Genomic DNA, 57,671 nt, shown 5'->3' with positions numbered 1-57,671 from the left:
CCCTCGCCGAATTCAGCCCTACAGATTGGTGGTCCTATAACGGTCTGCTTTACCTGGAGTTTGCTTCGGACAACGCCTACGATAGACGTGGTGATAATTCGGTTTTCAACAAACTATCCGATGGTACATTAACGAGCAATAATAGCAACTTAGACAATTATTGGATGTATACCTACAAGAAAATCGCCCGTGTAAATTATTTTCTTGAAAATATAGATAAAACTCCTATTTCAGCAGATCTACTCGCACGATTTAAAGCAGAAGCCCGGTTTATTCGTGCTTGCCAATATTTCTACCTGTCCCAATACTGGGGTGATGCCCCTTTAGTTACCAAAACTTTAACGCCCAGTGAAGCGAATCAGGTTTCCAAAGCGAAAAAACAGGAATTGGTTACATTTGTCGCGCGTGAATTGCAGGAAGCGGCAAACGACTTACCTAGTTATGGCAAATTGACTACCGCAGAAAGGGGCCGCGCAAGCAAACAGGCAGCCCTCGCTTTCCTTGGACGCATCCAACTGGCAGAAAAATCTTACGCCGACGCTATCAAAAGCTATGAGCAGATCATCAATGCCAATGAAAATAACATAGATCCTAACTATTCAGGATTATTTAATGGAACCAACGAAACGAGCAAAGAGATTATTTTTGCCACGCAGTACTTGGTTGATCTTGCCGGAAACGGTATGTTTCAGCACAATTTTCCGGCAATCGCAGGCGGCTGGCATCTTCACTGTCCGCTCGGTAGTCTTGTAGAAAGCTATGGTTTCACCGATGGAACGGCATTTTCGTACGATGATGCGCGCTATAATGCGCAAGACATCAGCAAAAACCAGGATCCGCGTTTAGCCTTCACCGTGATAACGAATGGTGATCGTTTCAAAAACCTTAAATATACTTCTCACCCCGATTCCACCCTATCTATCGACCAATTGACAACAACAAAACAGGCCACTCGTACGGGCTACGGATTACGCAAGTTCAACGACGAAGGGTTTAGTGGAAACTTACAAAACTCTGGAGCCGACGTTCCTATTGTACGCTACGCCGAAGTTCTCCTGAGTTACCTTGAAGCCAAACTCGAAAATGGAGATCCTATTACCAGCGACTTACTCGACAAAACCATCAACGCTGTCAGAAAAAGAAGCAGCGTTAATATGCCAGCCATTAACGTCCAAAGTAGTACCTCCTTGCGCACGACGTTACGCAACGAAAGACGTGTGGAACTCGCATTGGAAGGACTTCGTTATTGGGATTTACTACGTTGGGGTATCGCAAAGGATGTACTGAAAGGTGACTTTTATGGCGCCCCATTTCCAAATGCGAAAAATCTTCGAATAAAATCCGGTGGAAGTAAAGACCCTTATAGCCGATGGTATGTGACCAGCAAATCCTTCCGGGTTGGCCAAGATGAACATTGGCCGATTCCGCAAAATGAAGTTAATATCAATCCAAATTTAAAATAGTATCTTGGGTATCGTCAATTGTCAAACGATACCCTTTAAACAAAAATTAACGTATATGAAGAAGCCACTATCCCTAACGTTATTACTCTCCTCGAGCCTTTTCGCAGCGCTCCCCACAGTTAGTTTTGCCCAAAAGGCTAGTAAACCAAATGTGATCTATATTTATGCAGACGACCTTGGTTTTGGTGATTTAAGCAGCTATGGTGCCAAACAAATCGAAACCCCCAACCTGGATAAGCTCGCCCAAAGCGGCGTACGATTTACCAATGCTCATAGTACTTCGGCAACTTGTACCCCTTCCCGTTTTGCATTGATGACCGGAACGTATCCCTGGCGTCAGGAAGGTACAGGCATTCTGCCCGGAGATGCCAAACTAATCGTTCCAACAGATAAAATCACCTTACCCAAAGTATTTAAACATGCGGGCTACGCTACCGCCATTGTTGGCAAATGGCATATGGGACTCGGAAATCAGGTCCAAAAAGACTGGAACGCACCCATCAAACCCGGGCCTAATGATGTAGGTTTTGACTATTCATTCATTTTTCCTGCAACAGCAGATCGCGTCCCAACGGTGTTCCTTGAAAATGATCAGGTCGTCGCTGCAGAGGCCAATGACCCAATCCTGGTCGACTATGAAAAGAAAATAGGTAACGACCCCACAGGAAAAGAGCATCCCGAACTGCTCAAAATGCATTCTTCACCTGGCCAGGGACATAATCAAACTATTGTCAACGGTATCGGAAGAATCGGTTACATGAGCGGTGGAACACGTGCAAGATGGGTAGACGAAGAAGTTTCTACAACATTTCTTCACAAGGCCCAGGACTTTATTTCGCAACATCAAAACAAACCCTTCTTTCTCTACTTCTGCTTGACAGAACCACACGTCCCTCGCATGCCAGCAACACAATTTAAAGGTAAAAGCAAACTCGGCTACCGCGGCGATGCAATCCTTCAATTGGATTGGACCGTCGGACAAATTCAACAGCAATTGCAACTTTTGGGACTTGACAAAAACACGATTATAATTTTCAGCAGCGACAACGGCCCCGTTCTCGACGACGGGTATATGGATGGCGCTGTGGCCCAGCAAAATGGCCATTTACCCGCAGGTCCACTACGCGGTGGCAAATATAGCATCTTCGAAGGCGGAACTCGCGTGCCCTTTATCGTAAGCGGCAAGGGCGTTGCACAGGGAAAAGTTTCCAATGCATTGATCAGCCAAATAGACCTCTTGGCAACAAGTGCCCAATTATTGGATGTTCCACTAAAAGCAGATGAAGCAAAAGACAGCGCGCCGCTCTTGAAAACCTTAACCGGTCAAGATAATAAGGGACGTAGCAGTATGGTTCAGCATGCACAGACACTTGCCATCGTAAAGGACGAATGGAAATATATTGCGCCAAGCAAAGGTTCCCCCTACATGAAATTAACCGATACAGAAACAGGAAGTCTTCCGGAAGATCAGTTATACGATCTTAAAAATGATATCGGCGAAAAGAATAATGTGGCTTCAAAATATCCAGAAAAGGTCGCTGAACTCAAGCAATTATTGGAAGGAGAACGTAAAAAATGAAACTAAAAGTTGGACTTTCCCTCATCCTCCTCGGATGGGGGACTCTTTTTGCACAACAAAAGAAAAAGCAGCATAAATTGCCCAATATTATATTTTTTTATGCAGACGATTTAGGTTATGCCGAAACTGAGCCCTATGGACAACGATTGATCAAAACACCAAATATCCAGCAACTGGCACATGAAGGTTTACGCTTTATAAACCACTATACAAGTACTCCAGTATGCGCCCCAGCCCGTTGCATGTTATTAACGGGCAAGCATGGTGGCCAATCTTATATTCGCGGAAATTATGAATTGGGCGGTTTCGCAGATAGTCTCGAGGGTGGCCAGATGCCACTACCTGAAGGAACGTATACCATGGCTCACCTATTTAAAAAAGCCGGTTATCAGACCGCTGCCATTGGAAAGTGGGGACTTGGAATGAATAATTCCACCGGAAGCCCCAATAAACAGGGATTTGACTATTTCTTCGGTTACCTGGACCAAAAACAGGCACACAATTATTACCCAACACATCTTTGGGAAAATGAAACAAAATATCCCCTTCAAAACAAGGAAAAATTTGTCCATTCTCCTTTAGATTCCAGTAAGGCCACGGCGGAGGACTTCAAACAGTTTGACGGTAAGGAATATGCACCTGAACTAATGACTGAGAAAGCACTGGCTTTTATCGACAAAAACCAACGCAAACCTTTTTTCTTATACCTTCCTTATACATTGCCGCACTTATCACTACAAGTTCCACAGGAATATGTAGATAAATATAAGGACCTCTTCCATGACAAACCTTATTACGGACAGGACGGCTATACGGCTACCCCCTATCCAAGAGCAACCTATGCCGGTATGATCACCTATCTGGATGACCAGGTCGGCACGATTATGAAGCATATCAAAGCATTGGGAATAGATGACAATACCATTATTCTATTCTCCAGTGACAACGGAACTGGCTTTAATGGGGGCATAGATTATCGTTTTTTCCGCAGTGTCGATTCACTTCGGGGATTGAAAATGGATGTTTTTGAAGGCGGTATCAAAGTTCCGTTAATTGTCAGGTGGCCCAACCATATCAAAGCGAATTCCGAAACAGACTTGATTTCGGCCCAATACGATCTCATGGCTACCTTCGCTCAGCTGGTTCAACAAAGCCCCGGCCACAGCAATGGGCTCTCCCTCCTTCCAACCTGGCTGGGTCAAAAGAACCAACAAAAACATCAATATCTCTATTTCGAATATCCAGAAAAGGGCGGCCAGATCGCCATACGCGAAGGACGCTGGAAGGCAGTCAAGCTCGATCTGAAGAAAAACCCTAAATCAAAATGGCAATTATATGATTTAACAACAGACCCTTGGGAAGAAAAAGATATCGCGGTACAGCACCCACAAATGCTGCTGCATTTCGATGAAATTATCCATAATGAACACCAGCCTGCTCATATACAGGAATGGGAGATTGTAGCGAATAAGATGATTAAAAAATAAATCGATTTCTTTCTTAATTTTTTAATCTTAAAAAACTTGGGTTGTCCGGATTGAATCATGACAACCCAAGTTTTTTATGTAATTTAGTCAAGCAATCCATAGCGGGGCTCGAATGTGAATTTACCTATTGAATGACGTATTGACCACACAGGTGTATAACATATTCCGAAGGCCAACGTAAAACGATCAATAACCAAGTATGCGGCAAATAGAATCATACATCAATACACTTAAAGAAGGTGATGAAATGGCTTTATGCTTTTTTATGGATCATTTTGGTCATTCCTTACGCTATTTTGCCTTTTCTTACCTCCGCAACAAAACCGATGCCGAGGAAATTGTCTCCGATGTTTTTGTTAAACTCTGGAATAATAGACAAAAGGTAGAGCATTATGAAAGCCTTAAAGCCTTTCTTTTTATCGCTACTAAAAATGCCTGTATCGATATGCAAAGAACTACGCAATTCAAAATACGGAAAGAGGAACTCGATATTCTGCAGCATATGTCGGTTCCAGATGAAGATGTACTCAAGAAGATATTCCGAACAGAACTCACCGAGTTGTTACTTGCTGAAATCAATTTGCTTCCCAAACAACAAGCTCAGATCTGCAAGCTCAGTTTTTTGGAAGGCTTGAATACAGATGAAATTTGCGAAACATTGAACACAACCGCATCAACCATCTATTATGCGAGATCCAAAGCATTGCATGCGTTAAAAGAACGTTTCAAATCGAAAAAATTTGAATATCTCACCATCCTAATGCTGACAGCATGGTATACCTTCAAAAGTTAACTGCTACCACACAGCCCGCATCCTCCTCCCAGAAATTTATAAAAGAAATTAAACAACTCGCTATTAAGCATTTAGGGAAATAACAATCAAAAAAAAATGATCACAAAAAAAAGCTTAGCATTCGGTCGGGCGACCTGCTAAGCTTTTATAAATACCTCTTTGTAAGAGGCAATCAACCTAAACCTAGGACAAAGATAGTGGTTCAAATGATATAAACAAAAATTTTGTTATATTTTTTTTCAACTCCCATAAATTTGTTTTAGCACAGCAATCACAAAAGGAATAGTAAGTGTACAATGTACACTACAATCTTTTTGCATTTTTCAACAGGTTATTTTTTTGGTTGCTTCGCTCAGCTAGTCCCAACCACAGTATTTAACCCTTGCATTATTTATCTTTACAACAGAATAACCGATCATCTCCTGCCTTCGTTTTATCTGTCACTTTTATCTTTACGTACTCAATTGCATCCGTAAATATAGCCTAAAGGTCAATACAGACCACAATTGTTGATTGTCCCTTAACTTTCAAGTCTGCCATTTAACTTAATTTGGTGGTGAAGTCTGATTTCAGATGTAATCACCATGAGCTCTTATCTACCACATTTGTGCGATCTAAACATCGATATTTCATTTAATTATTTAGTAACTTTGGAATCAATCAAAAAAAATATCATGTTTACTGGAATCATAGAAACCCTAGGAAAAATAGAAAATATCGAACAGGAAAAAAGCAATATCCATTTTTACGTAAGTTCTGATATTTCCAATGAACTTAAAATAGACCAGAGTGTAAGTCATAATGGCGTTTGCCTTACCGTTGTGGGATTGAACAATAATCAGCATAAAGTGACGGCAATTGATGAAACCTTGCAGAAGACAAATCTCGCTCAATTAAGGATGGGCGACCTGATCAATCTGGAACGTTGTACTTTGGCAGGAGGAAGATTTGATGGACATATCGTCCAGGGACATGTGGATCAGACTGCGCGTTGTATCCAAAAGAAAGATGAAAATGGTAGTTTTATTTTTACCTTTCAATATGATGTTTCCAAACAAAATATCACCGTAGAAAAAGGATCCATTACCGTAAATGGTATCAGCTTGACCGTAGTAGACTCTAAAGACGATCAGTTTTCAGTTGCTATCATTCCGTATACACTAGAGCATACCAACTTACAACAAGTTGAGGTGGGTAGCACAGTCAACTTGGAGTTTGATATTATCGGAAAATATGTCACAAAGATAATGGCTTTACGCGCTTAAAAAATTTGCCATGCTTCCTCGGGTTTAAAGCCGACCCAAGGGAGCATATCCGAACACACTTCGTTTCGGGTTCTAACAATGTGTACTCGATTTATTCCAAATAATGCCCCTGACGTATCAATAACGCGCGATATTTGTTGAATACACTCGATTTGGAAACAAAGCCCATATACTTATTTTCATCCCCCAAAACTGGAAGTATCCACGTGTCGTCCTTATTCATTTTAGCCATCACAATTTCCATGTTTTCATTGATACCTACCGTATCATTTGGCTTCTGAGCTAACTTTTCGAAAGTCGTATCCCCCCCATCCACTTCACCCAATAATACTGAGAATAGAAACTCGCTATAAAGAAGCCCCATAAATTTGCCTTCGTAATCCACCACCGGAAAGATATTGCGTTTACTATGGATGATGTCGGTTTGTCGACCTTTTGGTGTTTCGTCAGGGCGTAAGATCACAAAATTAGTTTCCAATACATATTTTATCCGCATCATACTTAACACGGATCGATCCTTGTCTTCATAAGAAATCAGATCGCCAGACTCCGCCAATACCTTGGTGTAAATGGAATGCTTTAAAACCGACCGATTAATCAAATAGGAAATGGAACAAACCAGCATCAATGGAACCATCAAAGTATAACCTCCGGTCACTTCTGCAATCAAAAATATGCCCGTCAACGGCGCATGCATAATGCCGCTCAACGCACCGGCCATCCCCGCTACCACAAAATTTGGTACATTTAGCTCGGCAATTCCCGTCAAGTTTACACCATAAGAAAATGCAAAGCCCAACAGACCTCCCATCACTAAACTTGGTCCAAATACCCCACCATTTCCACCGCCATTTAATGTAAATAACGCAGCAAGGGATTTTCCAAATAAGGTCAATATCGTATAGCCCAGGACTACTAATCCCATATCCTTGTAGTCTGAGAACAAGCTGTTCTTAACAATCGAGTTAAACTGACCATTGAGAATCTGCTGAATGGTAATATAGCCCTCACCATACAGCGCTGGGAATACAAAAATCATCAGACCTAAGGCAATACCACTGACCCACACTTTATTATAGGGATTTTTAATCTTAGAAAACCATTTCCCCACACTCCTTGAAACACGTGCAAAGTAAATCGTATAAAGCCCAATCAGCACAGCTAATAGCAAATAAAACAGCAATGCCGAAACTTGCCAATCGGAATTGAATGTACTGAATAAGGGTTCATTATAAAGCACCCGAGAGACAACAGAAGCCAATGCCGATGAGATCAGTAAAGGAATGAACACTGGAATGGAAAATTCGGGAAGCAAGATCTCGATAGCAAAAATCATTCCTGCCAAAGGACTGTTGAAGGCGCCTGAAATTCCTGCTGCTGCACCACAAGCCAATAACATGGTAACTTCCTTATACTGCAGTCCAAAAAAACGGGCGATATTAGAGCCGATAGAAGAACCACCCAAAGCAACAGGAGCTTCCAAACCACAGGACCCGCCAAAGCCAACGGTAATAGCCGAAGTCACCACCTGAGAATAAATATTGCTGGGATCCAATCGGCTGCCTTTCCGACTGATGGCATAAATAATCGGGGTAATCCCGTGCTCCATCTTCTTCCCTTTCAAAAATTTGCGAACAAAAAACACGCTGAGCAAAATCCCTATCAATGGAAAAATCAAGTAAACCGAGTATTTTACTTTCCAATCGATATCATCCTGTATAGTCGTTGCAATAAAATGGGTTAATCTCTTTAGCACAGATGCCATAATACCACCAACAATTCCAACCAAAAATGCGAGTATAATGATAAAGTTCCGGTTAGAAACTTTCTTCATCCGCCATTGATTGATCTGGTCTATTTTTTTAAAAAAACGTCTTTTGAGGTTTCTCATATCGTCCTATTGAAAGCTCAACACTTCCTTTTTCTTTTTTGTTTTGAATTTATCGGGTACTACGGCCAATATTTCTTTTTCTAAGGCCTGAATTGCATGTCTCTTTACATAATTTTGCGTCGTCACCAATGATATCTCCCGTACTGGTTCCGGTGATTTGAAATAACGGATTCTATCCAATTGTTCATCGGAATAATCCCAAATCGACAACTCAGGCAATATCGTGATTCCGTCGTTGATATCTACCATACGTTTTAAAGTCTCTACGCTACCCGTATTATACTCAAATCGCCCTGTAAGATCTTGATTATGTTTATGATGACAAATATTAAGCACCTGCCCGCGCATACAATGTCCCTCATTGAGCAACCAAAGTTTATCATCGGCAATATCATCACCACTCAGTATTTTTTTGGGAAACAGTGGGCTATTGGCTGAAATATAAGCGACAAAATTTTCGTAAAATAAGGGTGATTCCAAAATCCCCGGGTCATTTAAGGGAGTAGATAGCACACCACAGTCCAGAAGTCCGACCTTCAATTCATGCACAATCCGTTCTGTTGTATATTCCCAAATCTGCAATTGAAGCTTCGGATATTTCTCCATAAATGTGGTCAGCACATTCGGAAGTAAATAAGGTGCGATTGTCGGGATAACACCGACCCTTAGTGTACCCTCAATTTCCCCTTTTTTATCCTGTACGATCTCATTGATCTTTCGGCTTTCCGTCAACACCAATCGAGCTTGAAGAATAATTTTCTCGCCGATTTCTGTAGGAACAACAGGCTGACGGCTCCGGTCGAAGATTTTAGCCCCTAAAGACTCTTCAAGTTTTTGTATTTGCATGCTCAACGTAGGTTGCGTGACAAAACATTTTTCTGCAGCTGCAACAAAACTTCGGTAGGTATCAACAGCTATAATATATTCCAGTTGGATTAAGGTCATCTTACTATCTTTAAAGCACAAAATTACGAATCCTGTCGTAAACCAATGTCAAATCCTTTATAATTAAAGTCAACAGGAGCATTTGGCCTGCCGATTATACAATAAATACCTTGCCAAAAAGGTCCAGTATATCCACTATTGTTACATTAGTTCACATAAAAAATCGATTTCATCAAAATGCTTTTCTTAAATTTGGAGATTTACAACAGTTGATAGTTAAAATCCTATGAAGTTTATAAATCGTACGACAATTGCACTAGCTTTATTCTTAACCATGGCAAACAGTCCTTATAGCAAGGCAAATCCCGATGAGGGAATGTTTCCATTGAGCGAATTAAATAGAGCTGGATTGAAGAAAGCTGGGTTAAAGATCAGTGAGAAAGATATCTACAATCCCGGTCAGGTCGGACTGGTAGATGCCCTGGTTCAAGTCAGTGGATGTACAGGGTCGTTTGTCTCAAACCGTGGTTTAATCATTACCAATCACCACTGCGCTTTTTCTGCCGTTCAACTTGCCAGTACAGCAATCAACAATTACCTAAAAAACGGGTTTGTAGCCCAAAATCAAGAACAGGAAATTGAAGCAAAAGGATTAAAAATAAGAATTACCGATTCTTATGAGGATGTTTCTGCTAAAATATTAAATGCTGTCGCCAACATCAACGACCCAGTAGAGCGTATCAATACGATCAAACGTAAACAACAAGAACTGGTTAAACAAGCGGAAAAAGAAGATCCCACGATTAAAGCTGAAGTATCGGAAATGTTTATCGGTAAAAGTTATGTCCTATTCCGTTATAAAACAATCGAAGACGTTCGTTTAGTTTATATTCCACGTCAAAACATCGGCGAATTTGGTGGAGAGACAGATAACTGGGTATGGCCACGCCACACGGGAGATTATTCTTTTCTGAGAGCTTATGTCGGCAAAAACGGAAAATCTGCACCTTATTCTAAAGACAACGTCCCTTACCAGCCAAAAAAACACCTTAAAGTCAATCCAAATGGCGTACGGGAGAATGATTTCACCTTTATCCTTGGTTATCCCGGAAAAACATTCCGACACAGACCAGCACAATATATTCAATATCAACAAGAATATCTTTTGCCTTACGTATCCAACCTGTATGATTTCCAAAATAAACAGATGGAGGAAGCAGGAAAAGACAATACCGATATCGCCTTGTCCTTGGCAACACGCATAAAACGTAATGCGAATGTATTGAAAAACTATCGTGGTAAACTCAAAGGCTTACGAGGAATCGACTTGCTATCGACAAAAAAACAAGAAGACGAAGCACTGGCAGCGTTTATCTTAAGTAAACCCGAACTGAAAAACAAATATGGAAGTCTGCTCACTGATATTGACGCCTATTATCAGCTGAGCGATCAAGATGCCCTGAAAGAACTTTGGATCAATAATATTTACAATAGTACGAGCTTATTGAAAGTAGCCCGCGACCTGAACGTTCTGAAAACCAACTTGGCAAAGGAAAAATCTTCCCAAGCTGCCAAGCAGCTTTTCGATCTGAATATCGAAAAATTAAAAACCGCTGTTAAAGAAACCTACGAAAGCTACAATAAACAGGCTGATCAGCGTATTTTCTCCAGAATGTTGGAAGATGCCATTGCATTCCAAGGTAAAAATCAATTGGCATCCATTCAGAAATTGCAATTTAATACGGCTACTGCACAAGAATTTGCAACAGAGATTATTCAGAACAGTAAACTTGCCGATCAAAATTACATACTGAATACTGTCTTGGCCAATGCCGATGCACTTCAGAAATTTGACGACAAATTATTGGATTTCCAGGGCAAATTGAACAATGATATTGTCCAGTTCGCTGCTGAACAAAAAAGACGTGAAGGGGTACTGAACAAATTAATGGGCGATTATGTTGCCGTCAAGGAAATTTTTCAGGCCAAAAACTTTATTCCTGATGCAAACTCAACCTTACGTCTGACGTATGGGCACATCAAAGGCTACTCTCCTGCTGATGCAACTTATATGAAGCCATTCACCACAATCGAAGGAATCATTCAAAAAGGAAATCTTGGTTTAGCAGAATTTGACTATCCACAAGAAATCAAGACTGCTTACCTCAATAAAAATTTTGGTCCTTATCTTCAAAAAGATCTGGGATCTGTGCCGGTCAATATCTTATATGATATGGATACTACAGGGGGAAATTCAGGATCTCCAATAATGAATGCCAATGGTGAATTAATCGGTGTAAATTTTGACCGTGCTTATGACGCAACAATTAATGATTTCGCTTGGAACGAGAGTTACAGCAGATCCATCGGAGTCGACATTCGTTATGTCCTCTGGGTTGCCGATAAAATTGACAACGCGCATTTCATTCTGAAAGAAATGGGTATTTAATAGGGGCTAAAACAAACCTCAAAAAATCCGCTGCATCGAGAGATACGGCGGATTTTTTTGTTCATTACGCTATTTCCTTTTCGCTCGGCGGCATGATCCTATGAACGAAGAACTCTCCGTAAATCAGAACCTATTCATCTACTAACGCAGCATCTATTCGTATGCTATTTTGCTCCTTGCAGTAAAGAGGAGAAAACAGTCTTCAAACGCAACAAGCCTGTTGTCAAGACTTCCCTTGAACAAGCAATATTGAGGCGAATAAAGGCGTCACTCCCCTTGCCATACATCGCACCGACATTGACCTGTACATGTGCCTCGTCCAATAAGAGCTGTCCCAATTTTCGACTTGAAATCCCCAAAGCCGCGCAATCTACCCATACCAGATAAGTGCCCTCCAAAGGAAGGACATGCAAAGCAGGCAGGTATTCAGCCATAAAGCCTTTCAGATAAACATAATTCGCATGAATGTAGCTTAAAGCTTGATCCAACCATTCCCCACCCGACTCATACGCTGCGATCAGGCCTGTAATAGCAAAGGGACTTATGCTACTTATCTCGTTGGCTAAGAAAGCCTGCTGCACTTTCCTTTTGAGTTCAGGATCGGCCACGAAGACCGTAGCGACCTGGAGTCCTGCCAAATTAAAGGTTTTACTCGGAGCTACACAGGTAATCGAATTCGCCAAAAAGGCTGCACTGATGCTTCCAAAAGGAATATGTGTATGGCCCTCAAATACCAGATCGCAATGAATTTCATCCGAAATGACTAAGACCTGGTGCCGCAAACAGATTTCACCGAGACGTTCAAGCTCAGCTCTAGTCCAAACACGGCCAGCGGGGTTATGTGGGCTACATAAAATAAATAACTTGACTTTCGGATCACTTGCTTTATATTCAAAATCTTCAAAATCAATAGCATACTCACCATTGCGGTAAATCAAGTCATTGGAAACCACCTCGGCTTGATTGCGTTCTATTGAGGAAAAAAAACAATGATATACAGGCTCTTGAACCAAAACCTTGTCACCGGGTGAGGTAAATGCGCCAACCAAAGCCGAAAGCGCCGGTACGACACCGATCACAGGAAGTATCCATTCCGGCTGAAGTACAAATTTATGCCGCTGCGAAGACCAGCTCATAACCGCGCTGTAAAAAGCTGTTGGAATAGTAGCATACCCATATACAGCATGTTGAACCCGCTGCGCAAGCGCATCCACAACAGGTTGTGCTGCTGGAAAGTCCATATCCGCAACCCAGAGTGGAATCAAATCGTCATAATCATGTTGATTCCATTTGACCGAATCGGTACCACGACGAACAATCGTTTTATCAAAATTATAGATCATACAGCAATTTACTCAAAATTAGGCTGCATTTGTAATAAAAGCCCCATAAAGTAAAAAGGATGAACAAGAAAGCGGATCAGATGGATATGGCAAAGGAATAGCTCGGACTAAATACAATAAAAAATCCAGTATGCCTAGATAAGCAGAAAGCGCTATCTTTACAGAAAATAGTAGGACAACTATGGCCAAAAACAACTTTTCATTTCGTGCTAGATTAAAGAGTTTTCACTATGCCTTCAGTGGGCTAAAAACAGCCTGGCAGGAAGAACATAATTTCAGGGTGCATTGTATAGCGGCCATTATTGCCATTATCCTGTCATTTGTGCTTCACATAAGTACCCACGAATGGATTGCTGTACTCTTTTCCATTGGTTTTGTATTTGTCTGTGAATTGTTAAATACCGCATTGGAAAATATAGCCGACTTTATCTGTCCAGAAAAGAATCCAAACATAAAAAAGATTAAAGATGTTACCGCAGCGGCAGTGATGATCAGCAGCATCACTGCACTATTGATCGGCCTCTTAATTTTTATTCCCAAGCTGATCTCATTGGCCCTTCGCTAAATTTTCTAAGGCAAATTTCTCATCAAAAGCTATCTTTTTAGGATCGGCAAAAGTCATTTTTCCAGCCTTCTCCTCCATCGCACCATAACCTTCCAGTGCACGCTCCTTGGATAGTTTAAATATCACCTGGCGGACCGACTCCTGTCCCTCAGAAGAAAAAGTATAATCGGCAGTTAAAATATCCCCCTTCAAGACACCATCAATATGTCCCTTATTACGATCTTTTTCCTTCCAGGCATAGCTTAGATCACCCTGTACCTTTTCTCCATCAACAGTGATTGATAATGAAATGGTATCGCCATTTTTAAGGTATTGATAGGTACTCTTTCCCGTAAGAAACCTCCCCGTATCCAAAGGTTGAGTACGCTGAACAGTGTCATTGAGTTTCGTGGAAGCATCCTGTTTTTTTTGTTCCTGATGGCAAGCAGCGCAACACAGCAACACTATAAATCCAAAATTTATTATTCTCATCGTGTTTTTTTGTTTGATAGTATAGATAGCAATTCAAAAGAAATTTTGTTTTAAATAACTAACATTTAAAAATTTAAAATTCAAAAAACAAAAAGCAAGCAAATATTGTTTATAAGTTAGATAACACTCGGCTATTTTAGTACGATATAAGCTATTAAAAATAAACAATTTAGTAACAATAAAATTATTGCTGGCTTATTGTAAAGCTAATTTTTATTAGTAAATTGTACTCTATAAAATTCAGGAATTCTTAACCAATATTAGTATGAAAGATGTAAGCTTTAAGAAATTTGATAGTGGATGTACATCACTCACAAAATTGTCCATTGAAACAGACTTGGCTATTATTGTTAAAGAGCAAGTTACCATTTCTTCCGAATCCAAAGTTGAAAAACTGAGACGCTGTAAAGAAGAATTACTTAAAAGTCTTTGGTTTGTTCAACGTCAATGTTGAGATAACATTTTCCTCCAAATTTCGACTATCCGCTGATCAGCATCTTATGGTCTGACAGCCACACATTCAAGTCACTTTTAACACAAAACAAGCCCCTCCGCTGTTATGCTTCGAGGGGCTTTTAATATGTTTAACAATTCGAATATCACAAGTGATTAAAGCGATTTCAAATGTTTATAGTTCGACTTTATGGTATCCCATACTTCTTCGAAATTACCCGACAACATTAATTTTGCCATACTTTCTGTCATCCCTTTCATTTGACTGAAGGATATCTTGGGCGGCATAGCCAATGCATTGGGATTGGTAAATATATCGATCAGGACAGGCTCGTCCGTCATACCAAGAGCTTCAGTGATAACAGCATCCACTTCTTCGGGCTGAGTCACCGTAAATGCGCGTATTCCCATCGCTTGAGCGATCATCGCAAAATCTGGATTGACCATATTGGTTTCCTGATCTTTCAGACCTGATACCTGCATTTCTAATTTAACCATACCAAGTGCACGGTTGTTAAAGACGATGATTTTAATCGGTAAGTTATATTGTTTTATTGTTGCGAGATCCCCCAACAACATGGATAGTCCCCCATCACCACAAAAAGCAATAACCTGACGTTCAGGATGTGTCAATGCCGCTCCAATAGCCATTGGCATGGCATTAGCCATAGACCCATGGTTAAAAGACCCCAGCATGATACGATCCTTTCGCTGATTAATATAACGTGCTCCCCACACACAGCACATCCCGGTATCAAGTAGAAAAATCGCATCATCACTGGCTTTTTGATCAATGGTATGCGCAACAAATTCAGGCTGTATCGCGCATTCACTGCCCGAATCGTCCACATAAGTCATGAGATCTTCCTTGACCTTTGCATAGGATGCAAGCTGCTTCTCCAGAAATTTTGTATCTGAACGCGCTTCCACAAAAGGCAATACCGCTTTTAAGGTATGCTCGATATCCCCCACAAGCCCATAGTCTACGATGGATCTGCGACCAAGCTTTTCACCTTCAATATCAATCTGGACAATGGTTTTGTTGGTCGGTATAAAATCCTTATAAGGAAAATCAGTCCCCAAAAGTAAAATAAGATCCGAATGGTGCATGCTTTGAAATGCCGACGCCATGCCCAAAAGTCCAGTCATACCGATTTCATTGGGATTGTCGCGTTGAATATCCAACTTTGCTTTAAATGAATAACCCACCGGCGCATGGATCTTTTGTGATAACGCTACAATTTGCTGCTGTGCTTTCTTGGCTCCCACACCACAGAACAAGGTTATCTTTTCTGCTTGATTGATATATTGGGCTAAACGCCCAATTTCCATCTCCGAAGGTCTAATTTGCGGCTCGGTAAAAAACACCTTGGTAGAGGTATTCATTTGAACCGCTTCCATTTCTGATACATCACCAGGCAAACCGATAACCGCCACATCCCGTTTAGAGATAGCCTGTTGTAATGCATTTTGCACCATACGTTGCACCTGCTCTGGTCGAGTGATCATTTGATTGTAGCAAGAACAATCATCAAACAATTTGATTGGATTTGTTTCTTGAAAATAATCGGTTCCAAATTCGTATGTAGCACATGTTGATGCGATCACAAGCATGGGTACCCGTGTCTTGTGTGCTTCATAAACCCCATTGATCAGATGCACATGTCCTGGTCCACTGCTTCCCGCACAACAGGCGATCCCGTGCAAATCAGCCTCTGCCGTTGCGGCAAATGCCCCCACTTCCTCATGTCTTACATGTATCCATTGCATCGTTCCATCTGCATGAACAGCTTCGTTGAAAAAATTTAAACTATCGCCCGTTACGGCATAAATACGCTGAATTCCCGCATCCTTTAAAAGACCCACAATCTGGTGTGCTACATTTTTCATACTTATACTATAATTTAAGATTTTGTGACAGCGACCTTATGCAAATTATGTTATCGCCACTTAATAACAACAATAATTTAGCGTAATGGTTTGGGATACTACCTGAACAATACTGTATTACCCAAGCGTATAAAATGATCGCATGTGCAAGGATAGCCTCAACGAGAAGCAAGGACACTGCCCCGAAAATTTCAGCCAATAATCCGCTGCACTTAAAATAGAAAAAAATTGTAATCAACAAAAAAGCTGTTTCAAATTGATTGAAACAGCTTTTTTAAAATTATAGACTTAATAAATCCTTAGTTGATTTGTCGCGACAATTCATCGACAAAACGCTTCGCATCATTGAGATCTTTGTTCCAGTCCGCATAGCGTTTAGCGGTATTCAATTTTGCAATTTTTGCATTTAGCTTCGCAAGGTTAGCTTGATCTTTTGACTTCTCCAACTTTACTTTAAGAATGCCGACTTTGGTATAATCTTGAATACCTTCCAACATACGCTCATAACGGATAGAGCTTCTTCCTTGTGGATAAACAATATAAGTGTCTCCCGCTGGCCAGGTACGGAACCTTGAATCATGCAGCGGATCTTTGACCCAGGAGTTAAATGCCCAACGCAATGCTCCATCGAAGCCTGCCGCTAGCGCATACCAAGCCATATAGGTGGATTCTGCCGGATCAGAGAACGTGAATTGATTTGGGAATTCGTCCGAACAACAAACATAAAATGTCGTGATATACCCTTTTTTACGTCGCTCAATGAGATCTTTCTGATCAAAAGGATCTCCAGCGGCAACGCTGATATCGGTACTTTTATGATAGCGTTGGTAGCTTTTGTGATTATCTGCAAATGCAACACCAAATTCGGGTGCTACTTTTTCCAACAATGCTATTGCTGGATCCATTTCCTCCCGGCCTCTTTCATCCATGGCAATATTGGTAATCTTTAACCAGCCCTTTGCGGTAATGTGTTTACTAAAATCCTTTAAGAAAGGCGTCCATAGTTCCTCGAATATAGCTGTACCGGGCTTCGCAATAACATTGACCAGTTCATTTTTACTTTCATCAAAATAATGTACCTCGTTATTCCATGGTAAAAGCGAATAGCAATTGATCTGTTTGTTGACCCCCAGGTCCATCATAAAGTTTACCCACCGATCAAAAACAGTATAATCATAGGTCCAGGAACCGTCTTTTGCCTTCTTCCAGGTGATCATATCCGCATAAGGATCATAGGTCTGTACGTTCCAGGCATCCTTATTTAAAGTCGCAGTAATCACTTTTTGCCCTGCAGCTGCAAGTTGTTTCATGGTAGGCTTCAACGCTTCAAAATGCTCATCGCTCCACATTTTCACATTATTGACGCGGGCAACTGCCGAAGGGTGTTGCCATTGATCCAAATGATAAGTCCACTGGGATGCAGGTGGCAGCACATGATTTTGCACATTGACCGTAAGTTGTAACTGTTCCTTTACCTGACCATTTTGCTTAACCGAAATTGTCGTTTTATATTGTCCAGCAGCAGCTTCCTTGGGAACCTTTACGGTAATCCATACAGGACGGACTTTCTTAGCTTCAAGGTCATAGCTTTTCAGATCATCCAACATATCTGCCGAAAGAGAAGCTTTAAAATCTTCTGGTTTACGATGGCCACAACCACTTGCAAATTCGTCAGTCATGACATAACGAACAAAACGTGCTTGTACCGCATCGCTACCGATCACCTTGCCTGTTGTAGACTTTAATTCACTTGCCGATACAGCAACATCTGCTGCGGCAGCACTGGTCCATAACAATACTTGCGCCGATACTTGTTCACCTTTCCAAGCATCCACAGCCGCTGTACGTTGTGTTGTCAGATTTGGATTAACAGATTTGGGATAACGTTTGTCTATCGACACAAACGAAGCATGTAGGCCGGTTTTAACATTCGACCAGTTGGATAAAGTATCCTTTGTGGGATCGGCCATTTCAGTAAATGTTGTCCCTGTAGCAAAACGCTGCTGGGAAAATCCCGGATTACTGCCACAAAATAGCATACAAGCCAGGGCAATAGAAGAATAAATTGTAGTTTTAGGCATAACAGTTATAATTAACAAAACTTTAGCGAAGCGATGATCTTCTTTCCAGCCCAGGAGCAGGGTGCTCGCAGAAAAAAGGCAAACAACTTCGGTTTGCCTTAAAAATACTAAAATTTTATTTATCTATAACTAACTTTGTTCAAAAATTTCAGAAAGTGCTTTATAGAGCTCGGCATGATGGGTCTTGAATTTCGCCGGGTTCTCAAAGAAATATTCAGACGCAACCGCAAAAAACTCAGCTGGATTGGTCATGCCATATACATCAATATCAGATTTATTTTCTTTTATCTTGGTAATTTCTTCCCGTATCAGATTCATAAAAGGAATGACTGAAGCCTTATCCATCAAATGTGTGGGAATGCCATCCACTGTGCCATCGGTTTTATCGATCAAGTGCACAAATTCGTGTATCGCTGTATTCTGTCCATCCTTTGGATTCTTAAAGCCATACTCCAGTGCCGATTTAGACAATATCATTTGTCCATTCATGGCTCCCTCACCCACCATACCCATAATATTGCGGTCAGCATGGCCTTCAAATTCATAGGCTGTATTGAATTGGGTAGGATAAACCATAATATTGGTCAAATTGGGATAAGTCCATTTCTTAAAGGCAAATATTGGAATAATTGCACTGGCGGCAATCATCATATAATCTTTCAGCTCAACCGCTACACCCACACCTTCAATCTTGACCGTATCCAAAAATTTTAAACAGCGGGTTTCAAATTCCGCTTTGTCCGCAGTGGGCAGATTGCGGTAATAGGCAACTTCTTTTTCTAGAATTTCCTTGCCTTCGTCGCTTAATACACGTTTAATGGCTTTGCTATTTTTGGCCGTACGATTTAACAGGTAATAAACAACATAAATGGTTACTGGTATAAGCAGTATAATGAATAGTTTTCCTAGCATATTATTTGATCTGTATCCATTTGGGATCCCGAGCCTGCAAATTACGCAAAAAGCCTTTAAAATGTGAGGTTCCAAATAAGATTAAAATCTTTTGCTGTGGAGCGTCAGCAACTAACGAAGCCAGGTTCTCTTCCCTTTTTTTCATGACAAATTCTTTATCAAATTTGTTTTTTAATGCTGCTTTTATAGGTTTGCAGGAATAAGGTTCCTGGAGCGGTGTTTTGTAATCACAATCATCCAGGTTGATCGCACCATACAGGTATTCAAACTCGTCAAGCAATTTGTTTTTGGGAATATCCGCATTCACCGCCGTTTCATAATTCACCAGAAAAAAGGAATAATCGGGCTGACTAATGATTCGCTGCCCCAGTTTACGGTACATGGGTGCCCGAAGAACCCGGGAGGTATCGCCCGGTATTTCAATACATTGCTGCAACCCTAGCCGATTGCCTGTAAGCTTTCTAAATTTGCGGTCATACAGATCACGTTGTGCCGCACTATCCACCTGATAAGCGATGCTTTCATAAAAAACAACATAGCCCGAATGTTGAAGAGAATCTACAGCACGCTGGATTTGATCGTAGTACACACGTGTACCCAGATGCCGCATTGGAATGTAAACGACTGTTCGATTGCCGTTACGAAGTTCAAATCTACGCGAGGCATCACGTAAGACACCACTACCTTGAACCATCAATGAGGTATCACAACCTACAAAGACAAACAGTATAAAAAAAAGGGAGATAACCTGTCTCAATTGCATACGATTTCATTATATTAAAATGCTCTTTGCCAGCAAAGACAGTACCACGAAACAATTATTGCTATCTGCCTATAAATTGAGCCTGTAGATTAGCCGTATTTCGCGGTACTTCCATTAGAATAACTTGCAATGATAACAATATATTATCTCCCTTGTTCTATAAATTTTATAGGCTTGTCAATCCTATTGTTGTTCCGTTTGGAATAACCGCATTTTTTTTGATAACAACAATGCCGTCACAAATGGTATAGGTGGGATGATTGACATTCATCAAATGAGGTCCGCCATTGATCCGGACATCGTTGCCGATACGACAATTTTTATCCAAAATAGCATTCTCAATATAACAGCGTTCTCCAACACCCACCACAGGTATATTTTTCCGCTTTGCATCCTCCATATCGACGAGATCCTCATAATAGTCAGACCCCATCATATATGTCCCGCGCACCACAGATCCTGTACCAATCCGCGAACGAACGCCCACGACGGAACGATCTATTTTATCCGCTTGGATAATACAGCCGTCCGAAATGACAGAATTGATCAATGTTGTGCCCGAAATTTTAGAAGGCGGCAACATCCTTGGGCGGGTGAAAACCGTATTTTTATCAAACAGATTAAAGGCCGGAATATTATCAGTCAAACCAATGTTGGCCTCATAGAAAGAACCTATGGTACCGATGTCTGTCCAATAACCCTCAAATTGATAGCTAAGCACCCTATTCGTATCAATTGCATCGGGAATAATTTCTTTTCCAAAATCCATTCCGCGATTCTCTTCAAGCATACGTTTCAGGACGCCTTTTGAAAAAACATAAATACCCATAGAAGCCAGGTATTCCCTACCCTCACCCTTTAAATGGTCGCTCACTTCTGAACTCCAATCCACCAGCTGCTCACTATTCGGCTTCTCAATAAAAGAGGTAATGTGATTCTTTTCATCTGATTTCAGTATTCCAAAACCAGTGGCATCTTTGGCGTTTACTGGAATAGTCGCAATGGTCAGGTCGCCTTCGTTTTCGACATGAAAGTCAACCAGGGCATCAAAATCCATTTGATACAGCTGATCCCCTGATAAAATCAGTACATAGTCATAATCAATACTAGCCAGCTTCCGAAACGATCGCCGCACGGCATCTGCCGTACCCTCGAACCATTTATCGCCATCATTGGTCTGTTCGGCAGCCAGGATATCAACAAAGCCCTTACTAAAAATACTAAAGTTGTAAGTATTCTTAATGTGGGAGTTGAGTGACGAAGAATTGAATTGTGTCAACACAAAAATCTTGTTAAAACCCGAATTAAGACAATTCGAGATGGGAATGTCCACCAAGCGATATTTCCCGGCAATGGGAACCGCTGGCTTAGACCGTTGATCGGTCAATGGATACAGACGTGAGCCCCTTCCTCCGCCCAAGACGATAGCTACTACATTATGACGTGACATATCAAATTACATTATTTGGTTATATAGACTTATATACTTCGCTGCAGATTTATCCCAAGAAAAATCCAACTGCATCATTTTACGTTGATTCTCCTCAAACTGCTTTTTACTGTCGTAAAAATTTATAGCCCGAACAATCGCTGCACTAATTTCAGTGATTGTCAAACTATCAAAACCTATACCGTAACCATCATTTTTCAGATCGATTACCGTATCTTTTAATCCCCCCACCTGATGCACGATCGGCAATGTACCGTACTTCATCGCATAGAGCTGATTAAGCCCACAGGGCTCAACACGAGAAGGCATTAAAAGAAAATCCGCACTGGCATAAAGCCAATGGGCAAGGCTTTCATCATAACCAAAGAATACATCAAAATTATCAATTCCATCATCGACGAGCGATTTCACACGCGACTGGATCGCTGGGTCTCCGGCACCCAGTATAAATATACTTAATCTATCGCGATATTTCTCCGTCAAATCCAAAATTATCTCCGGTAGTAAATCCGCTCCTTTTTCTGTTGCAAATCGGCCGATAAAAACAAGCAGTGGTCGATCTGGATTGATTTTATACTGCTTCGCCAAAGCCTCCTTATTTTTCAATTTGCCGGAAAAAGCTTGTACAACATCATAGTTTTCGAACAAGGTATAATCAATTTTGGGATCCCAAATTTCCCAGTCAATTCCATTGACAATACCGACAGATTTATTTCGCTCATCATAAAATAGATGCTGTAAGCCATTTGCTTCCACATAGAGCTCTTCCAGGTAACCTTCAGATACCGTTGTGTAAGCATCGCAACATTTAATTAGGGCCGCAAGTGGGTTAATTAAACCATCCCAGTCCAATAATCCCCATTTCCAGCTATCGAAAGCAGGCAACAGAATAGCTTTGCTCCAATGTGTCCAACCCTGATATTGCCCATTGTGCACGGTGGCTACCGTTTTAACATCGGCAAGAAAATTATAGTCATTGCTATACTTCATCAAAAAAGGCATCAAACCGACATGATGGTCGTGGCAATGCACAATATCAGGTACTATAGCTTTATCCTTAAACCAAGCCAATACCGCATGTTGAAAGGCGATAAACTGTTCGCCTTCATCGGGATAACAATACACCTCCTGCCGATCGAGTTTACCTGGAATCTTAATCAAGTAGAGCTCAAAACCGAGTACCTGATGATCTTCCTTATAAACGCCGTAGCTCAGCAATTCAGATCCTTGATAAAAAGCACCTTCATGAACTAGGCTAAAAGCATGATCCCTAACAAAAGGACGATCATACCAGGGCATGACAACCGCCGCCTCCCAGCCCAGCTTGGTTTGGTATTTGGGCAGCGCTCCCACGACATCCGCGAGACCACCTACTTTGGCCACGGGATAACATTCTACACTCAAGTGAAATACTTTCATTCTTCTTTTACAGCATGAGATTTAATAACAAGATTTTATACAGGGATACGATCGCTTTGTTTAATTGGATCGACTTCCTTTACCGCGCTCTTTCTTTTCAGAATATATCCGCCAAGCGGAGGCAAATGAAGTTGTGCAGACTGTACTTGGTTCATCCAATGCAGGTGCTCACTATGGATATGCAGATTATGTATTCCGGAACCGAAATAGGTCAAATCATCCGAATTCAGCAGCACTTCCCATTCACCGGCGTAAGGTAAACCAATACGGAAATGTTCCCGAACAACGGGCGTTAAGTTAAGTACAACAACCGTATCATCCCAGGAGTCAAATCCCTTTCGCCAATAGACCACAATCGAATTTTCACGATCACCGGCATCTATCCATTCGAAACCTGCAGCATCGAAAGCCTTTTGGTAAAGACTTGGTTGAGCTTTATAAACCGCGTTCAGATCGGCTACAAATCTTTTCATACCCTGATGGGGCGCAAACTCCAGAAGATGCCAATCAAGCGATTGGTTTACATTCCACTCCGAAGTCTGCCCAAATTCACCGCCCATAAACAGCAATTTTGTTCCCGAAAAAGTATACATAAAGAGGTATAATGCTCTCAAGTTGGCAAACTTTTGCCATTCATCGCCTGGCATCTTATAAATTAAGGACTGCTTTCCGTAAACCACCTCATCATGTGACAACGGCAGCATAAAATTCTCATGGAAAGCATATACTGTCGCAAAGGTGAGTCGATCATGATGATAACTGCGGTTAATCGGATCCTCTTTAAAGTAATCCAACGTATCATGCATCCACCCCATCATCCATTTCATTCCGAATCCCAATCCACCAGCATACGTTGGCCGACTGACACTCGGCCAAGAAGTAGATTCTTCGGCGATTGTCTGCACATGTGGAAAATGTCCGTAAACAGCCTCGTTCAGCTCTTTTAAAAATTGTACCGCTTCGAGATTCTCATTTCCTCCAAATTCATTGGGAATCCACTCGCCTGCATTTCGACTATAATCCAAATACAGCATAGAAGCTACCGCATCGACCCGAAGTCCATCGATATGAAAACGATCCAACCAATAAAATGCATTACTGATCAAAAAAGAACGCACTTCATTTCGCCCATAGTTAAAAATATAGGATTGCCAATCGGGATGAAACCCTTTCCTGGGATCTTCATGTTCGTATAAGCTCGTGCCATCAAAGCGATAAAGACCATGTGCATCGCCGGGAAAATGCGAAGGAACCCAATCCAACAATACGCCTATTCCGGCGGCATGCAGCTCCTCAATCAGATACATGAGATCTTGTGCCGATCCATAACGCGAACTTGCCGCAAAATAACCTGTTATCTGGTATCCCCAAGAAGGATAATAGGGATGCTCCATTAAAGGCATAAACTCCACATGCGTGAAATTCATTTCCTTCACATAAGATACAAGTGCCACGGCGATTTCGCGGTAGTTGAGCAAAGTATCCGGACTTTCCGGATCCCGCGACCAGGACCCTAAATGTACCTCATAGACCGACCAGGGTTGATCCAGCCTATTTTTAACGGCACGCTCCTGCATCCATTGCTTATCCTGCCACTCGTACCAGGTCGAATGAACAACGGAAGCAGTCTTTGGAGCAACTTCCCACCGAAAGGCAAAAGGATCACCTTTCTCGAGTTGCTCACCAGTATAGGTCTGGATAACATACTTATATGTCTCTCCATTGCCAAGCCCCGGAATAAACCCTTCCCAGATTCCGCTACCATCCCAGCGCACAAAGAGCGCGTGATGCTCCTTATCCCAAAAATTGAAGTTGCCGGTTACGGAGACGGATTTTGCATTTGGAGCCCAAACCGCAAAATAAACGCCTTTTTCACCGTTGACTTCCAGTTCGTGCGAACCGAACTTTTCATATAATTTGAAGTGCTTACCCGACTGGAATAAGGCCACATCAAATTCAGAAAAGAGACTATGCGGAATTACTTCATTGGCCATGTTTAACCTTCTATCAATATGTTATCAAATTCTCGTGCGACATTAATCCAATACCGCCCCTTTTCATCTACTTGTACTTTCGTATCAATACCATCGGTCTTCACCTTCTTTACTTGAAAAGGCAGGCCGATCAACTGTAGTTTATATTCTTCGTATCGCTCTGTAAAAAGCCCATCTCTGGTTTGTTTGATCGACAAGGATTCTTTGAGCCCTGAAACCGTAAAACATTTTTCAAGATAGATATCTTGTTCATACGCAAAGGTGTCGCCATGATCTGAATACACATACGAACGGGTTACTCCTTCAGCGAAGTAAACATTGAGCTGTAGCTCCTCAATTTTCTTTTCACCAGTATATTGCATCACCGGATATTCAGGAATAACAGATCCCCCGCGAATGAAAATCGGCATTTCATCAATCGGCGTGGCGACCGTATGTTCCTTACCGCCCACGTAGATTTCATTATTGAAATAATAGAACCAAGTGCCCTCGGGTAGATAGACAATCTTGCTTTTTTGTCCTGGCTGCAATACCGGGGACACCAATATTTTATCCCCAAAACAGAATTCCTCCTCACGTTGCCAGTTGGTCGGTATATGCTGCTCGACCATGGAAATCGGGCGTAATATTGGAAAACCATACTTGGTCTGCTCCCAAAAACAGGTATAGATATACGGCAACAACTTATACCGGAGTTCGATAAATTTCCGATTGATCTTTTCCCAATTCTCCCCAAAACTCCAGGGCTCACGATCGCGGGTATCGCCGGCAGAATGCACACGCATAAAGGGCGAGAAAACGCCAAATTGCATCCATCGCGTAAATAACTCGCCGTCGGGTTCGCCCGTAAATCCACCGATATCTGTTCCGCAGAAGGACATCCCCGAAGTCGATAGACGCTGCAATTGCAAGGTTCCCAGCTTGAGGTGTTCCCAACTCGCCAGATTATCGCCGGTCCAAACCGACGAATAGCGTTGTGTACCCGCATAAGCCGCTCGGGTAATGGTAAATGGGCGCTTATTTTTATACAATTTCTTTAAGCCATCATAGGTAGCACGGACCATCTGCATGCCATAGACATTATGTGCCTTACGATGTGACCCCCGATGGCCGTCGTATTGGTGACGTACATCGTCGGGGAATGTTCCGCGGCCAAATACCGCCGGCTCATTCATATCGTTCCAGAAGCCTGCAACACCATCTTCCACAAGCCCCTGGTATAATGTGCCCCACCATTGGCGAACCTCCGGATTGGTAAAATCAGGAAATTGACAACGTCCGGGCCATACAAATCCTTCCATAAAATAATCGTCCCCTCGACGACAAAAATATTTATTCTCTTTTCCTTCCCTGAACACCCAGTAGTTCTCATCAACCTTAATACCCGGATCGATCATCACCACGGTTTTAAAACCATCATTGGCCAAATCGCTGATCATGTTTTTAGGATTAGGAAAATACTGTTTATTCCAGGTAAAACAGCGGTATCCTTCCATGTAATCGATATCTAGGTAAATAGCATCACATGGAATCTGTCGCTTCCGAAACTCCTCAGCAACCTTCCGGACATTCGCTTCGGGATAGTAGCTCCAACGACACTGGTGGTAGCCAATTGCCCACAAGGGTGGCAGGTAATGCGTACCTGTCAACGTATGATAACGACGGATAACATCGATAATATGCGGACCATGGATATAATAGTACTGCAGTTCCCCGCCTTCGGACCAAAAGCTTGTTTTTCCCGGATCTTCCGCAGCGAAATCAAAATACGTTTTAAAGGTATTGTCAAAGAAAATCCCATAGGCCTCACCATCTTTTAAGCCGATATAAAATGGAATAGTTTTATACAATGGATCTTGATCGTAAGCAAAAGCATAGGTATCTGAATTCCAGTTTTTAAGCCTTTTACCTCTCAGATTCAATTTAGTCGCCTTGTCCCCAAGTCCATAAAAAGCTTCATTTTCAAAGGCCACTTTCGTGCTATATACATAGTAACCTCCAAAATCGGGATTTTCCTCCCAGTGCATCGGTGCCAAATCAGCGTTAAACAGCTTCCCTGAACGATCAGCAAAAGAAATCAAAAAGTCATTCTTATTGATCTTACAAGAAATTGTATTCGTATGAACCAGATAATGGTCAGTCTCTTCCTTACATTGATGTATACTAACACGATGATCTTTCTTGGCCAAGGCATAGGAAAAATCCTCCAAAAAAGTCCCTTGTGGAGCCAGCCGAACCCTGACGATCTCGTCCGTGACGATCTTAATTTCTACCTTGGCTTTGCCGTCAGAAAAATAATAGGACTTATCGTTTTGATTGTGGGCTACTATGGTTTCAAGGTATTTCTTTTCAATTTTAGGTAAATCCAATACCGGATTATTCACATGATGCATACTCTCCAAAGTACCATCATTTTCCTCCTCATTTAGTGTGGTTTGATTTAGGTTGTCGTCTTCAAGCATAGTTGTAATATGTTAAAAAGTTTCTGAAGGCTTAATTCCTCTTTAAGATAGAAAATTAATCCTGCGCTGACAACAAAACACAAAAAAAAATCCCGCCTATCGGGATAGACGGGATTTTTTTCAATACCTGTGGATAAAGTTCTACAGCTTACTTAATGAAATGCGCACGAAGCATCCAAGCCATCTTCTCATGCTTTTCTAATAATCCGACCAAAAAGTCCTCCGTACCATTATCTGCAGTTCCTTCAACCACGGAAATATCGGCACGAATTGACATCGCTATAGATTCATGGTCAGCCAACAATTCCTTGTAATAGGACTGACTGTCGGTTTTTTCTGAAGCAGACTCCGTTAAACGAGTCAATTTCAAATATTTATCAAACGTACCTACCGCATAATGCCCTAAAGTACGTACACGTTCTGCTACTTCATCGATCACTTCAGCTAGTTCATCGTATTGTGATTCCAAAAATAAGTGAGCAGCATGAAAATCCGCACCTTCTACATTCCAATGCGCGTTGCGCGTTTTCATGTAGATAATGTGTTCATCTGCCAACAGCACATTTAGCAACTTTGCAACTTTTTTCAAGTCCGCATCTTTAATTCCAATTGAAGTTTTCATATGTATAATCTTTTGTTAACTATATGTTTTAAATGCTTAGTTAAATTTACCCAAAAATGCGGTAAAAACCAAATAAAAAGCCACTCAAATTCACAACAGTTACCTCAACCCATTATGCCAAAACCGACTTGTATATCGTATAGCTGCAAAGGGTTTGCTATACCGAAAAAATGAAAATACCGAAGCTGGAGTGACCTTGATCTTTGTCGACAGCAATTAAACCTAAACAGTATCTTATATACGAAACATTTTAAACAAAAATCGATCAAGCTATTATTTAAAGCACATAATGTTGTATTTTTGCGAACATCTTTATTTTGAGGGAGCGCTGCGGACAAAATGGACAACAATACATATTTTCATCAATTCAAACAGGATATTTCAGCTATTGAACTTCCGATACGATTTACTTTTCCATTTTGCTATGAACCGCACCCCCTTGCCGTCACTGCCGCACAAGAACTCCAATACTACATCGAAACCCAAAGCGATTGGACCCACAATTTTGGCCTAGACTCCGCCGTGGAGGGACTCGCTATTGGAAAAATGTTCGGTGTACTGGTTGTCAGAAACCAACATAATGAGCTTGGCTACCTTGCCGCTGTTTCGGGAAAACTGGCCGGAAGCAACAAACACCGGCATTTTGTACCTCCCATCTTCGATATGTTGGAAGAAAACAGTTTTTTCCTAAACGAAGAGGTGCATCTCAATGCGCTGAACCGAAAAATAGAAAATCTTGAAGCAAGTGAAGAGCTGGCAAACGCCCAACGTAATCTTGGTCTATTAAAAAACGGATGGGATAAATCACTCGATGAACTAAAATCGAAATTGAGAATTCAAAAGAAGGAACGCAAAGAAACCCGTACAAAATTGAAGGTCACTTTATCGGATGCGGAGTACGAGTTATTGATGGAAGACATGCGGAGCCAGAGTTTAAAAGACAAACAACAGCTTCAACGTTTTCAATATGAAATGCATTTGGCCCTGGAGACAGAAAGTAACCATTTACACCAGTTGCTATCGACGATTACTGCGCTAAAAGAGGAACGTAAAATGCGCTCAGGAAATCTTCAAAAACAGCTTTTCGAACAATATAATTTTCGCAATGCAAAAGGGCAACACAAAAATGTAGTCGGCATATTCGATGAATTTGACCGCACAACACCGCCTGCCGGATCGGGGGAATGCGCAGCGCCAAAATTGCTGCAATATGCTTATGAAAACCAGTTAACACCCCTTGCTCTGGCCGAATTCTGGTGGGGCTGCTCACCTGCATCTGAAATACGCAGGCACAAAAACTACTACCCTGCCTGCCGCAAAAAATGTGAACCGATTTTAGGGTATATGCTCGAAGGCTTGGTCGTAGATCCCAATCCCATGCAACAGGAAACGACTTTGGATATAGCACTTCCTCAAATTTACGAAGATGAGGATATCATCATTATCAACAAACCGGCCGAATTTCTGTCTGTCCCCGGAATATATGTAAAGGATTCGGTCTACAACCGTATTCTTCAACGCTACCCAAATGCGGGACCGATTATTATCCACCGCCTCGACATGTCTACATCCGGCTTGTTGGTTGTTGCCAAAAACAAAGAGGCGCATAAATTTATTCAGGATCAATTTATACAACATACCATCAAAAAAACATACATTGCCTTACTGGATGGTATTATCGAAGCCGCATCAGGTTTGATCGATCTCCCACTTCGCGTAGATCTGGATGATAGACCCCGGCAAATGGTCTGCTACACTTATGGCAAGCCAGCGCAGACAAAATGGGAAAAAATTGCGATAGCAAATAATCAAACGAGGGTCAGGTTTTACCCCTTGACTGGCCGCACCCATCAGCTTCGCATGCATGCCGTCCATCCAAATGGCCTAAATACACCTATTGTTGGTGACGATCTCTATGGCAGAAAAGCCAATAGATTACACCTCCACGCAGCTTCAATTACCTTTATTCATCCTCGTTCCAAGCAAGAAATAACCTTCGAAATCGAGCCAGATTTTTGATAGCGCTGACTATATCGTTACAAAAGTCAGTAAATAAAGCAGCGGAAAATCATCGCCAAGTCAAAATGTAATGCAAAATTTATTGACCCAAATCAATAATTTAACATAAATAATTAAAAAACAACTGTTTACACGGGAATGTAATTCAATTACTTTCCTTTATTACATTACAATAAAATTTTAATTATTCTTAATTTTTTGTTTCCTTTGTTCACTGATTTTTTGATTTTAATACCTATAAAGTCAAAAATAAAGTAGAAACAGGAAAACAATTTTGAATTTTCAAGATTATAGCAATATAATGAGAGCTAAAATAAACGCAACAACCTTCATAACTAAACTCTTTTTTTCGATAACGCTCGTGCTAACGGTGTCTATGGCTTTTGCCCAAAACAAAACCGTAACCGGCACCGTTAGAGATGCAAAGACCAAGAATCCTATACCCTATGCTACCGTAGCCGTTGTTGGCGCACCGGCTTCTGCTGGAACCACAACATCGACCAATGCAAATGGTGAATACAAACTTGTCTTTCCAACATCTTATGTAAAAATCAGAGCAAGTTACATTGGTTATGACAGCAAAGACGCTTTTGTTACGAATGATGCCACGCAAACAAAAGAAATTCTGATGGATCAACAGGACAACATGCTGGAAGAAGTTGTCGTCAAGGCCAAAAAGAAAAAATACAGCAACAAAGATAATCCTGCTGTCGCATTGATCCGAAAAGTCATCGAGAATAAGGAAAAAAACAGACTTTCAGGGCAACAATATGCTGAATTTGACCAATACGAGAAGATGTCTTTAGGATTAAGCAATCTATCGGAGAAATTTGTCAATAAAAAAATATTCAAAAACTATCAATTTCTTTTTGAAACGGACGACTCGGCTAAAACTGCCAACAAATATGTTTTGCCTGCTTTCATTGAAGAAAAAATGTCCAAGGTATATTACCGTAAAGATCCAAGCAAAACCAAACAGTATATCCTTGGTGACCAACGTGCACAATTTGATCCAAGATTTATTGACAACGATGGTCTGACAGCCTATTTCAATAAATTGTACGAACAAGTTGATATTTATGACAACAACATTTCATTGGTTACCAATCAGTTCTTAAGTCCGATTGCAAACTCCGCACCTACTTTTTATAAGTTTTTTATTACGGATACGATTAAGACTGTACAACCTTGGTTGGTCGAATTAAGCTTCTTTCCACGCAACAAGGCGGACATGTTATTCAAAGGTCAACTGTACGTTACCTTGGACGGCAATTATGCCGTGCAGGGCGCCAATATGACTGTTGCTGATGACATTAATCTAAACTTTGTCCGTGACCTTCAGATACAGCTTAAATTTGAGAAAGACAGCAAAAGTCGCTTCTACCTAAAAACAAGCACCCTGGGTATTGATTTTTCTTTAACGGAAAAAGGCATGGGGATACGTGGAAGCCGAACAGTGGATTACAACAATTACAAAGTCGGCATTCAGCAACCTGATAGTACCTATGATGGTCCGTCTACGGTTATTGCCTATAACGTCGAAAATAAGAAAGCGACAAAATCCTTATTTGAAACACAACGACCGCTTGCCCTTGCGCAAAACGAACTGAACATCTATCATAATATTGATACATTACAAAAGATCCCTTCATTCCGTTCGTTCATGGATATCGCCGCGTTATTGCTGTCAGGATACAAACAGGCTGGCCCAGTTGAAATCGGCCCAGTCAATACATTCTATAGCTTTAACCCCGTAGAAGGTTTCCGTTTACGTGTCGGCGGACGTACGACAGAATCGTTAAGCAAGCGTTTCTATGCTGAAACTTATGCGGCCTATGGTTTTAAAGATCAGAAATGGAAATACTTTTTCAGTGGAACTTATGCGTTCAACAATAAATCAGTATACTCCTTCCCGATGCACTACATCAGGGCCTCTTATAAAAAGGATACGAAGATTCCTGGACAAAAACTGGAATTTATTCAAGAAGACAACTTCTTGCTATCTTTCAAACGCGGAGATAACGACCGTTACATCTATGAGACAAATTATGGCTTAGAGTATAAAAAAGAATTTTTAAATCACCTGGCTATTGGCGCTGCTTTCAATATCAACAGACAAACACCTGCTGGAAGTCTGACTTACCAAATGGTTGATGCCAACAATGAAAGTAGACTGTTCAATGAACTGAACTCGACCGAAGTGTCTGTAAATTTCAGATACGCTCCTCATGAAGAGTTTTATCAAGGAAAGATTTACCGGACACCTATATTCAATCAATATCCGATCTTCACGTTCAATTATACCGCTGGTATCAAAGGATTAGCGAAGGGTGAGTACAATTACCACAACTTTAATCTTGGTGCATTCAAACGCTTTTATTTGAGTCAATTTGGCTATGCCGACGTGACCGCAGAAGGAAATTATATTGCCGGTAAAGAGATCCCTTTCCCTTTCTTGACGATCCATCGTGCCAATCAGACCTATGCTTATCAATTAAATTCATACAACTTAATGAACTTCCTTGAGTTTGTCAGTGATCATAATGCCTCATTGAACGTGCAGTATTATATGAACGGTTTCCTTTTGAACAAGATTCCGTTGATCAAAAAACTTAAATTACGTGAGGTATTTAGCTTCAAAGGAGTATACGGTGGACTGCGTAAAGAAAACAATCCCGACGACCCTAACTATGGTTCAAAGGTATTCACTTGGCAGCACAATGCGGATGGCACACAAAGCTCCTATACGTTCGGTTCAGAACCTTATATGGAAGCTAGTATCGGTCTATCCAACATCTTTAAAATATTACGTGTAGACTACGTAAAACGTCTAAATTACCTTGATCACGTCGATGCACCAGCCTGGGGTATTCGTGCTCGGGTCAAATTTGACTTCTAATAGTTTCCATAAATTTATAGTATAATTTGAAGCTCTGTTCATACAAATGACAGGGCTTCTTTTTTTGCCTTATGCTTCCGCAACATCAGCTCCATCACCACCATCGCCACCTGGAGGATAAGTTGGAAAATAAAATGGTAGTGACGGATATGAAGGCTGCGACGGCGAAAAGCCTGGATTATTTGGTGGGGGCGGCACATTCACCTCAGGTAGGGTTCGGGGAAAGATTCGTACCTGCTTCGTACCTGCTTCGGACAAGCAACAGATATTGAACAGGTGCTGTACAGTTGTTGAACAGACCCCGAACAGGAAATATCTGGTCAGGGTTTGGTCAATATATGTTGCAAGATTGTCCCCGTCCGAAGCTGGTACGAACACAATACGAAGACAATACGAAGACAGCCCCACTGCATAAGCCCTGGAGACACAAAAAGCGATATTTTATCAAAAAAAATCCCCCTTGCACATAACAAGGAGGATAAAATTAGAATATGACGATGGTTAGTTTTTATGTTTAAATGCATCCACACCACTTTGCAGGAATGCCTTGTACTCTTCTACATTGTAGTTGGCACCGCTCTGAGGCACCAGTTTTTTGCCCGTCGGATCGACAATTACATACAGTGGCTGTGAATTGCTATCGAATGTGGCAGCTTGAAAATCGCTATTTTTCTTACCGATTGTATTGATCTTTTTGCCGCTATATTTGGAAACAAATTGTTCATTGGCAGCCAGCTCGGTCTTATCATCCACAAAAAGCTCGGCCATAACAAACTCTTCTTTTAATAATTTGGCCACCGCTTGGTCTGTCCAAACATTCGCTTCCATTTTACGACAATTGACACAATTCCAACCCGTAAAATCGATTAAAACGGGCTTGTTTAATTCTTTAGCCGTAGCTAATGCCTGGTCGTAATCATAATAAGGATCAAATCCTTTTGGCGTGCCTCTTTCATGAAAAATTTCAGCATATTTTTTCACCTTCCCGTCTGAATGTGCAGCAGCACCAGAGCTTACACCCGAAGAAAGATCAAAGTCTTGTGTTGCCGATGGTGGTAAAAAAGCAGAAATCGATTTTAAAGGTGCTCCCCATAAACCGGGCACCATATAGACCACAAAAGAAAAAACAACAATTGCCAAGATCGTTCTGGGAACAGATAGGAATTTCAGCTCACTGTCATGGGAGAACTTTATCTTGCCAATCAAGTATAGACCCATCAAAGCAAAAATAGCAATCCATAGCGACAGGAACACCTCTCTATCCAACCAATTCCAGTGGTAAGCTAAGTCGACATTGGATAAAAATTTCAATGCTAAAGCGAGTTCCAAAAATCCCAATACTACTTTTACACTATTCAGCCAACCACCGGATTTCGGCAAGGATTTAAGCATGGAAGGAAACATGGCGAACAAACCAAAAGGAATGGCTAGAGCAATGGAGAATCCCAACATCCCAATTGCTGGACCTAATCTTTCCCCTTTCGAAGCTGCCTCAACCAACAACGTCCCAATAATCGGTCCTGTACAAGAAAATGAAACCAATGACAAGCTGAAGGCCATAAAGAACAAGCCGACCAAACCACCTTTATCTGATTTGGCATCCATTTTATTGACAAAGGAGCTTGGTAAAGTAATTTCAAATGCACCAAAAAAAGATGCCGCAAATCCAACCAACAACAAAAAGAAAATGAAGTTGAATATGCCGTTAGTCGAAAGCGCATTGAGTGCATCAGATCCGAATGCGATCGTGATAATCATCCCCAAAGCAACATAAATCACAATAATAAATAATCCATACAACAGGGCTTTACTGATACCACTGGCACGACTTCCCGACTGTTTCGTAAAATAACTCACCGTCAGGGGTAGCATCGGAAAAATACAAGGCATCAATAATGCTGCAAAACCGCCTATAAGGCCTGCAATAAAGATACTCCACAATGATTTCTTTTCTGCCCCAGCAGCTTTTTCACCTGTTGCTACTGCCGCTACTGTGGTCTTGTTCGAGTCGGCCTTTACGGTAACGGTATCCGGAGATTCCTCAAAAGATAGTGAATCGGGACTGATCGTACCATCCGTAAACTCAAGCCCCTCCAACTTGTTTGTTGTTGTATCCGCTTGAGCAAACATGGCCACAGGCGCTATCAGCAACATGAGAAGGATAAATAATTTGAAATTGACTTTCATTTTGTGTTATTCTTAGGTATATATTGGTTTTTGAATAAATGAAACCCGAGGAGCTAGAGACTCCCCGAGTTAACTATAAACATATGAAACTAAATCTTTTTAAGCGCCAAATACCGGATTTGGCAGTCTACAGATCGGTTGAAAACCCGAAAAATCAACGTCTGTAGAAAGATATCCTTCTTTTACCGGCTCGTCTTTCACCAAATCAGTACTTAGGTATTTTTTGTTATCATCACAAAGTAGCGTCACCACGACAGCCTCATCACCCAGCTCCTGTTGTAATTTAATCGCTCCGATTACATTTGCTCCCGAAGAGATACCAACAGCCAATCCCAACTGGCGCGATAGTTTCTGCGCCATGATAATGGAATCACCATCATTCGCACAAACGACAGTATCGAGTTCATCTAAATCCACAATAGCAGGAATAAACTCATCCGATATTCCCTGAATACGGTGTGAACCTACTTTATGTCCTGTAGTCAAAGTTGGACTTTCTGCCGGTTCCAGCGGATGTACACGAACATTTGGGTTTACTTTTCTTAAGCTTCTACCCACACCCATTACCGTACCACCAGTTCCCACACCAGCAACAAAAGCATCAGCAACTAAGCCCTGTTCTTCCAGTTGCTTTACAATCTCGTAACCTGTAGTTTTCTCATGCGCTTCGGCATTATATTGATTCTCAAATTGCCGTGGAAGAAAAACACCGCCCTTTGCAGCAAGCTCTTCACTTAAACGAATACTTCCTAAAAAACCACCTTCCTCCTTGCTTATCAACTGAATATCCGCCCCCATACTTCGAATAATATCGGTACGCTCCTTACTCAGCCAGTTAGGCATAATAATCTTTACTTGATGACCAAGCGCTTTGCCGATTGCTGAAAAAGCAATCCCTGTATTTCCACTCGTGGCTTCAATAACAACATCAGTCGGGCGAATCTGACAATTCATATACGCTTTGTATAGAATATAAAGAGCCATCCTATCCTTAATGCTACCGGTCAGATTGTAGTTCTCACATTTCACGAAAATTCGCCCCGGTTTACCTTTGTAAGTATACTGTAGTTCCAACATCGGTGTATTTCCAACTAATCGCCACAGATGTTTGAATCTCTTGTCCAATGCAGGTGACAGACACGCACTTAATAATTCTTGTTCAGCCATTTCTTATAAATGATTATTCTGTTGCAAAATTGACCATTGACAAGATAATATTCAATACATCATCATAATTTCAATAAAAATTAAATTAAAAGACATAAAAACCAATAAATAATTCAGAACAATAGCGTATTTTTACAGCCGTACCGAAAATATTCAGATTATGGAATTGGATGAAATCGATGTAAAATTATTGCGCCTCCTACAGCAAGATGCCTCAATGAGTAACAAAGCCCTATCCTTTGAACTCAACAAATCTATTGCAGCTGTTCATGAACGTGTTAGAAAGCTAAAGCGGTTGGGTTACATCAAAAAAACGGTGGCAATTTTGGACCGCCACAAGATAGGCATTGGGTTAATCTCATTTTCCCAGGTTTTTCTCAAGGCGCATACGTTTGAAGTATTGAATGAATTCGAAAAAGAGGTGGCTAAATTCCCGGAAGTGATGGAATGTTACCAAATGGCAGGCTCTTACGACTTTATGTTACGTATAGCAACCAAAGATATGGATGCTTATCATATTTTTCTGCGGCATCGACTGGCCGTATTACCTCAAGTAAACACCGTACAGACCTACTTTGTATTATCGGAGACAAAAAGCGAGACGGCCTACCCCCTTTAATCTTTGTCTTAAAAACGAAGGAATATTGCTGTCATGTGCAATAGCATTATTGCACATGACAGCAATGAAAAACTAATTAATCGAATAACAAGGTACCCGTCACATTCCAGCTGCTGAAACTTGTTCCTTCAGGCGCTCCCTGTGGGATCTGTACCTGCATCGTATGGTCTCCAGCTTTTAAATCCCCCAGATCAATGTAGATCGGCGGTGTTACTGTACCTGGACACCAATTGGAGCGACTCAGATCGGATGAAGACAGCCCTGTAGCAAAATTGCCTGAAGCGGGGTTCGATAAACGATACGAACCGCAATCATTGCGCCAAGGGGTGTATTTAAAGAGCAATGAATCGTTTAGGAAAATGCGGTTTTCTTTAGGCACAAACTCATCACCATTGCCCCAGCCTCCATGCCCTGTGGTAATGTAGCGTAATTGCACATTTTTAGCATCCTGGTCCAAATGAAATGAAACAGTAAGACCTTTCTCCTTATCAAACATAGATCCGTACTCCTGACCGCCCATTTCCATGACATTGGTCGTCGTAAATAAAGACATCGTCTTTTTCAGACTGCCTTTTGACTCGGCATCGAATCCCGGATGTATCGTCAGCTCCACACTCACCTCATGTCCATTTTTATCATAGTTACCAATGAAGGCACCCACATAGACCTCCTGCTCGCTCAACATACCGGCCAATTCGGTTACGTCCTGACGGTACAGCACCGAGTCTTGCCAAACCTTATCCTTTAACTGAAGATAGTTAAACTGCTTAACACCAAAAGGTGTAAAGAAACGCATCAATTCAACAATAGGCTCAAAGGATGCTGTTTTTACAACCCCTTGATAGGCTTTACCATTGCCATTTTCATACTTAGGAAGGGTACCCATACCATTTTTCATGCCATCCAAAAAGCTCTGCGCCTTGTTGGTGGGGATGATAAAAACTGATCCAGTACGATCATAGGCATCACCTTTCGATTGTTCGACCAACTGCACAAATACATTGTCGCTTGTCTTTATTTTTGGGATTTTCACCTTTTTTACCAAAACTGTCCCATTAGCAAAACGCAAAATAGAATCCGACTTTACACCATCCGAAAAACGTATACTCTCCTTCCGAAAAACAGGTATTTGGATAAAACGGTTCTTCCAGATAAGATCTTTATAGGAAAGTTCATCGTAAGGTTTTTCAGTTCCTTTCAGCCTCAGTTGATCCGGTATAGTCTTTACCTTTTCTACTTTGGTGGCAAAGGTACGTGTATTCCCATTGCGGATTACCTCGAGTACCAAACCAAGGTCCTGACCAAGTTCCGTGGGTGCACCTTTGACCCCTAATTTATCGGTATACCAAACTTCTATTTTATTGGAATTGATGCTCGTCTCCACTTTTTTACAGGGATAGCCCAAGATTGTTTTAGTCTCGTTTGTGGCGTTAAATTTTTGTTTCGAAAGTGCGAGCGAATCTTTGGTTAGAATGATTGATCCGTCTTTGAGTTTAGCAATTTTAAGTAAGGCATTGCCTCCAGAACGCTCCACCACAACCCGTTCGTATGGCGGCGCCAACTGTCCGTTCATTTCTTTTGCCGAACTAACAAAAGTCTCCTTTTCATTGGCATAGACTAGAATGGCATTTTGATTGGCAGCTGTATTCCCATTGAAACTTTGATTATATTGAATGACATAATTCGACAGCTTTTGCGCCTGCGAAGACAATGACAAACATAAAATAGACTTAAAAAGAATACTTTTCTTCATAGCATGTGTATTGGTTTAGATGCAAAAATAAGAAAGGCTTTAGGAATTCCTAAAGCCTTTCTTATTTTATGCTAAAACGTTTATTTGATCAACCAGATATCCAAGAGGTAAAATACCGCAAAAATCACCGAGGCATAACCATTTGTTGTCATAAAGTCGCGATTGACCCGACTTAAATTAGTCGATGAAAACAGGGTATGCTGGTAAATCAGCAATGCCCCATAAAAGGCCACACCTAAATAATAAATCCAGCCTACCGGCATCAAAAATGCTGGTATTAAAATAAATATAAAAGAAAACACATGCAGGCATTCCGAAACGCGCATAGCTCCCTTCGTTCCTAACCACACGGGTATAGAATTAAGATGATTTGCCCGATCAAAGGCTTCGTCCTGCAAAGCGTAAATAATATCGAAGCCACTCACCCAGGTCAACACAGCGAAACCATAAAGTACCGGAACGGTCGCAAATTGACCTGTAATAACCATATATGCGCCTATTGGAGCCAATCCCAGCCCTGCTCCCAATACAAGATGGCATAAGGGTGTTATGCGCTTTGTATAGGAGTAAAAAAGCACGACAAAAAGTGCAATGGGCGACAACATAAAGCAAAGAGAATTGATAAAATACGTCGCTGCAATAAAAATCAGGCAATTTACCAGCGTAAAAACCAATGCATTTTTAGCGGAAATTTTTCCGGCAGGAATATCACGCATGGCCGTTCTTGGATTAATGGCATCAATATCTCTATCCAGATAACGATTGAATGCCATGGCAGCATTACGGGCCGTCACCATACAAACGAGCATCAAAACCAATAATTTCCACGAAAAGGCATAGTCCGTTGTGTGCAATGCCAAAAAGAAGCCAATAAAGGCAAATGGCAATGCAAATACACTATGGGCAAATAAAACTAAGGACAAGTATTTTTTCATCTGAACTTAAAATCTAGCTAAAACTGTTCGTTTCCGTCGAGTTCAGGGCGAACAAATCGGCCATTAACTTCATCGATAGCTTCTAAAATAGGCTCATGACCCATTTTCTTCTCCGCTGACGTTAGGAAAATCGGCGGCACCTCCTCAAACCATTGGAGCAATGATTTTTTAAATTTCGCAATATTCGCATCGGATTTAACAGTCGATTGCTTATCGGCTTTGGTGAAAACCAACATAAATGGTAAACCGCATTCGCCCAACCAATAGCAAAAATCAAGATCAATCTTTTGTGGTTCATGACGGCTATCCACCAACACAAAAACACATTGCAAATTGTCCCGATGGGTAAGATATCTCCGGATGAACTTTTCCCATTCATTACGACTTGTTTTAGAGGCCTTAGCAAAACCATAACCTGGCAAATCCACCAAATACCATGTATCGTCGATGATAAAATGATTGATCAACTGCGTCTTACCAGGTTTTTGGGAGGTCTTGGCAAGTCCTTTCTTGTTGGTCATTGCATTGATCAACGATGATTTACCGACATTTGAACGTCCGATAAACGCATATTCCGGCAAATTAGGTGCAGGTAATTTGTCAACTCTCGTGTTACTGCACACGAATTCGGCTTTTTTCACTTCCATGGAACAAAGGTACGTTAAATGAATCCCTTTGACAAGATTTGTACGGCTTCTATTCCATAAAAAAGCTCGACTTCCGATTTTATGGGCAGGATAATAAAATGTCCCTAATTATTTTTAACTTTCACTACAAACGATTAGTCAAACGAATAAACGTATTCCGAAGCGAAAATATGCATAAAATTTTTCAGGGATGCTGTAACAATTCAGCCGTACAAGATACTAACTACATAAATAAACGTCAGTCTTTGGAAAAAAAGCAATGTTCTTAAAAACCCAAAGAACGAATAAATTAAACCTTAAAATAGATGTTACTCGAAATCAATCATGTCACCAAAGATTACGCCAATCACCGTGCATTGGACGATGTATCCATTCAAATCCCAAAGGGTAAGATTTTTGGGCTATTGGGGCCAAACGGGGCGGGAAAAACATCCCTGATCCGTATTATTAACCAAATTACCGCCCCCGATTCCGGCGAAATTCTGTTTAATGGCGAACCCTTGGGCCCACAGCATATTGCTCAAATCGGCTATTTACCCGAAGAGCGGGGTTTGTACAAAAAAATGAAAATCGGTGATCAAATGTTGTATTTGGCGCAGCTTAAGGGGCTTTCCAAGCGAGAAGCCTTAACACGCATCCGAGATTGGTGCCAACGCCTGGACATCACATCCTGGTTAGACAAAAAAATAGAAGATCTGAGTAAAGGGATGCAGCAAAAAGTACAATTTGTCGCTACAGTCATTCACCAACCACAATTGATTATCTTAGATGAGCCCTTTTCGGGATTTGATCCCGTAAATGCCAATATCATAAAAGAACAGATTCTCCGCTTAAATCAAGAAGGTGCGACCATTATATTTTCCACACACCGCATGGAGACTGTGGAAGAGCTTTGCGATAATATCGCTCTCATCAACCGATCAAAAAAAATACTGGATGGTTCTGTACAAGCGATTAAAAAAGAATACCGAAATCAAACCTATCGATTGGAATATACAGCAAGCGAAGATAATTTTCTTCTGTCCGACGACACCCTATTTGAGGTCATCACGTCAACAAAGAATGAAAAAACATACATCACTACAATTCAGCTAAATAACAACAGCCATATCAATGATGTATTAATGCGTTTCATACCCCAAATACAGCTCAATCAACTCATTGAAATCGTTCCCTCCATGGCGGATATTTTCATCCAAAAAGTCACACAAGTCTCACCCACAGCTAACGATCATGCATAAAATATTACTTATCATCCAACGGGAATACCTATCACGTGTCAAGAAAAAATCTTTTATTGTCATGACTTTTGCCGTGCCCCTGTTCTTTTTCGCACTGTATGCAGGCATGTTTTATCTGACAAAAAAGAGCTTCAAAGATTCGCACACCGAAGTCTTTATTTTAGATGAGCAAGGCGACTTTGCCAGCAAACTCCAAAGCAATAAAAATGTAAGTTATACCATATCCAAATTGGACCTCCAGGCTCAAAAAGCGCAGCTTACACAAAGCGAAGGAAAACAGTCGATCCTTTATATTCCAAAAGATATTTTAACAAGCGAAAGAGCCGAACTGATTACCGGCGGCAAGACAAGTTTTGTCACACAGGAGATCATTAGCGGCCAGTTGGAAGAAATCATCCGTGAAAAGGAATATAAAGCCAAGGGAATCGACCTGCAGATTATCCAGTCCATTAAACCCAAAGTCACCATCGATGCAAAAGAAATAACAGCAGACGGTGAAGAAAAGAACAGCAATACAGCCATTGCAATGGGGCTTGGTGTCGCTTTGGCTATCTTAGTATACCTATCGCTGTTTCTCTATGGTGCCCAGGTAATGCGTGGTATTATCGAAGAAAAGAGCAACCGTATCATCGAAGTCATTATTTCCTCGGTCAAACCCTTTCAGCTCATGATGGGTAAAATTGTTGGGATCGGTATGGTTGGACTGACACAATTTGTCATGTGGCTAGTGCTTACAGGAGGCTTATTTATCACAGCAACGCTCCTATTTGTCAATCCTCAGGATATGCAGGAGGTTGCCGCAAGCCAACCTGGAGCCGGTAATATGAGTACCGTATCAAAAGCAATGGCCCAGAATGATTCTGCTTCTATCCTTACTTCGATCCAAAGCTTTAATTTCACGGAAGTCATCATTTTCTTCTTTCTGTTTTTTATTGCCGGATATCTGCTGTATAGTGCTATTTTCGCTGCTGCTGGTTCAGCTGTCGACAATGAAACAGAGGCCAATCAGTTTTCAATGCCCATTACCATGCCTTTGCTATTGACCTATATTCTTTCTTTTGGCGTCATTATCAACGATCCCAATGGACCGATTGCAACATGGTTAAGCTTTATTCCATTCACCTCTCCCATCGCTATGCTCGTTCGCATACCTTTTGGTGTACCCCTATGGCAGATTCTGACCTCATTGACCTTGCTCATACTGACCTTCTTATTTGTGACCTGGGTTGCTGCCCGCATCTATCGTGTCGGTATTTTGATCTATGGTAAAAAAGCAAGTCTCAAAGAAATCATCAAATGGTTCAATTACAAAAGCTAGCTGTATTCTGAACCAGCTGTGCATAACTACAGCAACATAAAAAGGGCCAAATTGCAAGCAATTTGGCCCTTTTCTTTTATCTACAAGCATCCCGATTAGGCTACGATTATAAATAGTACAATCAGCACCTAAAAACAGCTCAGTTAATATCTTAAATTCAATTTTTTAAAGACAAAATGCCACAACCATATCGGTCCGACAAGTAAAAACTGTAGAAACTGCTGTCCTGTAATTTTCTTCTTTTCCTTTCCCTTACCGATAAACAGCGCGGCAATAGCTAGCAATGCGATTCCCAAACACACCCAGATGACAGCCGGGCCACCATTCTTTTGTGCGTATTCCAATTGCACAATAAAGAAACTCATGCCCCCGATAGAGAATAATATCGCATAGGACAACGTTGCAGACAGCTTTAAATAATAGTAAATGACAATAGCAATGAAGAAAGAGCCCCAATTCAAAAAAGTATGCCAATTGAGTTTGACCAAGAACTCGAACTGTGGAAATGGGATCATCCAGATGCAGCCCATGATACCAAAAAACAATAATGGTAAAAAGATGGCTTGAATCAGACGGTTGGTCGGATCCTGAAAATTAGCATCCAGCTCCGCAAAATACTTATCTACGGGACGTAAAGGTTCGACTTCTTGAACTTTCTTCTTTTGTTTCATTCGGCAAATTTAACAAATATTGGGCATGCCTTAGGCCTTAAAGATGATAATATTCCTTATTTTTTGGTCTGCTGCAGGTCATTATATGCTTTCAGGAGATACAAACTCGCTTACTCCTATTCTATTCCGTAATATTGCAGCATGAAGTCTTACAAAAATATCTTATTTGATCTGGACGGAACCCTGACCGACCCCGCAGAAGGAATTACGAAATGTATTGCCTATGCCTTGGAATCCAAAGGCATCCATACAGCAGATCTGAATAGCCTCAAACCCTTGATCGGCCCGCCCCTTAAAGATTCTTTCATACATACCTTTGGATTTGAGGAAAGCGAAGCTATTGCCTGTGTAGAAAAATATCGGGAACGCTTTTCAACCATAGGGCTGTATGAGAATATCCTGTTTGATCGCATACCCGAGCTTTTAGCATTGCTGAAAACAAAAGGGTACAACATCTACCTTGCGACCTCCAAACCCGAAATTTTCGCCCACAAAATATTACAGCACTTTGCTATAAATACCTATTTTGATTTTGCGGGTGGAAGCGCTTTGGACGATTCCAGACCGACCAAAACCAGTGTCATCCAATATGTCATGGAAAAGGCCAAGTTAACACGTCCACAAGACTGCCTCATGATCGGAGATCGCAAACATGATCTGATTGGTGCCCGAGAAACAGGCATGGATGCTATTGGTGTACTGTATGGCTATGGTAGCCAAGCCGAACTCGAACAGGAAGATCCGACCTATCTATTGGCTACGGTGACAGATCTGATGGAATTTTTCCGATATTAAGTCCATCCTTTGGAGAATGGAATGGCTGAAATGATCAAGTTGAAGGAAAAACGTGTAGAATTGCATAAAAAAAGCTCCAAACAAAATGTTTGGAGCTTTTTTTATAATGGATCCTTAGGATCTATTTTGCGTAAGACACTGATCTTGTCTCACGAATTACAGTTACTTTAATTTGCCCTGGATAAGTCATTTCCGTTTGAATACGGTTAGAGATATCAGCAGCTAGTATTTCCGACTGTGCATCAGACACCTTCTCACTCTCAACGATGACACGTAGCTCACGGCCAGCTTGTATCGCGAAGGTTTTCTCAACCCCAGGATACGATAAAGCCAAATCCTCCAACTCTTTTAGGCGCTTGATATAACTTTCCACAACCTCACGACGTGCGCCCGGGCGTGCACCAGAGATCGCGTCACAAGCCTGAACAACCGGAGATATTAAGGCAGTCATTTCGATCTCATCATGGTGAGCACCAATTGCATTACATACATCAAGGTGTTCCTTGTATTTCTCTGCAAGTTGCATCCCTAAAATAGCGTGTGGCAACTCCGGATTATCATCAGGCACTTTACCTATATCGTGTAGTAATCCAGCACGTTTCGCATGTTTAACATTCAGACCTAGTTCTGCCGCCATTGTTGCTGCAAAATTAGCTACCTCACGCGAGTGTTGTAAAAGATTCTGTCCGTAAGACGAACGGTAACGCATACGCCCTACCATACGAATCAATTCGGGGTGCAAACCATGGATTCCCAAATCGATCGCGGTACGTTCACCAATTTCAACGATTTCATCCTCTATTTGCGTCCTTGTCTTAGCAACAACCTCTTCAATACGTGCCGGGTGGATACGACCATCTGTTACCAAACGGTGTAAAGCCAAACGCGCTATTTCGCGACGTACGGGATCGAAACCAGATAGGATAATTGCTTCAGGTGTATCGTCTACAATGATTTCTACGCCTGTTGCAGCTTCCAATGCACGAATATTACGACCTTCACGACCAATAATACGACCTTTGATTTCATCATTTTCGATATTGAAAATTGAAACCGTATTTTCGATTGCAGATTCTGTAGCAGTACGTTGGATGGTCTGAATAACAACCTTTTTCGCCTCTTTAGTCGCCGTCAATTTGGCCTCATCCACAATATCTTTGATTTGAATCATCGCTTGTGAGCGGGCTTCTTCGCGCAACGAGTCCACCAATTGATTTTTTGCTTCGTCAGCAGTGACGCCAGCGATACTTTCCAATTGCTTAATCTGTTGTAATTTGAGCGTTTCTACTTCTTCAGATTTCTTTTCATTCAGTTCAACCAATTTATCCAATTGCTTTTTCTTGGTATCCACATCTTGCTTATCGCGATTGATGTTTTCAAGCTTTTGGTTAATTGACTGTTCTTTTTGTCTTAACGTATTTTCCTTTTGGTTGATGGTATTGTTACGTTGATTGACTTCCTTTTCGTGTTCAGATTTTAATTGAAGGAACTTTTCTTTGGCCTCTAATAGGCGTTTCTTTTTAATATGTTCCCCTTCCTGCTCTGCATCTTTCAGTATGCTATTTACCTTATCCTTGGCTTCCTGCTCTTGTTTTTTAAATAACAGAACCAATAGATAACGACCTATAACAACACCAACAATCAGAGAAATTATGCTATAAATTGCGATGTCCATGTATGTATAATTGTATTATTTATGTTTGTTTTTATTAATTATATTCAAATTCCAGTAAAATCATCAATCAGCCTGCCCCCTTACCTTTGGTATGCGCCAACTCAGTAGCGATCCCGATAAGTGCATCAGTACTTCATGACAAAAAAAAAACCGCAATTAAATTTAAACAGGTCTCATGTATTATTAAACTTCGTGATTACATAATTAGGCTTAGATTATGACCCAGATGGCTTTCGCAAAATGGCCTATATCTTTTTGCGCCTGTAATATTGAAGCGTTAAGTTTAAAATAGTGACAACCCGAATTTAATTGCGGCAAATTCGTCGTTTAAGCTCTAAATATAAAGAACGTAAATTTATTTTTTAAAGAAATCCGTCAACAACTGATCAAGTTCCTGTACTGAATTTTCCAAACCCACTTCGTGGTTTTGAGACTGCCGCTCTGCATTAAGCATACGCGTCGCAAATTGCAATACACACATGGATAACAAATCCTGCTTATCTCTCACAGTATAGTTTTCCTGCAATTCCTTTACTTTTTCATTTATCAATTTCGCAGCGTGTCGAATTACTTCTTCCTCCGCGCTCTCCACCCGAAGGGGATAAACACGATCTGCGATATTTATTTTTATGGAAATCTCTCCCATTTCTTTGAGCTTTTTAACGTTGTATTAGTTTGAATCCGATAACACTTCTCCCAACTATTTCAACAAACTAATACACTTGTCTATTTCCCGCACAAAATCGTTAATTTTTTGTTTTGTGTCAAGTATTTTTTCATTAATTGCTTCCTTATCCGTTTCAGAATCTAACGTACGGGCAACTGCCAACGCTTTGACCTTCTCTTCCAATTGCTTGCTCTTATCGTTGCTCGCATCGAAAGCCACTTTTAAGGATTGTACCTCTAATTTAAGCAAATCATTTTCTTCTTGCAAGACTTCGCACAATTGAATTAAATTTTTCGTTTTCTCAACGATCAGATTCATTTGTGAAGACAATGTTGCCATAATATAAATTGAATATTACCAATTAATGTTGTATCTCTAATTAACCACGCACTTCCGCGCCTAGTTCCTTCTCAAAATTAACAATTAATTTTTGAACTATCGCATCAATTTGCTTATCAGTAAGTGTTTTTTCTTCATCCTGCAAGATAAAGCTCAGAGCATAAGACTTTTTCCCTTCCGGAATTTTATCACCTTTATACACGTCAAACACATTTACCTCCTTTAAAAGCTTGCGTTCGGTCTTCTGAGCGACAAATTGTAGCTTATCGAAGCTTACATTTTCGTCGATCAAGAGCGATAAATCTCTGCGTACAGCCGGGAATTTGGAAACTTCTTTATATTGAATGCTATTCTTACGAATAATTTTCATCAAAACATCCCAGTCAAAATCAGCAAAGAAAACCTGACCTTCAACATCTGCTTTTTTCAAATCTGCGTTTGCAATTGCACCAAATGAAACCAAACATTTCTGCCCTTTCATATAGTTCAAACCATAGGCAAAATGGGAACTTGTAGCATCTTGTATCTGAATTCCTTCAATTTTCAGCCTTTTGATAACAGTATCTACGGCTGCTTTTAGGTTATAGAAATTAACTGCATCTTTTTTGCTATTCCATTGCTCAGCTTCATTTTTACCCGCCATGGCAAAAACCAGGTGCTGTGTTTCTTTATAACCTTCACCATCCAGCGCATAAGTCTTACCGAATTCAAAGAATTTCAGATCAAAGTTTCTTCGTTTTTGGTTATATTCAATCGCACTCAAAACAGAAAACACCATATTTTGACGCATCGTATCCAAATCCGAACTCAATGGATTATACAATTTAACCGCCGTTTCGCTATCATCCGCATAGTCCAGCTTTGTTAGGGAGTTGGACAGAATCTCACGAAATCCATTTGCAATGAGCAGATCAGCCAATTGATTTAAGACAACTTCCTTATCTGGCTTTTCAACCGTATTTAAAGAGGCCTTAATCTGTGACTTCAACTCAATATTGTTATAACCGTAAATACGCAACACTTCCTCCACAACGTCTACCTCACGTGTGACATCGACGCGATATGCCGGCACCAACACATCAAGGCCTGTTTCAGTTTCTGAAGTGACTTCAATGCCAAGAGCGACAATAATGGATTTAATTTCTTCATTTGGAATCGCCTGACCGATCAAACGAACCACATTCGCATAGCTCACGTGAAATGAAAACGGTTTAATCACAACAGGATACTCATCCTTTAGGGTAGATGAAATCGTTCCACCTGCAATTTCTTGAATCAATAAAGCAGCGCGCTTCAATGCTTCAACCGTAATATTTGGATCGGTACCCCGTTCGAAACGGAAAGAAGCATCTGTTTTTAAACCATGTCTTTTGGAAGTCTTCCGTACAGAAACAGCATTAAAATAAGCTGACTCCAAAAATACATTGGTCGTTTCGGCTGATACACCAGAATGTGCTCCACCAAAAACCCCCGCAATACACATCGGTTTTTCAGCATCGGCAATCACCAAGTCCTCTGCAGACAAGGTACGCTCCACACCATCCAGGGTAACAAATTTCTCGCCCTCTGTCGCAAGACGAACTAGGACTTTATTTCCCGCAATTTTATCAGCATCAAAAGCATGCAATGGCTGACCTAAATCGTGTAATATATAATTTGTGACGTCGACAATATTATTGATCGGACGAACACCGATAACATTTAATTTCTCTTTCAACCAATCTGGAGATTCGCCAACGCGAACACCAGTAATATTGATACCACTATAACGTGGGCTCGCCTGTGCGTCCGCAACGACCACTGTCGTTCCCTCAGCCTCAGCAGCCTTGAATGCAGAAACATCTGCTTTTAACACTTGTGTACGAAAATGTGCCGCAATATCTCTTGCAACGCCTAAATGCGAAGCTGCATCTGCACGATTTGGTGTTAAACCAATTTCATAACGGTAATCATCCTGGATATTGAAATGATCTTTCACTAGGGTCCCCACGGCAACATCAGCTGGTAATTCAACGATACCGGCATGGGATGTTCCTAAACCGATTTCATCTTCTCCACATAACATACCTTCGGAAACTTCACCACGAATTTTAGATTTGGTAATTTTAAAAGGCTCTCCTGTAAGCGGATGACATGTAGTGCCCACTGTAGCAACAATGACTTTCAATCCTGTACGACAGTTCGGTGCGCCACATACAATGTGCAATAACTCCGGTCCACCGACATCAACGGTAGTTACTCTTAATTTATCGGCATTAGGATGCTGTTCACAAGTTTTCACTTCACCAACAACCAAACCATCCAATCCACCTGGGATACTCTGCACGACGTCCAAAGCTTCTACTTCCAATCCTGTATTTGTCAAGATAAGCGATAGTTCCTCCGGTGTCGAATCTATATTAACGTGTTGTTTTAACCAATTATATGAAATATTCATCTCGAATTTGATTTGATGCACAAACTTAGATAAATTTGAGTTTATATCCAACGTCAATTTACCCTTCATCAACAGTTGGTCTGAATTTAATGCAGTAGGTAGGCTCCTCAAAAGACTTCATTAAGCTAGGCAGCAAGCGATTTTATCTTTTTTGGAAAGTTGATACGATAGAACCAAGTTAGCTATTTGGACCTTAGATTCATACCGAAGGAAGAGATCGTATGAAGGAGTTCATAAACCCCTTCCCAAGGATAATCATATTTATTCATAGGTGATGAATGCTGCGAATGTAGGGGCTTTCCCCGAACGAAACGAATGCAATTATTAATTATAACTTTTATTTACATGAATTAACACAACTTTACACTTATTTACACAAAACAGCAATTTTGGCCTTTTCCAATAAACGCAACCTGAGCCTATTTTTTAATGAAAATTCAAGCATTTCCATCAAAATAAATATGTAACTTTGTGCTTTAATTTGAAGAACGTTCAAAACAAACATTTATAATGATTCATTTCTTTGAGAACCCATCGAACACTGTATATGGTGTTCAAAGCGTAAACTCTTTACCACAAGAAGACATTACTAAACTCAACTGGCTATTCGGCAACGCCAAAAAACTAGACGACCAAAACCTTAACCATTACTTTGTAGGACCCCGCGCTGCGATGGTTACTCCCTGGAGTACCAATGCCGTAGAAATCACACAAAATATGGGCATTGCAGGAATTGTTCGTATAGAAGAATTTCAACCGGTACCAGCGGATTTCAATGACTTCGATCCAATGATTTCACAAAAGTTCAGTATGTTGACACAGGACATGTATACCGTCAACATCACACCTGAACCGATATTGGAAATTGAAGACATCGAGGCCTACAACAAATCTGAGGGCCTTGCGCTAAATCCAGAAGAAGTAGACTACCTCAATAATCTTTCGACCAAGTTGGGTCGTCTGCTTACAGACTCGGAAGTATTCGCTTTTTCACAAGCAAATTCTGAACACTGTAGACACAAGATTTTCAATGGTACCTTTATCATTGATGGCGAAGAGCAGCCCACTTCCCTATTTAAATTAATCAAAAAGACTTCTGAAACCAATCCGAACGAGATTGTTTCTGCTTATAAAGATAACGTTGCCTTTGTTAAAGGTCCACGTGTCACACAATTTGCGCCTAAATCTGCCGACAAACCTGATTTTTACGAAGAGAAAGCATTTGATTCGGTTTTATCAGTAAAAGCAGAAACACACAATTTCCCTACTACTGTAGAACCATTTTCGGGGGCTGCTACTGGGTCAGGTGGTGAAATCCGCGACCGTATGGCCGGTGGCCAAGGAGCGATTCCATTGGCGGGTACAGCCGTATATATGACTGCTTATTCGCGATTGGAACAAAATAAATTGGACCTTCAGGCAGGAACAGTAACTGAGCCAGCAAAGGAACTCAACAAAACACGCCCATGGGAAAATGCGATGCAAGAGCGTCAATGGTTATACCAAACCCCAGTTGACATCCTGATCAAAGCTTCCAACGGTGCTTCTGACTTCGGTAATAAGTTTGGTCAGCCCCTCATTACAGGTTCTGTATTGACCTTTGAGCATGAAGAGGATGGCCGTAAACTTGGTTACGACAAAGTCATTATGCAAGCTGGTGGTGTTGGCTATGGAAAACTAGATCAAGCGAAAAAACATACGCCGAAAACTGGTGATAAAGTCGTTATCCTAGGTGGTGAAAATTACCGCATCGGAATGGGTGGAGCCGCTGTATCTTCTGCAGATACAGGAGCATTTGGTTCTGGAATTGAGCTTAATGCGATTCAACGTTCCAATCCAGAAATGCAAAAACGTGCCGCAAATGCTGTTCGTGGCTTAGTAGAGTCCGATCATAACCCAATTGTCTCTATCCATGATCATGGTGCAGGTGGCCACTTAAACTGTTTATCTGAACTTGTTGAAGAGACCGGAGGTTTAATTGACCTGGATGCACTTCCTGTAGGAGATCCTACACTATCGGCAAAAGAAATTATCGGTAATGAATCGCAAGAACGTATGGGACTTGTGATCGCTGAAGATGATATTGACACGTTAAAACGTGTTGCAGACCGCGAACGTGCACCAATGTACACTGTAGGTGATGTCACTGGCGACCACCGCTTTACTTTCGAATCGAAAAGTACAGGTGAAAAACCAATGGATTACGCCCTTGAAGATTTCTTTGGTTCATCGCCAAAAACTTTCATGCGCGATAAAACCGTCGTTCGCAATTATGCTGATCTTGCTTATGATGCAGCCGACATTCCAAACTACTTAAACCAAGTATTACAATTGGAAGCTGTTGCTTCGAAAGATTGGTTAACTAATAAAGTAGACCGTTGTGTTGGTGGCCGTGTTGCCAAACAACAATGTGCAGGTCCATTGCAATTGGCGTTGAACAACGTCGGTGTTATGGCACTTGACTATAAAGGTAAAGAAGGTATTGCGACAACAATAGGTCACTCCCCTGTTGCTGCCTTGGTGGATCCGGCGGCGGCAAGTAGAACGGCTATTGCCGAATCACTTTCCAACATCGTATTTGCGCCAATCAAAAATGGCCTCGCAGGAATCTCCCTATCGGCCAACTGGATGTGGGCGGCCAATAATGAGGGGGAAGATGCCCGCTTATACCAAGCTGTTAAAGCCTGCTCGGATTTTGCCATTGCATTGGGAATCAATATCCCAACGGGAAAAGATTCTTTGTCGATGAAACAAAAATATCCAAACGGCGAAAACGTCATTGCCCCAGGCACATTGATCATTTCTGCCGCAGGAAATTGTACTGATATCACAAAAGTGGTAGAACCTGTGCTGAACAAAAAGGCCGGATCGATCTATTACATCAACTTATCAAAAGATCAGTTCAAATTAGGCGGTTCGTCATTTGCGCAGATCATCAATAAATTAGGTACTGAAGTACCGACCATTCAAGATGCTGCTTATTTCAAAACGGCATTCAATACCGTACAGCAATTAATTAACGAAGGACAGATCGAAGCTGGTCACGATGTCGGATCGGGGGGCTTGATTACCACCTTATTGGAAATGACATTTGCCGATGTTAATCTCGGCGCCAACTATGACCTTTCAGCTTTAAATGAATCTGATAGCGTAAAAGCCTTCTTTAATGAGAATATTGCACTTGTCCTGCAGGCGAAAGACGACGCTGCTTTTGAAGCGATTGTCAAGGAAGCTGCTGTGGACGCGGTTAAAATTGGTCAGGTGATCGAAGGTAATACGGTAACGATTAAAAATCAAGAAGCGGTATTCAGCTTTGATGTCGCAGCAACACGTGATGTATGGTCTACAACATCATTCCTTTTGGATTCAAAGCAATCTAAAAATGGAACAGCGCAACAACGTTTTGATAATTATAAAAATCAACCCCTAGCCTTTACTTTCCCAAGTCAATTTGATGGTAAGAAACCTAACATTGACGGAACTAAGGCACGTCCGAAAGCTGCGATCCTTCGTGAGAAAGGTTCCAACTCTGAACGCGAAATGGCTAACGCCATGTTCTTGGCAGGTTTTGATGTAAAAGATGTTCACATGACCGATTTGATAACTGGTCGCGAGACATTGGAAGACATCCAATTTATCGGTGCTGTAGGCGGTTTCTCGAACTCAGATGTATTGGGTTCGGCAAAAGGTTGGGCTGGAGCTTTCCTTTACAATGAAAAAGCGAAAAAAGCCCTAACCGATTTCTTTGCTCGTCCGGATACACTTTCGGTTGGTATCTGTAATGGCTGTCAGCTATTTATGGAACTTGAGATGATCAATCCTGAGCATGAAATTCACGGAAAAATGCTACACAATACTTCCGGAAAACACGAGTCAAACTTTGTATCTGTAAAAGTTCAGGAAAACAATTCCGTCATGTTATCGACACTAGCGGGAAGTACATTGGGTGTTTGGATCTCACATGGGGAGGGAAAATTCAACCTTCCGTATGCTGAAGAGCAATACAATATCGTTGCAAAATATGCGTATGAGCAATATCCGCATAACCCAAATGGTTCGGACTATAATACAGCAATGGTTTGCGATAAGACAGGGCGCCACTTGGCTACTATGCCACATATTGAGCGTTCGGTATTCCAATGGCATTGGGCAAATTATCCAAAAGGTCGTCAGGACGAAGTTTCTCCTTGGATTGAAGCATTCGTTAATGCGCGCCAATGGATTGACGAGCAAGGCAAATAAAAAAAGAAAAGCTCCTTCATGTATGAAGGAGCTTTTTTTTAGATATCCCTTTTGTATCCTGGTTTGTTCATCATTTGATCTAGGGAGTATTTTCCAGAGCCCATGACCATAAAAAAGATCAGCAAAAAGAATACGACTATAGAAAGCCACAATTCGGAATTCAAATAACTAAACCCGTGGGTGATATTAACAAAAAATACAGCCCCTACCAGTACCGGAAATAGCAGTAGTGAGGCCAAACGGGTTTGAAAACCTAAAATTAGGAACAACCCTCCCACCAAATGGGTAAAAACCACATAGTGAACAGCACCCCATGATGATAAGTGGAAACTACTTTGCTCAATCATATGTTGAACAACATCCCTATCATTTACGAAACTTACACCTTTGGCAAAAATAACGACCCCTAAGGCTATTCTTAGGTAATCAATCCATTGTGGGTGATGAGCATCGCCCCAATGTTCAATTTTGTGTATCAGGTTCATAACATACCTCCTTTTTATAGATGGTTATAGCCCAATAACAGTTGAACAGCAAAAAAGTTGTTCGCATGAGATGATTCACTATCAAAATGTTACGAAGTGAATACATCCCCCCGCCTACATAATACTTCAGATAAGACAAATTGCTGCCAAATCAGGCTTACGCTGTTTTCAAAATCAATCAATCAATCAATCAATCAATCAATCAATCAATCAATCAATCAATCAATCAATCAATCAATCAATCAATCAATCAATCAATCAATCAATCAACGCAACTGTAGGTTAGGAGAAAAAAAGTCGAATAACAAAGTCCCAAAATGCAGTTGTTAGTAGCCCCACAACAATACTAAAACCGATAACCAGATTGACCAGCTTGGTATTCAGATGGTATTGCTCGGCAATGATCCCCGAAGTGACCAAGGTTGGCATAGCTGCTTCGAATATACTGATCCGTGCAACAGCTCCCTTCACACCAAGTAGTAATGCAAATAGTAATACCAATGCTGGGGCAAGAATCAATTTATAACTCATCGCTGTACTGATCTGCGAAATCTGTTGTCGCCAACCATCAAACTTCAACTGTAAACCAATAGAAAATAAGGCCAAGGGCCCAACGGTGGCCACCAATTTATCGAAAAAAGGCTCGGCAACTGAAAGGTCAACAAATTGAGACAGCATTAAGGCTGTTATACAACCGATCAGGGGTGGAAAGCTGACTAACTTTCGAAGCATAAATTTGACATCGATCGTTTCGCCATCCTGGACATTCGCTTTTAGTGCATTGATGATTCCGGCAGTAGAAAGTAGAATAAATGTAGTTTGGTCGCAAATAATTGCAATCGGCAACTGGGCTTCACCAAAATAAGCTATGATCAATGGAAAGCCTATAAAGGAGGTATTGCTATAACCTGCGGCCAATTCCAAGCTACTGCGGGAGCGCTGCTTATAATTTTTACGCCGACAGTATACTTCCATAAATAACCAACTGCCTGCCCAAACGAGGATCGCGGAAAACACGGGAAACAGCAATTGTGATGACCATACGATCTTCGGAATATATTTGAAAGACACCGCCGGCAGAGCAAAATAAAGAATCCAGGTATTGATCCCTTTATGTGCTTCGGAATGAATTAAATTTGTTCGCCTTAATAACATCCCCGCTGCGATGCAAAATGCAATCATTATAAAATTAATCATGTTTTCTTATCATTTTATACGACACAAAGGTGCGATAGTAGAGCAGGCAATAACATGTACAAATACATTATTTTTATGTACATTTAAAGATATATATCAGGAGAGCAATGCGCAAAAAACAGTTTGAACCTTTACGGATCAGTGAATTTATTGAGGATAGTTTTCATTTGCCTCCACACGAGCAAAATTATTATGAGCTTGTTTATATTCGTTCGGGCAAAGGAACCCATGTGATCAACAAATTTGAACTGAATTATGAACCTGGCGATGTGTTCTTAATTAGTCCGGCAGACAAGCATTATTTTAACATTGAAGAAAAGACCCATTTTTTGTTTATTTTATTTACAGACACCTACTTCCTGCAGAATAAACGTAATCTAAAGCGCTATGCCTGGATTATGGAGCTAATGAACGATAAAGGATTAAAGGAACGCAAACTGTATATGGAGGAGCACCATCGCCTGATTTATTCACATATCCTGGAAGCTGTCCGACTATATAGTAATACCACTGTCAACGAGCGTTCTGATTGGCTATTTGACCAACTCGTTGCGATCTTTGGGCTCTACAAAGAAATATCAGAAACACAACGCTTACCCCAGCAGCATGAACTATATGTAGACCGATCGATTTCGGCTTATATTCATCGCTATATTTTTTCGCCCGAAAAACTTCAGGTCAGCCTGCTGGCTCAGAAATTTAATATTGCTCCATCCTATTTTGGAATCTACTTTAAGAAGAACTTCGGCACCAGTTTAAGAGCCTATATCAACAGCTACCGGATTGAACTCATCGAGAACAGACTTAAATCCAAAGATTATACCTTGAAACAAATTGCTGCAGAACTCGGATTTACCGACGAGAGTCATCTTTCCCATTTCTACAAACGCGCCAAGGGATTCAGCCCGTTATATTTCCGAACCCATCTGACTAAATAATAAGCGCTCCCGATAATCCATTATGTATACTCGTCAGAAAAAGTCAATTGATAAACTAATTTTTGGGTGGAATGACACTATAAAATTTCAGGCCCTCCGCTTCAAACTTTTTGTATAACACAAGCAGCACATCGTTTTTAAGCGACGAGGCATTGGCTGCGGCGTTTACCCAGCAGTAAACACTCAGGTAGATCATCTCGGCACTGATATCCTGTATGCTGATCCCGCTATCTCTATCCTGTATATAATGTGGGCTGGACATCATCGCATCTTTAATCCATTCTTTCGCTTTGTCCAGATCGGCCTGTCGATCGATATGGAGTACAAAGCTTGTTTTGCTGTATTCCTGTGATAAAGTCCAATTGACGACTCTTCCAGAGAGTAAATCGCCATTTGGAATGATAACATCGGCACCATCTGCAGTTTTTAGGACACTGGCGCGTATACCGATTTCTTTGACCCGCCCTTTTTTGTCGGCAAGTTCAATTTGGTCACCCACCCGAAATGGCTTGTCAAAAACCAGAATAATGCCCGATACAAAATTATTGATGATATTCTGCATGCCCAGACCGATACCAACACTCAGTGCTCCGATGACAACGGTAAGTTTATCCAAACTCATTCCCAGGGCAGAGATTGCCATAAAAAAACCAATCAGAATAATCGCCAATCGAAAAAGCGGAAATAGGGTCATCTTCTGATTATAGACCTGGCTAAGCTGACCGTCTTCACCGCCGAGAACAATCAAACTGATATTTTTTTGAAACCAGTTGGCCACGAGAAGCAGTAAAACAGCCACAACAAGGTTGCCAAGTGTAAAAGATATGCTTCCAATGCTACGCACTTTGCCAAAAAAGACTTCGCTCGCTGCCAATAATGTTTCTATAAATTGTAAGTTGTTTGCCAACACAATAATGGCCAAAAGCACACAGACGATCCGAAGAATTTCGGTGATGATAGCCAATGTACGCTGTTCGTTAAAACGCATCCAGAACCCCGCAGTCAGTCGATCTTTTTTAAACTGATTACGTACATCTGCCTTAATCATGTCGGCAAAATACTGTAGTGTAAAAGATTGGACTAAACCAACGGCACAGGCAATACTAAAGCTCCGCGAGTGCTCAACATGGCCAATCACATTCAAGGTAATTGCCGTGATATTGAGGATAGCGAAAACGACATAAATAAAATTGCTGATATACC

The 57,671-nt window shown here is 41.1% G+C and carries 43 protein-coding genes (2 of these 43 cut by a window edge); 17 read left to right on the top strand and 26 right to left on the bottom strand.

What is annotated here, in order from left to right; genetic code table 11:
- The 5 genes from L1283_RS15470 to L1283_RS15450 form a co-directional block, all read left to right on the top strand.
- A protein-coding gene (locus L1283_RS15470) for a RagB/SusD family nutrient uptake outer membrane protein (RefSeq protein WP_286849980.1) crosses the window boundary here: on the top strand, positions 1 to 1,463 show its 3' portion. It extends 193 nt beyond the left edge of the window; 1,463 of the gene's 1,656 nt are visible here — the last part of the coding sequence; the start codon falls outside the window, past its left edge; it ends in the stop codon at positions 1,461 to 1,463.
- A gap of 55 nt (positions 1,464 to 1,518) precedes the next feature.
- Positions 1,519 to 3,042 carry a sulfatase-like hydrolase/transferase gene (locus tag L1283_RS15465; protein WP_088161080.1) on the top strand — a complete coding sequence of 508 codons (1,524 nt, stop codon included), beginning with the start codon at positions 1,519 to 1,521 and terminating at the stop codon, positions 3,040 to 3,042.
- Positions 3,039 to 4,529 carry an arylsulfatase gene (locus L1283_RS15460; RefSeq protein WP_088161079.1) on the top strand — a complete coding sequence of 497 codons (1,491 nt, stop codon included), beginning with the start codon at positions 3,039 to 3,041 and terminating at the stop codon, positions 4,527 to 4,529. The genes L1283_RS15465 and L1283_RS15460 overlap by 4 nt, the downstream gene beginning before the upstream one ends.
- Before the next feature lie 199 nt (positions 4,530 to 4,728).
- Positions 4,729 to 5,322: an RNA polymerase sigma factor gene (locus L1283_RS15455; RefSeq protein ID WP_088161078.1), complete on the top strand. Its 594-nt coding sequence runs from the start codon at positions 4,729 to 4,731 to the stop codon at positions 5,320 to 5,322.
- Positions 5,323 to 5,996: 674 nt separating this feature from the next.
- A complete protein-coding gene (locus tag L1283_RS15450) occupies positions 5,997 to 6,587 on the top strand; it encodes a riboflavin synthase (RefSeq protein ID WP_145327451.1) in 591 nt (196 codons plus the stop codon).
- A 91-nt stretch (positions 6,588 to 6,678) separates the two neighbouring features.
- On the opposite strand, the gene L1283_RS15445 is transcribed toward L1283_RS15450, so the two are convergent.
- Together L1283_RS15445 and L1283_RS15440 are read right to left on the bottom strand one after the other, a co-directional pair.
- A complete protein-coding gene (locus L1283_RS15445; protein WP_075992018.1) occupies positions 6,679 to 8,478 on the bottom strand; it encodes a chloride channel protein in 1,800 nt (599 codons plus the stop codon).
- Positions 8,479 to 8,484: 6 nt separating this feature from the next.
- Complete coding sequence (locus tag L1283_RS15440) at positions 8,485 to 9,423, bottom strand: hydrogen peroxide-inducible genes activator (RefSeq protein ID WP_120334676.1); 939 nt, start codon at positions 9,421 to 9,423, stop codon at positions 8,485 to 8,487.
- 226 nt (positions 9,424 to 9,649) lie between these two features.
- Here L1283_RS15440 and L1283_RS15435 point away from each other — a divergent pair, with 226 nt between their 5' ends.
- Positions 9,650 to 11,812: a S46 family peptidase gene (locus L1283_RS15435; protein ID WP_145327452.1), complete on the top strand. Its 2,163-nt coding sequence runs from the start codon at positions 9,650 to 9,652 to the stop codon at positions 11,810 to 11,812.
- A 164-nt stretch (positions 11,813 to 11,976) separates the two neighbouring features.
- On the opposite strand, the gene L1283_RS15430 is transcribed toward L1283_RS15435, so the two are convergent.
- Positions 11,977 to 13,155, bottom strand: coding sequence for a MalY/PatB family protein (locus tag L1283_RS15430; RefSeq protein WP_145327453.1), 1,179 nt, complete (start codon positions 13,153 to 13,155; stop codon positions 11,977 to 11,979).
- 181 nt (positions 13,156 to 13,336) lie between these two features.
- Here L1283_RS15430 and L1283_RS15425 point away from each other — a divergent pair, with 181 nt between their 5' ends.
- Positions 13,337 to 13,720 (top strand): diacylglycerol kinase, encoded by a 384-nt coding sequence (locus L1283_RS15425; RefSeq protein ID WP_286849981.1) that lies wholly within the window; start codon positions 13,337 to 13,339, stop codon positions 13,718 to 13,720.
- Here L1283_RS15425 and L1283_RS15420 read toward each other — a convergent pair.
- Complete coding sequence (locus L1283_RS15420; RefSeq protein WP_145327455.1) at positions 13,703 to 14,191, bottom strand: hypothetical protein; 489 nt, start codon at positions 14,189 to 14,191, stop codon at positions 13,703 to 13,705. The genes L1283_RS15425 and L1283_RS15420 overlap by 18 nt on opposite strands.
- A gap of 265 nt (positions 14,192 to 14,456) precedes the next feature.
- On the opposite strand from L1283_RS15420, the gene L1283_RS15415 reads away from it, so the two are divergent.
- On the top strand, positions 14,457 to 14,645 hold the full coding sequence (locus tag L1283_RS15415) for a hypothetical protein (protein WP_075992013.1): 189 nt from the start codon (positions 14,457 to 14,459) through the stop codon (positions 14,643 to 14,645).
- A gap of 155 nt (positions 14,646 to 14,800) precedes the next feature.
- Here L1283_RS15415 and L1283_RS15410 read toward each other — a convergent pair whose 3' ends face one another.
- The 9 genes from L1283_RS15410 to L1283_RS15370 form a co-directional block, all read right to left on the bottom strand.
- A complete protein-coding gene (locus L1283_RS15410) occupies positions 14,801 to 16,534 on the bottom strand; it encodes a thiamine pyrophosphate-dependent enzyme (RefSeq protein ID WP_286849983.1) in 1,734 nt (577 codons plus the stop codon).
- A gap of 299 nt (positions 16,535 to 16,833) precedes the next feature.
- Positions 16,834 to 18,615: a DUF4091 domain-containing protein gene (locus tag L1283_RS15405; protein WP_286849986.1), complete on the bottom strand. Its 1,782-nt coding sequence runs from the start codon at positions 18,613 to 18,615 to the stop codon at positions 16,834 to 16,836.
- Between the two features lie 129 nt (positions 18,616 to 18,744).
- Positions 18,745 to 19,527: a zinc-dependent peptidase gene (locus L1283_RS15400; RefSeq protein WP_286849988.1), complete on the bottom strand. Its 783-nt coding sequence runs from the start codon at positions 19,525 to 19,527 to the stop codon at positions 18,745 to 18,747.
- Between the two features lies 1 nt (position 19,528).
- Complete coding sequence (locus L1283_RS15395; RefSeq protein ID WP_088161069.1) at positions 19,529 to 20,290, bottom strand: hypothetical protein; 762 nt, start codon at positions 20,288 to 20,290, stop codon at positions 19,529 to 19,531.
- Positions 20,291 to 20,456: 166 nt separating this feature from the next.
- Positions 20,457 to 21,740 (bottom strand): glucose-1-phosphate adenylyltransferase, encoded by a 1,284-nt coding sequence (locus L1283_RS15390; protein WP_286849991.1) that lies wholly within the window; start codon positions 21,738 to 21,740, stop codon positions 20,457 to 20,459.
- Between the two features lie 6 nt (positions 21,741 to 21,746).
- Positions 21,747 to 23,159, bottom strand: a complete 1,413-nt coding sequence (locus L1283_RS15385; RefSeq protein ID WP_145327457.1) for a glycogen synthase — start codon at positions 23,157 to 23,159, stop codon at positions 21,747 to 21,749.
- Positions 23,160 to 23,194: 35 nt separating this feature from the next.
- Complete coding sequence (glgB, locus tag L1283_RS15380) at positions 23,195 to 25,153, bottom strand: 1,4-alpha-glucan branching protein GlgB (RefSeq protein ID WP_145327458.1); 1,959 nt, start codon at positions 25,151 to 25,153, stop codon at positions 23,195 to 23,197.
- Between the two features lie 2 nt (positions 25,154 to 25,155).
- A complete protein-coding gene (locus L1283_RS15375) occupies positions 25,156 to 27,615 on the bottom strand; it encodes a glycoside hydrolase family 31 protein (protein ID WP_145327459.1) in 2,460 nt (819 codons plus the stop codon).
- Between the two features lie 148 nt (positions 27,616 to 27,763).
- The gene (locus L1283_RS15370) at positions 27,764 to 28,237 is read right to left on the bottom strand and encodes a Dps family protein (RefSeq protein WP_145327460.1); all 474 of its coding nucleotides are present in this window, start codon (positions 28,235 to 28,237) and stop codon (positions 27,764 to 27,766) included.
- Positions 28,238 to 28,576: 339 nt separating this feature from the next.
- On the opposite strand from L1283_RS15370, the gene L1283_RS15365 reads away from it, so the two are divergent.
- The 3 genes from L1283_RS15365 to L1283_RS15355 all read left to right on the top strand — a co-directional run bounded on the left by L1283_RS15365 (position 28,577) and on the right by L1283_RS15355 (position 33,427).
- Positions 28,577 to 30,256, top strand: coding sequence for an RluA family pseudouridine synthase (locus L1283_RS15365; RefSeq protein WP_145327461.1), 1,680 nt, complete (start codon positions 28,577 to 28,579; stop codon positions 30,254 to 30,256).
- Positions 30,257 to 30,632: 376 nt separating this feature from the next.
- On the top strand, positions 30,633 to 33,155 hold the full coding sequence (locus L1283_RS15360; RefSeq protein ID WP_088161063.1) for a DUF5686 and carboxypeptidase-like regulatory domain-containing protein: 2,523 nt from the start codon (positions 30,633 to 30,635) through the stop codon (positions 33,153 to 33,155).
- 71 nt (positions 33,156 to 33,226) lie between these two features.
- Complete coding sequence (locus L1283_RS15355; RefSeq protein ID WP_145327462.1) at positions 33,227 to 33,427, top strand: hypothetical protein; 201 nt, start codon at positions 33,227 to 33,229, stop codon at positions 33,425 to 33,427.
- A 229-nt stretch (positions 33,428 to 33,656) separates the two neighbouring features.
- Here the strand turns inward: L1283_RS15355 and L1283_RS15350 are convergent, their stop codons facing one another.
- Entirely contained in the window at positions 33,657 to 35,342 is a 1,686-nt protein-coding gene (locus L1283_RS15350) for a protein-disulfide reductase DsbD family protein (protein WP_145327463.1), read from the bottom strand.
- Positions 35,343 to 35,441: 99 nt separating this feature from the next.
- Positions 35,442 to 36,509 carry a PLP-dependent cysteine synthase family protein gene (locus tag L1283_RS15345; protein ID WP_088161060.1) on the bottom strand — a complete coding sequence of 356 codons (1,068 nt, stop codon included), beginning with the start codon at positions 36,507 to 36,509 and terminating at the stop codon, positions 35,442 to 35,444.
- A gap of 160 nt (positions 36,510 to 36,669) precedes the next feature.
- Between L1283_RS15345 and L1283_RS15340 the strand changes: the two genes are divergently transcribed.
- Positions 36,670 to 37,128 (top strand): Lrp/AsnC family transcriptional regulator, encoded by a 459-nt coding sequence (locus tag L1283_RS15340; protein WP_046675839.1) that lies wholly within the window; start codon positions 36,670 to 36,672, stop codon positions 37,126 to 37,128.
- 76 nt (positions 37,129 to 37,204) lie between these two features.
- Here the strand turns inward: L1283_RS15340 and L1283_RS15335 are convergent, their stop codons facing one another.
- The 3 genes from L1283_RS15335 to yihA all read right to left on the bottom strand — a co-directional run bounded on the left by L1283_RS15335 (position 37,205) and on the right by yihA (position 40,463).
- Positions 37,205 to 38,881 carry a PNGase F N-terminal domain-containing protein gene (locus tag L1283_RS15335; protein ID WP_145327464.1) on the bottom strand — a complete coding sequence of 559 codons (1,677 nt, stop codon included), beginning with the start codon at positions 38,879 to 38,881 and terminating at the stop codon, positions 37,205 to 37,207.
- Positions 38,882 to 38,961: 80 nt separating this feature from the next.
- Complete coding sequence (locus L1283_RS15330; protein WP_120334694.1) at positions 38,962 to 39,816, bottom strand: UbiA-like polyprenyltransferase; 855 nt, start codon at positions 39,814 to 39,816, stop codon at positions 38,962 to 38,964.
- A gap of 17 nt (positions 39,817 to 39,833) precedes the next feature.
- Entirely contained in the window at positions 39,834 to 40,463 is a 630-nt protein-coding gene (yihA, locus tag L1283_RS15325; RefSeq protein ID WP_075991997.1) for a ribosome biogenesis GTP-binding protein YihA/YsxC, read from the bottom strand.
- Between the two features lie 305 nt (positions 40,464 to 40,768).
- Here yihA and L1283_RS15320 point away from each other — a divergent pair, with 305 nt between their 5' ends.
- Both L1283_RS15320 and L1283_RS15315 read left to right on the top strand, forming a co-directional pair.
- A complete protein-coding gene (locus L1283_RS15320; protein WP_145327465.1) occupies positions 40,769 to 41,704 on the top strand; it encodes an ABC transporter ATP-binding protein in 936 nt (311 codons plus the stop codon).
- Positions 41,697 to 43,022: an ABC transporter permease gene (locus L1283_RS15315; RefSeq protein WP_145327466.1), complete on the top strand. Its 1,326-nt coding sequence runs from the start codon at positions 41,697 to 41,699 to the stop codon at positions 43,020 to 43,022. Before L1283_RS15320 ends, L1283_RS15315 begins: the two co-directional genes overlap by 8 nt.
- A 143-nt stretch (positions 43,023 to 43,165) precedes the next feature.
- Here the strand turns inward: L1283_RS15315 and L1283_RS15310 are convergent, their stop codons facing one another.
- Positions 43,166 to 43,693, bottom strand: coding sequence for an Mpo1-like protein (locus L1283_RS15310; protein WP_286733645.1), 528 nt, complete (start codon positions 43,691 to 43,693; stop codon positions 43,166 to 43,168).
- 141 nt (positions 43,694 to 43,834) lie between these two features.
- Between L1283_RS15310 and L1283_RS15305 the strand changes: the two genes are divergently transcribed.
- A complete protein-coding gene (locus tag L1283_RS15305; RefSeq protein ID WP_286850828.1) occupies positions 43,835 to 44,488 on the top strand; it encodes an HAD-IA family hydrolase in 654 nt (217 codons plus the stop codon).
- Between the two features lie 121 nt (positions 44,489 to 44,609).
- On the opposite strand, the gene rny is transcribed toward L1283_RS15305, so the two are convergent.
- The 4 genes from rny to pheT all read right to left on the bottom strand — a co-directional run bounded on the left by rny (position 44,610) and on the right by pheT (position 49,606).
- Positions 44,610 to 46,163: a ribonuclease Y gene (rny, locus tag L1283_RS15300; protein ID WP_286850826.1), complete on the bottom strand. Its 1,554-nt coding sequence runs from the start codon at positions 46,161 to 46,163 to the stop codon at positions 44,610 to 44,612.
- Positions 46,164 to 46,518: 355 nt separating this feature from the next.
- On the bottom strand, positions 46,519 to 46,809 hold the full coding sequence (locus L1283_RS15295; protein ID WP_046675831.1) for a cell division protein ZapA: 291 nt from the start codon (positions 46,807 to 46,809) through the stop codon (positions 46,519 to 46,521).
- Positions 46,810 to 46,863: 54 nt separating this feature from the next.
- Positions 46,864 to 47,169 (bottom strand): hypothetical protein, encoded by a 306-nt coding sequence (locus L1283_RS15290; RefSeq protein ID WP_046675830.1) that lies wholly within the window; start codon positions 47,167 to 47,169, stop codon positions 46,864 to 46,866.
- 40 nt (positions 47,170 to 47,209) lie between these two features.
- The gene (gene pheT / locus L1283_RS15285; protein WP_145327469.1) at positions 47,210 to 49,606 is read right to left on the bottom strand and encodes a phenylalanine--tRNA ligase subunit beta; all 2,397 of its coding nucleotides are present in this window, start codon (positions 49,604 to 49,606) and stop codon (positions 47,210 to 47,212) included.
- A 510-nt stretch (positions 49,607 to 50,116) separates the two neighbouring features.
- On the opposite strand from pheT, the gene purL reads away from it, so the two are divergent.
- Entirely contained in the window at positions 50,117 to 53,848 is a 3,732-nt protein-coding gene (purL, locus tag L1283_RS15280) for a phosphoribosylformylglycinamidine synthase (RefSeq protein ID WP_429626328.1), read from the top strand.
- Positions 53,849 to 53,886: 38 nt separating this feature from the next.
- Here purL and L1283_RS15275 read toward each other — a convergent pair whose 3' ends face one another.
- Together L1283_RS15275 and L1283_RS15270 are read right to left on the bottom strand one after the other, a co-directional pair.
- Complete coding sequence (locus L1283_RS15275) at positions 53,887 to 54,333, bottom strand: DoxX family protein (RefSeq protein WP_075991990.1); 447 nt, start codon at positions 54,331 to 54,333, stop codon at positions 53,887 to 53,889.
- Between the two features lie 282 nt (positions 54,334 to 54,615).
- The gene (locus tag L1283_RS15270; protein WP_145328511.1) at positions 54,616 to 55,530 is read right to left on the bottom strand and encodes an AEC family transporter; all 915 of its coding nucleotides are present in this window, start codon (positions 55,528 to 55,530) and stop codon (positions 54,616 to 54,618) included.
- Positions 55,531 to 55,637: 107 nt separating this feature from the next.
- On the opposite strand from L1283_RS15270, the gene L1283_RS15265 reads away from it, so the two are divergent.
- Complete coding sequence (locus tag L1283_RS15265) at positions 55,638 to 56,468, top strand: AraC family transcriptional regulator (RefSeq protein ID WP_145328513.1); 831 nt, start codon at positions 55,638 to 55,640, stop codon at positions 56,466 to 56,468.
- Between the two features lie 55 nt (positions 56,469 to 56,523).
- Here L1283_RS15265 and L1283_RS15260 read toward each other — a convergent pair whose 3' ends face one another.
- On the bottom strand, positions 56,524 to 57,671 hold the 3' portion of the coding sequence (locus tag L1283_RS15260; protein ID WP_145328515.1) for a mechanosensitive ion channel family protein. It continues 1,189 nt past the right edge of the window; the window shows 1,148 of its 2,337 coding nt (coding positions 1,190–2,337); its start codon lies off the right edge, out of view; its stop codon occupies positions 56,524 to 56,526.

Source organism: Sphingobacterium sp. HSC-15S19 (assembly GCF_050433745.1).
GTDB lineage: Bacteria > Bacteroidota > Bacteroidia > Sphingobacteriales > Sphingobacteriaceae > Sphingobacterium > Sphingobacterium siyangense.
This window is presented reverse-complemented; position numbering and strand designations above follow the sequence as displayed.

Excerpts from the sequence above, each read along its gene's own strand:
- L1283_RS15465 (WP_088161080.1), top strand. The coding sequence starts at position 1,519 with ATGAAGAAGCCACTATCCCTAACGTTATTACTCTCCTCGAGCCTTTTC.
- L1283_RS15460 (WP_088161079.1), top strand. The coding sequence starts at position 3,039 with ATGAAACTAAAAGTTGGACTTTCCCTCATCCTCCTCGGATGGGGGACT.
- L1283_RS15455 (WP_088161078.1), top strand. The coding sequence starts at position 4,729 with ATGCGGCAAATAGAATCATACATCAATACACTTAAAGAAGGTGATGAA.
- L1283_RS15450 (WP_145327451.1), top strand. The coding sequence starts at position 5,997 with ATGTTTACTGGAATCATAGAAACCCTAGGAAAAATAGAAAATATCGAA.
- L1283_RS15445 (WP_075992018.1), bottom strand. The coding sequence starts at position 8,478 with ATGAGAAACCTCAAAAGACGTTTTTTTAAAAAAATAGACCAGATCAAT.
- L1283_RS15440 (WP_120334676.1), bottom strand. The coding sequence starts at position 9,423 with ATGACCTTAATCCAACTGGAATATATTATAGCTGTTGATACCTACCGA.
- L1283_RS15435 (WP_145327452.1), top strand. The coding sequence starts at position 9,650 with ATGAAGTTTATAAATCGTACGACAATTGCACTAGCTTTATTCTTAACC.
- L1283_RS15430 (WP_145327453.1), bottom strand. The coding sequence starts at position 13,155 with ATGATCTATAATTTTGATAAAACGATTGTTCGTCGTGGTACCGATTCG.
- L1283_RS15425 (WP_286849981.1), top strand. The coding sequence starts at position 13,337 with ATGGCCAAAAACAACTTTTCATTTCGTGCTAGATTAAAGAGTTTTCAC.
- L1283_RS15420 (WP_145327455.1), bottom strand. The coding sequence starts at position 14,191 with ATGAGAATAATAAATTTTGGATTTATAGTGTTGCTGTGTTGCGCTGCT.
- L1283_RS15415 (WP_075992013.1), top strand. The coding sequence starts at position 14,457 with ATGAAAGATGTAAGCTTTAAGAAATTTGATAGTGGATGTACATCACTC.
- L1283_RS15410 (WP_286849983.1), bottom strand. The coding sequence starts at position 16,534 with ATGAAAAATGTAGCACACCAGATTGTGGGTCTTTTAAAGGATGCGGGA.
- L1283_RS15405 (WP_286849986.1), bottom strand. The coding sequence starts at position 18,615 with ATGCCTAAAACTACAATTTATTCTTCTATTGCCCTGGCTTGTATGCTA.
- L1283_RS15400 (WP_286849988.1), bottom strand. The coding sequence starts at position 19,527 with ATGCTAGGAAAACTATTCATTATACTGCTTATACCAGTAACCATTTAT.
- L1283_RS15395 (WP_088161069.1), bottom strand. The coding sequence starts at position 20,290 with ATGCAATTGAGACAGGTTATCTCCCTTTTTTTTATACTGTTTGTCTTT.
- L1283_RS15390 (WP_286849991.1), bottom strand. The coding sequence starts at position 21,740 with ATGTCACGTCATAATGTAGTAGCTATCGTCTTGGGCGGAGGAAGGGGC.
- L1283_RS15385 (WP_145327457.1), bottom strand. The coding sequence starts at position 23,159 with ATGAAAGTATTTCACTTGAGTGTAGAATGTTATCCCGTGGCCAAAGTA.
- glgB (WP_145327458.1), bottom strand. The coding sequence starts at position 25,153 with ATGGCCAATGAAGTAATTCCGCATAGTCTCTTTTCTGAATTTGATGTG.
- L1283_RS15375 (WP_145327459.1), bottom strand. The coding sequence starts at position 27,615 with ATGCTTGAAGACGACAACCTAAATCAAACCACACTAAATGAGGAGGAA.
- L1283_RS15370 (WP_145327460.1), bottom strand. The coding sequence starts at position 28,237 with ATGAAAACTTCAATTGGAATTAAAGATGCGGACTTGAAAAAAGTTGCA.
- L1283_RS15365 (WP_145327461.1), top strand. The coding sequence starts at position 28,577 with ATGGACAACAATACATATTTTCATCAATTCAAACAGGATATTTCAGCT.
- L1283_RS15360 (WP_088161063.1), top strand. The coding sequence starts at position 30,633 with ATGGCTTTTGCCCAAAACAAAACCGTAACCGGCACCGTTAGAGATGCA.
- L1283_RS15355 (WP_145327462.1), top strand. The coding sequence starts at position 33,227 with ATGCTTCCGCAACATCAGCTCCATCACCACCATCGCCACCTGGAGGAT.
- L1283_RS15350 (WP_145327463.1), bottom strand. The coding sequence starts at position 35,342 with ATGAAAGTCAATTTCAAATTATTTATCCTTCTCATGTTGCTGATAGCG.
- L1283_RS15345 (WP_088161060.1), bottom strand. The coding sequence starts at position 36,509 with ATGGCTGAACAAGAATTATTAAGTGCGTGTCTGTCACCTGCATTGGAC.
- L1283_RS15340 (WP_046675839.1), top strand. The coding sequence starts at position 36,670 with ATGGAATTGGATGAAATCGATGTAAAATTATTGCGCCTCCTACAGCAA.
- L1283_RS15335 (WP_145327464.1), bottom strand. The coding sequence starts at position 38,881 with ATGAAGAAAAGTATTCTTTTTAAGTCTATTTTATGTTTGTCATTGTCT.
- L1283_RS15330 (WP_120334694.1), bottom strand. The coding sequence starts at position 39,816 with ATGAAAAAATACTTGTCCTTAGTTTTATTTGCCCATAGTGTATTTGCA.
- yihA (WP_075991997.1), bottom strand. The coding sequence starts at position 40,463 with ATGGAAGTGAAAAAAGCCGAATTCGTGTGCAGTAACACGAGAGTTGAC.
- L1283_RS15320 (WP_145327465.1), top strand. The coding sequence starts at position 40,769 with ATGTTACTCGAAATCAATCATGTCACCAAAGATTACGCCAATCACCGT.
- L1283_RS15315 (WP_145327466.1), top strand. The coding sequence starts at position 41,697 with ATGCATAAAATATTACTTATCATCCAACGGGAATACCTATCACGTGTC.
- L1283_RS15310 (WP_286733645.1), bottom strand. The coding sequence starts at position 43,693 with ATGAAACAAAAGAAGAAAGTTCAAGAAGTCGAACCTTTACGTCCCGTA.
- L1283_RS15305 (WP_286850828.1), top strand. The coding sequence starts at position 43,835 with ATGAAGTCTTACAAAAATATCTTATTTGATCTGGACGGAACCCTGACC.
- rny (WP_286850826.1), bottom strand. The coding sequence starts at position 46,163 with ATGGACATCGCAATTTATAGCATAATTTCTCTGATTGTTGGTGTTGTT.
- L1283_RS15295 (WP_046675831.1), bottom strand. The coding sequence starts at position 46,809 with ATGGGAGAGATTTCCATAAAAATAAATATCGCAGATCGTGTTTATCCC.
- L1283_RS15290 (WP_046675830.1), bottom strand. The coding sequence starts at position 47,169 with ATGGCAACATTGTCTTCACAAATGAATCTGATCGTTGAGAAAACGAAA.
- pheT (WP_145327469.1), bottom strand. The coding sequence starts at position 49,606 with ATGAATATTTCATATAATTGGTTAAAACAACACGTTAATATAGATTCG.
- purL (WP_429626328.1), top strand. The coding sequence starts at position 50,117 with ATGATTCATTTCTTTGAGAACCCATCGAACACTGTATATGGTGTTCAA.
- L1283_RS15275 (WP_075991990.1), bottom strand. The coding sequence starts at position 54,333 with ATGAACCTGATACACAAAATTGAACATTGGGGCGATGCTCATCACCCA.
- L1283_RS15270 (WP_145328511.1), bottom strand. The coding sequence starts at position 55,530 with ATGATTAATTTTATAATGATTGCATTTTGCATCGCAGCGGGGATGTTA.
- L1283_RS15265 (WP_145328513.1), top strand. The coding sequence starts at position 55,638 with ATGCGCAAAAAACAGTTTGAACCTTTACGGATCAGTGAATTTATTGAG.